Source organism: Paenibacillus algicola, from assembly GCF_005577435.1.
Taxonomy (GTDB): domain Bacteria; phylum Bacillota; class Bacilli; order Paenibacillales; family Paenibacillaceae; genus Paenibacillus_AQ; species Paenibacillus_AQ algicola.
The window spans coordinates 425,858-483,528 of the sequence record NZ_CP040396.1 but is presented as its reverse complement, the minus strand read 5'-3'; the positions used below and the strand labels follow the sequence as shown (position 1 = coordinate 483,528).

The window sequence follows — 57,671 nt, the reverse complement described above, 5'->3', positions numbered from 1 at the left end:
GTTATGGTGCAGGCTTTATCGTCGCCACCGTCTATATCCCGATCTTTATCGCCGGGGTTTATGGAGGCTCTGCGACCGACTCCGGCTTGATGCTGATGCCGATGATGCTGGGCAGTGTAGCCGGAAGTCAGATCGGCGGACTGCTGACGACCAAGACTACCTTCCGCAACATTATGATCCTCTCGGTCATCTGTTTTGTCACCGGCCTCTTTGCATTAAGCACGCTGTCGCCGGACACGCCGCGGGGCTGGCTCACGGTTTATATGATCCTGACAGGCTTCGGTGTGGGCTTCTCCTTCTCCGTGCTCAGTATTGCGTCGATTCACAATTTTGAAGCGCGTCAGCGGGGAGCTGCCACTTCAACCAACTCGTTCCTGCGCTCGCTCGGGATGACGGTCGGCATTACAGTGTTCGGCATTATCCAGCGCAATGCCCTGACGAACCGCCTGGCGGATACCGCTTCCCAAGCCCCGGGCAGCCTGCCGATCGATTCAGAGTTTACACCGAGCACTGAGGCGCTCCAGCAGCTGCCGCCGGAGGCTCGGGAGCTCGTGACTGGTCTGCTGGCCGACTCCATCACCCAGGCCTTTGCCTGGGCGCTGGTTCCCGCAGGACTGGCCGTATTCTTCGTGCTTATGATGGGGAAGGAACGGGTTCAGGTGAACAAGAAGCCGGCCATGTCCGGCTCATAGTAGATGGACACAGGCGCAATGAATACGACAAAAAGAGGCCTTGCGGACTTCCCCGCAAGGCCTCTCTTCTTGCTACACTTCTTCTCTTGCTTAGATCTTGATCAGATCTTGCTTAGAACAGGAATTCGTCCGGGTTCGGACCAAAGCGCTTGTTCTCGTTCAGGCTGTCCAGCTGTGCCAGATCCTCTGCCGACAGCTCGAAATCAAAAATATCTCCGTTCTCCCGAATCCGGTGCTCCTTCACGGATTTGGGAATAACGATAATGCCATGCTGGAGATCCCAGCGCAGAATGATCTGAGCCGGAGTCTTGCTGTATTTTGCAGCCAGCTCGGTAATGACCGGATGATCCAGGTGACCCTGCATCAGCGGGCTCCAGGCTTCCAGCACAATGCCCTGCTCCTGGCAATATTGAAGCAGCTCCTTCTGGCTGTTCAGCGGGTGCAGCTCAACCTGGTTTACGGTCGGTACGACACCGGAATCCTCGATAATATCCCGAAGGTGATGAATCTGGAAATTGCTGACCCCGATCGAACGCACCAATCCCTGCTCCTGCAGATGGATGAGCGCCTTCCAGGTTTCCTTGTACTTATCTTTCCCCGGCCAGTGGATCAGGTACAGGTCTACATAATCCAGCCCCAGCTTCTTCAGACTGGTTTCACAAGCCCGAAGAGTCGCTTCATACCCCTGATCATCATTCCATACCTTGGTGGTAATGAACAGCTCCTCGCGCGGCACGCCGCATTCGCGAATGGCCTGTCCTACCCCTTCTTCATTGCCATAAATGGCCGCAGTATCAATGCTGCGGTAACCGGCCGCAATGGCAGACTTTACCGCGTGGATGACTTCTTCGCCTTCCTTACTCTTGTATACGCCGAGGCCCAGCCACGGCATCTGAACGCCGTCACGCAGCGTAGGCCCTTCATTCAAAACAGGATGCTCCGGATGAGTCATAGTCAATTCCTCCTAAAGGCAAGTTGGATTCGGCAGGCAATTGCCGCCTATACAGTATACTCCTTCCGGCGGAACGTCTCAAATGTACCTCTATGACCCCTCCGCAGCGTTAGCTTCAGTCTCTGACACCTGCATTGCTGCCGCCGCCAGAGCTACGGGCTCAAGGTCACATCGAAGGCAGACCCGGCAGCACCCAGGAATACGATAGAGCCGTTCTCTGGCAGCTTCACCGCCTGGTTACCGGAGATGATGGAATAATACAGACATGCCCCTTGCCCGTCATAAACGGCGAATGCGCTATGAAGCGGAAGAGCCACCTTCATCGCCTTACCGGCCGCCGCAGCCGGAATTGTAAACCAGCGGGCATAGCCGTCATTACCGATCGTCACCTTCGACCGCTTGCCGGCATACAGCCCCTTGATGCTGTCTCCGCTCACGAACAAGGTTCCGGCTGCTTCCAGATATTCTTTGCCTTGCTGCTTGTAGAAGCTGAAATCCATCGTATCCCGGCTGCCCACGCCCGGCACCTCATGCTGACTTCGCGCAGTGTTCGGACCCGTAATCTTCTTGTCGAGCAGATAACCCTTCATGCTGGGGTCCCGCACAATGGCTATGGAAGGCTCCTGCAAAAAGTAAGCCATGGAGCTGTACTTCTCGTTCAGCGGATAATATTTCAATCCTTCCCGCTGCTCCCACGCGGCAGCCGAAGCTTCATCCAGCTTGTGGCTTTGGAGCTTTTCGCCTGAGTATAGTGATGTTGCCATCTGCCCCAGTCCCGGTGCGGATGCATATTCCTGAACCCAGATGTACGTGCGGCCGTTACTTTCCGTTACGAACGTAATCTTCACCGTGCCCTCATCATTCAAAAAGCTGCCATCCTTCGTGTACACATACTCCTGTGCGGGAAGCTCCGGCATAATGGGCATAGTCAGAATCAGACGTCCCTCTTCCTTCACCGTTGCCTGAAGCACCTGATTCGTGGAGACATAGCGGCCGGCAACATCCATAACCTCTTTCGGCATCGGTGCAGCCACCGGCTTGCCGAAGGATTTCTCCGGCTGGATGGCTTGAATCTCCCCCTTCGCTTTCAGCTGCTGGAGCAATAGCTCGCTCGCCATGATCTGGTTCAGCGCGCTGCTGCCGCCAGAGGACAAGACGGCCGCTGCCATATCATGCTCCGGAAGAACGATGAGAGAAGCGTGGTACACAACCGCATCGCCGCCTTTGGCTAATGCCTGAATACCATAATTCTCGAACGGGAACAGCCGTACACTATCCCACCCCAGTCCATAATCGACAGAATTATCGGCATCCTTCGGCCAGATCCCTTTCTTGTACTCCTCCTGTGCCATGATCTTGGCAGAAGAGAAGGACAAGACCGATTCCGCCCCTCCTGTAAACACCTTGGAGAATTTCACCAAATCCTCCGCTGTGGAGTAAATCCCGCCGGTGCCAATCGCATTGACGACTGCATCCGGAAGCTGGACATCAAAGCCGGGGTAAAAGATGCCTGCCCGTGCAGTGTCCTCTAGCTGATCCTGAGGAGTCTTCGTATGCTCCAGCTTCAGGGGCTCCGTAAAATGCTGATGAATAAAGGCCGTAAAGGATTGACCGCTAACGCGTTCAACCAAAAGCTCCGCCAGCGTAAAGCTGTCATTGCTGTAAACCGAATAGGCCCCAGGCTGTGCCTTCAATGTCTGCTTCGAAAGGTTGCTCAACAGGCTGTCATGCGCAGCCGTATCATGATCCTCAAACAAAAAAGCGTTAGCCAGCGTGGACCCCTGCAGGCCGGAGGAATGATTAAGCAGCATACGCGGCGTGATCTGCTTATACCGCTCATCCTTCATCGTGAAATCCGGCATATACTGGATAAGCGGAGTGTCCAGCTGAAGCTTGCCCTGCTCCACCAGCTTCATAACGGACGCGGCGGTAAACATTTTGCTCGTCGAGCCGATCCCGTACATCGTTTGCGGCGTCAACGGAATCTGGCCTTCTGCATCATGGATGCCGCTGACCCCCGATAACACCAGCTCCTCTCCATCCAGGAGTGCATACTGTACACTTGTTACACCGTACTGCTCTGTCAGCAGCGACGCTTTCTGAGATGCCAGAGTCTCCAGCTTCGAGGCGACCTCCGTCTGCGAGACCTGCTTCTGATCTTCAGCCGCCATCGCGCCTGGCGACAGGAGCGGATTGAGTGTGAGTGTAACCGATAATGATAGCAGCCACAGCCATTTCTTCTTCAACCTAACAACCTCCTCAGCAAATTTTTCCTTACTTAGTACGGTTCAGTCATCCAATCGGTTCAAAAAAATAAAAACCGGATTTTCTGCGAATAATAGCAGAAAATCCGGCTCTTCTTGCCGGCACAAGCGTCCCCTTGATTGCCGGTCTTATCTTACGCGCTTAAATATACCTACGGCCAGCAGGATGCAGGCCACGATAAATACATACGGTCCGCTGCCGGCAGCATTCACACTGCTGCCCAGGAAATCTACAGACTTTGAAGAAATATAAATGATGCTGAAAATAACACCTGCAGCTGCAAGTATATACCCCAGCAGCTTGTTCAGGCGCTGCTCGCGGATCACCACGATCAGCGGATACAAAAACAACAGAAAGAAAAACACGGCGCCCTGCCCGAACCCGTTCTGGGAAGCGAACCCGATATCCACCCAGTCAAAAAATAAAGATACAAATGCTGCACAGGCTGCAATAAAGATCAGTTTACCGCCTATATCCCATTTCTGAAAATTCACTACAATAGCCTCCTATGTACGTTCATGTCGTTTAGCCGGGGACTGGCCTTATTTCGACAAATATAGGTCTATTATACCAACATTTTCAGTAATTTGGTAGGCTTTTGGGCAGGGTTATGATCGATTAAGACCCATTAGGAAGGAACGATTAGGACTCCAGACGGCGTGTTGACTGGTCAATAAAGGTCGTCTTGGATGCAGCGCTCTCGCGGCGGCCTTCCTTCGGCGTCATGTCCGGCTCTCCGACGTAAAGGAAGCCGAGCATTTTATCCTGTTCTCCTAAGCCAAAGACTTCATTCACCTGTGGCTTGTAGCAGAAATCACCGGTTCTCCATACCGCGCCAAGACCCAGGCCATGGATTTCGAGCAGCATGTTCTGAATCGCAGCGAACGCAGCCCCGTATTCCTCCAGCTCAATCACTTTAGGATCATCGGCTGGCGCGACAGCAACACCAATCACCAGTGGAGCCCGGTAGGCTCGGCCGATCGCTGCATCACGGGCTGCAGCCAGCTCCTCTTCACTTTTGTCTTGAGCACTGGCTTCGGAAATGTCAGCCATGACATGGCCCAGCAGGTCACGTCCACCGCCGGTCATGACGAAGAACCGCCAAGGCTCTGTATGTCTATGCGTCGGGGCCCAGGTTCCTGCCTCCAGAATCTGCTCGATCTTGTCCTGCGAAATCGGTGTATCCTGCACCTTGCCGATACTGCGGCGAGTTCGGATCGCTTCATGAATATTCATACGTTAGCCTCCTCGAAAATCGTTATACAATTAGCTTCTATTGTATCAAATAAAGAGCGCTCCTCATAGGGGAGCCGGATAAGGACACATACGAAGACAAAAGCTTGTCTGATCAAGATGTTGTCGCCAAAATTTGCAGAAAAGCCCTTGCAATTACCCCGGAACCCTTTATAATAAAGATAAACATACCTGATAATGATTATCATTACCGAGTCAGTGAGCATCAAAAGCCTCCACGCTGACCGGTATGAATTCCAAACATAAAGGAGAACCGGATCCCCTATGAAAGAGCACCCTCGGCGTACGAACCTGCAGGTAGATGATTACCTGGATCTGTTGAATCTAGCCATTCAGCTCGGTGATCTGAAGTGGCAGAAGGAAATTGCACGCAAGATGGAAATGAATCTGAAGCCTGTAACCCCGGCTTAATTGGATATAGATGTGGTAGATCAGAACCGGATGCCTCGCGGCTTGAATGCGCGGCATCCGGTTTTTTTTGCAGGACAATTTAAAGACGGCCTGCACCGCAGGCCGCTCCCTCGTTAACGCGCCTAGTCCTGATTCTGATCCAGATCCGGCTTGTTCACATAGTGGTACATAAAGGCCATAAATACACTGCCGCCAATCAGGTTCCCGAGCGTCACCGGCACCAGATTGTAGACGGCTCCAGAGAGCGAGATGGTGTCCGGATGATCCACGACAAGCGCAATGGCGAAGGTACACATATTTGCGATGCTGTGCTCATAGCCGGAGATGAAGAAGCAGAATACGAACAGCATCATCGCAAACAGCTTGGGCCCGTCAGACTTCATCCCCATCGGGATGAAAAAGGCCAGGCAGACAAGCCAGTTACACAGGATTCCCCGGAAAAAGAGCTCTGTCCACGGCGCATGCATCTTTTTATCGACAACAGACAGCAGAAATCCATTCACCTCAGGAGCATGAAATAATCCTGTGAGATAGATCAGCAGTGCAAATACGGCCGCTCCGACAATATTGCCGAAGTAGCTGGCCACCCACAGCTTGATGGTATCGACCCAGCGGAGCTTTCGCCGCAGCGCACCGTAGGTGTAATAGAATGCATTTCCTGTAAACAGATCCCCTCCCCCGAAGGCGATGAGAATAATAGCGGCCCCAAACGTCAGCGCAGCCATAGGGTACATGGCCGGAGAGTCCACCGCGTAAAAATAACTGCCTGTTCGGAAGGCCACAATGACCCCGAAGCCGATAAACATACTGGCTAACGCCGAGCGCGCCAAATAACGAAGCGGACTTTGCTGAAACAGCCTCATTTTCTTGAGGGCCAGCTTCTCCACTTCATAAAGTGATTGAGTTTCCATGGTGCCACATCCTTTAGCTTCATTCCCATTATCTGATTCTCAACGACTGACTCCTAGTCACAGTATACCTAAATTCTCCCATCTAAACTGTGATATAGTTCACAATTCAGGAAAGATCAGGTTATGCTGCCGTTCCAGGATTGCTGCATCAAAAAAAGGCGCGAACCGCAGACCTCCGTCTCCGGCTCACGCCTTTTATATGAAACAGTCATTACGCACCCGAAGCGGGCCCGCTTTAGCCAAGCCTACTTGTCGTCGTTTTCGTTCTCACTGTTTTCCAGCTTACTCTCATGCTCCATCTGATACTTCTCCCGCATCAGCTTCTGCATGATAAACTTCTCCTGCCCATTCAGGCCTTCCTGGTTGTCCTGCAGAATCATGTTGTCGATGTTGCGTTTCAGCACCTCATTTTGCGTATTCAAAATACGGTTCCTCCTTTGGAATTTATGCGATTTTCCGCATGTTTTTATACATAACCCCTAAAATAGGGGATCATGTAATAACTAACCGCTGCCGTCTATTTTGTAACGGTCTTGCGTTCGTCAGACGATGCGGGAGTCGTACATTTTCGAAAAGATACCGACCGTATCTGCGCCGCTTTCGTGGCCCTAGCCGCTATTTCCGATCAATCAGAATCCCTTTGCCAAGTGATTTTTGCTTCTTATTCGTATTGACGAGTAAGGGCAGCATCCTGCTTTCCTTCTCCATCGGAGACTGGCAGAGCTGACATACCGGCTCTGTTGCAAAAGCAAAGTCATCCCGGATCCATCCCTTGCAATCATCCTTAGTACAGGACCACACCTCGGTCATTTCCTCCGGCACAGCTTCCATCGCATTCTTGCGCGAATACATGAGTACGCCTCCTTGTCCCGTCTTGCGAATATTGGCTTTAATCCTGGTAATACAGCTCACCAGAACCTGAAAACAAAGCTGCCCTTAATGTCACACATTAAGGGCAGGCGTTGTTACATTATTACAGCTTTACCACGTTTTCAGCTTGTGGTCCGCGGTTTCCTTCAACGATGTTGAATTCTACGCGTTGACCTTCGTCCAACGTTTTGAAGCCGTCGCCTTGAATCGCGCTGAAGTGAACGAATACATCGTTACCGCCTTCAACTTCGATAAAGCCGAAGCCTTTCTCTGCATTAAACCATTTAACAGTTCCTGTTTGCATAGTAGTGTACCTCCTTTAAAGATTTACATGACCTTTTTTACTTCGTTAACGAATAAAAAAATTCACATATTGTACAAGGTTATTCATCATATAACAACCCTCTACAATGTGTAATTTCAGGTCGCTCTAGTGATACCTATATTATCACACCTGACGTGTGTTGGCAAGGTGAAGCATAATTTCGTGAGCAATTTATAAACTTATCTTATGCAAATATTGCCTGAAATATAACTTGTTCTTCTAAAAAAAGGCGGCGGACGCCGCCCCTCCCCTCATTGCCTTAGCTCCTCCAGCGTTTCTCTCCAGCGGGCCAGCACCTCCTCCGGCTGCTTAAGCCGGTAGGTTACGCCACATACAATATCGGCGTAAGGAGCCGTGTCCTCCCGGATGGCCTCCATCCTGGCCTCGAAGCGCTCTCGCGGATGCCGGGCGGAAGCCAGCGTCGCCAGATGCACAAGGACGAGGCGGATGTAATAAATTCTTGCCCCGTGAACCAGTACGATCGTCGCTTTACCCGTCCGTATCACATTCCCGGTCGTCATCGTTCCCGGCCAAAGTGCCAGCCGCAGCACGTCCTCCTGCAGGGCGATCATCTCCCCGGCACCGATCATTGCACAATGCGGCCAGCCGTCCTCGCACTGCGTGAGCAGCTGGATGCCTTCGCCCTGTTTCTCCTCCAGGTTCTCTCCATCCAGCAGGCGGCACAGCTGCTCTGGAAGCTTGATTGAATGAGACATGACTCTCTCTCCCCGTGGTATTCATATTCGTTGACGTTATTTTACCAATTCAGATATGTCAATTTCAACAGACCCTGTGACGGGGTAATGACTTAGCAAAATCACATCCTGCGGGAGGTAGCTCTTATGAAAGCAATATGGCGCATTCCGGGCATCGTGCTGATCCTTTTGGTTTTGTCCGGTTGTTCTCTTTTGGAAGATGTAGATCAATCTTTGGATTACAGTGATGAGGCGACCCGGTTCGTGAATGAAACGGTGGCGTTTGCCAACCAGGTTCCACAGCTGGCAGAGGAGGCTGCGAACAACAGTGAGATTTTGCAGCAGCTGAAGGAGCGGCTTGGGGACATGAAGCAGAGCATCTCGGAGTTTAACGGCCTTGAGGCTCCCGCTTTTGCACAGGATTTTCATGACCAGCTCACAAGCTATAACGACACACTTAGCGGCCAAATTGACGAGTACTCCACTCAGCTCGAGAACGGCGTGACGAATTTTGAGAACACCAAAATGGCCGATACCCTGGGGCAGATCGAAGGCGCCTTGAGTGAGCTGGGCAACTTCGGAGAAGGGGAATAGCCTTGGAGTATTAATGGAGCGAAATCAAGAACAAGAGCAGGCTATCGATGCAGATAGCCTGCTCTTGTTCTGCGCGCGAAAAGTCATTTGACAAGTAGTCTCAAATGCGTGGCGAAGCCTCTTGATAAACGACACCACAATTACGCCTCCGAATACATCTCCTGCAAATACGCTACAGAATGCTGGATCAGCTTGATCAGAACAGACTCGTCAATGTCTGCCAGCTTGTTTACATATACACAGGATTTGCCGGTGGTATGCTTGCCGAGCTGCTCCAGCAGCGCCTCTCGTTCCGGGTCACAGGCGGACAGGTACAGACTGATCTTCGCCTTGCGCGGAGAGAAGCCCACCAGGGGCGCATCTCCTTCGTGGCCGGTTGCATACTTGTAATGGTAAGAACCGAAGCCAATGATGCTCGGCCCCCACATGACAGGAGGATACCCGGTTGTCTCCGCAAAAATATCTAACAGCCGGTAGGCATCCTCTTTTTTCTTCGGATGGTCTACAGCCTCTATAAATTCAATAACATTCTCGTCACTGGGGAGGGTCTTTTGCTCGTACATGGGCACGGCTCCTCTCGATTAAAATGGTTCCTTCATTAGATTACCTCTATTTCTAACATGCCGGCTGGGGCGCGTCAACCGGAACGTATTCCCGTGGATGGACAGGCCTATATTTTTGAAGCATTGATAGGTTTTACCCCTCCCGTTCGTATTCTCTAATGTATTATCCTTAAAGGAAGCAGCAACAAGCAGAGGAGGGAAGCACGCGTGGAGATCACGGAAGACAATATCGTGCAGCAGCTTAGGGAACGCAATGAGAACGGCATTGCCTTCATTATTCATCAGTATGGAAGCCTGTTATCCGGCATCATTCGGCGCCATGTCCATTATAACCCACAGGAGCTTGAGGAATGCCTGGACGACGTGCTGCTGGCCATCTGGAATCACATTGATGATTACGACGAAAGCAAGAACACATTTGTTCAGTGGATTGCGGCCATTGCCAAATACCGTGCCATTGACTACCAGCGGCGGATGATCCGCAATGAGCAGCGTTTTGTACAGGGCAAGGGTGAGGATTCGCTCCGAGAGGAAAGGCCGCCCATGACAGGGCCGGGACAAAGAGATGCTGCCGAGGTGCTTGCCCATTTATCGGAGGTCGAGAGGAGCATTTTTGACAAGTACTATTTACAGGGTGTCCCGTCTGCTGAAATCGCGGCGGAGCTGCAGGTCAAGGAATCGTGGATTCATAACAAGCTGTCCCGGGGCCGCAAAAAGCTGCGGCAGATTTTTATTCCAAGTGCAAAGAGGTGCGAGTGATGTCTATTTATAAAGAGCTGAACGACGTTAAGCTGGACGTGTCCTGCTACGAGCAGGAGCCGTTAACGGCCCTGGAGCAGAAGCAATGGGAGCAGCGCGTAAAATCCAAGCTTCGCTCTAGGCGCAAGCGGCTTCCAATCAAGCGTAAGGCCGCAGCATTAACTGCAGCCGCGATGATGATTCTCCTCGCCATGAGCCTCCCGCAGGTCTCGCTGGCCCGAATCCCGGTGGTAGGGGGATTAATTGAGAATTTCAACAGTAATCACAATGCCTTACAAGCAGACTATTCTTCCTACAAAACAGCGGTCGGGGAAACGGCAGAGAACGAATATGGAAAGCTGACTCTGAATGAGGTGCTGGTCGATGCCGACCGGCTGCTGATCAGCTCTACCCTGCAGCCTGCACAAGGTATGCGATTCGACTACAAAACCCATCTTCCCGTGGAAGTAATGATTCATGGAGAACGCCGCCAGCTGTCCGCCATGAGCCAATCGGTTCAAGAAGACGATGGCAGCTATACCGTATACGGAGATGTGTCTTTCTCAGAATTGCCGTTGCCGGAGAATAATCTTCTGGAGCTGCAGATCGCCTACCATACCGTTAACCGCGAAGCGCGAAGCACGACACTGGAGCAGCCTTGGGTATTTGATGTTCAGCTATCTGCCGAGGCCATGAGCCAGGACACGAAAACCGTAGAGATTCATAAAACTCTGGATCTGAACGGGCAAGGAACGGTGACGGTACGTAAAGTCGTGTTTACACCGGTCTCCACGCTGCTCTACTTTGACGCTTCCGAGGAGACACAGTCGGTGAGCTTCAAGCTCACTTCGACCCGCGACGGCAGCGAGATTCCGCTCAGTACGGTCACGCTGACCCATGAACCCGGCACGGCCTCTTATGCCCGCTTCTGGTCAGCCGATGCTCTTCAAGGTCCCTATCAATTGACCCCTGTAGACGGGATGGATCACGAGCTCGAGCTGGGATCGGGATTGATTCTGGAATAGGGCGGGTAGCCGCAGATGAACCGGGATCAAGCCTGTCCGTTAACGCGCGGGACTGCTGCCCCCGCTGCCTGCAGCCGGATGCCGGACTGCTGCAGGGCGCTATGAATCTTCTTCGCAAAAGCGGCGGCATGCTCGCCGTCTCCATGAATACAGACCGTGTCTGCACGGATGGAGACGTCGATGCCCTGCTGTGACAGCACCTTGCCTTCGTCAATCATCCGAATGACCTGAAGCACCGCCTCATCATCGTTAGTAATCAGCGCATCCGGCAGGCGCCGGGACGTAAGCGAGCCGTCTACCTGGTAGGTACGGTCCGAGAATACCTCGCTCGCGGTTCGCAGGCCTGCCCGCTCTCCTGCGGCAATCAGCTCACTGCCGGCCAGACCGAACAGCATGAGGCCGGGATCCACCGCATACACGGCTTCCGCTACCGCCTCCGCGAGCTTCGGCTGGTACGCTGCCATATTGTACAATTCGCCATGCGGCTTCACATGCTGCATGGCTCCGCCTTCAGCGCGGATAAAGCCCCACAGCGCGCCGATCTGGTATACGACCAGATCATAAGCCTCCTGCGGCGTAATATCCATTCGCCGGCGGCCAAAGCCGGCCAAGTCCTGCAGGCCGGGATGCGCTCCCAAGGCGGCTCCTTTGTCCAGCGCCCTCGTCACCGTCCGGCGCATCGTTGCTGCATCCCCTGCATGAAAGCCGCAGGCGATATTGACCGAGGTTACGTACTCCATCAGCTCCTCATCAGAGCCCAGTGTATACGCGCCGAAGCTCTCACCCATGTCACAGTTCAGATCTACTCTCTTCATCATGCCCCTCCTCTACCGCCTGAATTGCAGTACAATGCTCTGTTCTAATTGCCGCAGCCTCAGCTCTGCCTGAAGCAGGAGCTCCTGGGCCTCCTGCAGAGTGACCCGCTGAAACCGTACCCGGCAGCCCGGCTTTCCCTGCGCCAGCAGCGGCAGATCGGCAGTAATCACCTGACCGGCTCTGGGGTAGCCCCCGGTCGTCTGCCGATCAGCCATCAGCACGATGGGATGTCCGTCCGGGGGCAGCTGCACGGTGCCAAACGTGACCGGCACTGATGCCAGCTCCCTGGAAATGCCTAGCCGCAGCGGCTTGCCGGCCAGACGGCAGCCCATCCGGTCCGATTGCGGCTGCAGCGTGAACGTTCCAGAGAACAGCTCACTTTGGCTCTCCTCCTCCAGCCAGTGCAGTTCAGGACCTTCCAGAAGGCGCAGCACGGGATGCTCTTCATACTTCGGCAGCAGCGTCTCCGAGATCCGCCAGCTCACCGTGCCAAACTGCGCCTCCCGGTCCATTCCTTTCAGGATTGCGGTCAGCAGAGGCTCTATCGCTTCGTCCCTTGCCCCGACGGGCAAGACATCTCCGGCCCTAAGCGCTCTGCCCTTCAGGCCGCCGAGGCCGGCGCGGAGATAGGTCGAGCGGCTGTTCATGACGAGCGGCACATCCAGTCCGCCGGATATCGCCAGAACCCCCCGGCAGCCCCGCTTCGGGGCATCCACGGTAAGAGTACTGCCCGCCGGCACATATACCGGCCGCCACAGCGGCAGCGGGGAGCCGTTGATGTGCGCGCGGAAATCGCCGCCGCAAATCGCAATCAGCGCGGCATCCTGAAATTCCAGCACCGGGCCCAGCAGCGTCATCTCCAGCGCCGCGTACCCCGGGGGATTTCCTACCAGCAGGTTACCTGCCCGATGGGCAAAGGTGTCCATCGGGCCGCTGACCACGACGCCATACTGCTGAAAGCCATAACGCCCGCTGTCCTGAATCGTCGTCAGGAGTCCGGGCCTGTGTACATGAATGCTCATGGTGACGTTCCTTCCCATGTCTCATATTCCCGGCGCGTGATCGGGTAGAACCGGAGCATGTCGCCTGCCTTCAGAAGCGCCGGAGGCTGCCGGTCGGGGAGGAACAGCGCTGCCGGCGTCCGGCCAATCAGCTGCCAGCCGCCCGGGGTGCTGATGGGGTACACTCCGGTCTGCTCTCCCGCTATGCCTACAGAGCCCGCAGGGACGAAAAGCCGTGGTGTCGCTTTACGCGGAGCGGCAATCCGCCGATCCATGCCTCCCAGATACGGAAAGCCCGGAGCGAAGCCCAGCATATGCACCTGATACGGCACCCCGTGATGAATGGAGATCACCTCCTCCACGCTCAGTCCACTCAGCGCTGCGACCCCTTCCAGATCAGGACCGAATTCCCCGCCGTAGCATACAGGAATGCAGACCACGCTTTCAGGGGGCACCTGCTGCTCTTGCAGGGTCTGCACGAGAGCGTCAAGTTTCCCCACAACGATCTCATAGGGAAGAAGAGTCCCGCTCCCGAGTGCCTGACCTTCGGCCTCCTTATACACCAACACGGGATCATAGATCACGGTCACGGAGGTGAATGCCGGAATGTATTCCACCATGCCCTTTAAGGGCTGCTCCGCCAAAGCTCGTGCCAGCATGCGTACGCCGGCGCGGACGACGCTGTTGTTCTCCTTCCCGAAGGAAACGACGACCGCATGGTCGCCTTCAGGCTGAATCTGTATTTGCTGCAAGCGCCTGCCTCCTCTCCTGACCCTCCATAGATAGGTACAGCATAGCATAGCAGGGACGGAGACGTCAGCCGCATTAAAGGCTCTTTCAGCAGCAGAAAAAGCCCCGGCTTCCACCCTTCCAGGGAACCGGGACTCCTATACAACACTGCTCAGCAGCTTCAACAATCACCATATTTGAAGACCGTCCCCATCACGGATGACGCCGAACCATAGGCGTGATACGCTTCCTCCGCCGCTTGTACAGGAACGATACGCGAGATGAGCGGCTTTATATCGATCCGCTTCTCGGCGAGAAGACGGATGAACTCCGCCGTATTGCGCCCTTCCGTCCAGCGTACGAAGCCGATGGGGTAATCCTTGTTGTCCAATTCATAGCCAGTGTCATAGCGTCCGGGGCCTCCCGCACGCGAGATGAGCACCTGGGCTTCCTTCCGGAACATCTTGCCCCGGCTGAAATTCATCGTCAGATCACCGACCATGACGACCTTGCCCTTATCCATAATCCAGTCCAGCGAGGCGTTAATCAGCTCTTCGCCGGGACCGCCGGCGCAGAGCAGCACAGCGTCCGCCCCGTGACCACCCGTGAGCGTGTCCACGGCCTTCTCCAGCTCTTCCTGCGTGTCATAAGTATGGAATATGCGTTTCTTGAGGCTGTCTGCCCGCTCCGGATTGAGATCATAGCCAAGCACCTGATAGGCGGCTGCAGAAGATATCTGAGCGATGATTTGGCCCAAGATGCCCAGTCCGACGACGACGACCGATTCGCCGAAGCGCAGATCGGCCGTCCGCAGCGCATGAATGGCAATGGCACCCAGGCCTGCAAAGGCAGCCTCCTCCAAGCTGACCTCATCCGGAACTGGAGCGACCAGATTGGCCGGAACGCAAAGCTCCTCTGCATGACGCACATACGGCGCCCCGTAGCAGGCGACGCGCTGTCCAAGATGAAGACGACGTACCCCTTCTCCGAGCTCTGTCACGATGCCGGCGGCACTATAGCCGATCACGATCTGCTTCTCTGAAGCCCGGCGGATAAAGGTCATCTCCGTTCCCGGACTGATGGCCGAATACACGGTTTGTATCCGTACATGCCCTGCTGGCAGGGTTGGACGCTCAACCTCGGCCAGGCTCACCTTTCCATGCTGTGTAGCAACTGCTTTCATCGTATGGCTCTCCCTTCTCCACCCTGCTCCGCGGCTTTCTTCCGGTACTCGCTGGGAGATACACCGCAATATTTCTTAAACGTGGTTGTGAATGTCGATGAGTTCGTGTACCCCGTCTTCTCGCCGATCTCGGCAATACTGAGGTCAGAGTGCTTGAGATATTCCCTGGCATGAGACAGCCGGACCTTGTTCAGGTATTCCACAAAGTTCACGCCAAAGGTTTTCTTGAAATAGTTGGAAAAATACTTTGAGCTGGTCTCCAGCACCTCCGCCATATGATCCAGGTACAAATTCTCCATATAATGAAGCTCGATATATTGAGAAATAAACGCCGGATCCAGCTTGCTGCGGGAATCCACACTGCGCATCGCGCCGATGCGGCGCAGCCCTTCCTGCAGCGTCTCCCGGACAGACTGGGCATGTTCCGACTCCTGCAGCCGTCTCATCACCTCGGTTTCAAGCCGGAACAGCTCATAGCGGCTCCCCTCCGTGACATCACCCTGCCGGAGCATCACATACATCATGCTCTTGGCCATATGCACCAGCTGATGATGCTGAATATGGCGCTCCGTGTATTCCTCAATGACGTCATCTACGAGCTCCGCGGCCTCATCCTGCTTGCCTGCCAGCAAGCAGTTCGACAGCTTCTCGATCTTGTGGAGCGGAAAATGGATTTCCGCGGCCTGAAAGCTCGCTTCCGCATCAATCAGCGTCTCCCGGCCTCCGGCATCCCGGTACTCAAAGCCCGCCTGGATTTCCTGGTAGGCATCCCGGCAGTTCACAATCTTGGACTCATACACCCGGCTGACACAGCCCTGAAGCCGGAAGCCCTGCAGCTCCTGCCGCTCTGCCTCCTTCAGGACCATCTCCAGAGTGCGCAGCAGCTGCCGCCGCCCTGCCGGCAGCTCTACAGAGAGCAGCAGCAGAAATTTCAGATGGTCCTCATGAAAGACGACAGCCTGCTCCAGCCCCCGCGTCACCGCTTCCCGAAGACGCGCTGTCACCTCTTCCATCGTAAGCTCCGGCGCGCCTCCCGGCGCTGCAGGGGTCAAGTGGACAGAAGCCATCATGAAATACCTGCGCTGAAACCAGTCCGCATAATGATTCTGGAGCTGGATTTCGTACTCCCTGGAGTGGGAGTAGCCCTCCAGCGTCTGCAGAAAGACGCCCCGCTGAATTTCGGCGTCCACCAGCTGCATCTGATTTTTGAGAGATTCGTTCTCCCGCTGGATCTTCACAATGCCGCTCTGGATTTTCACAAAATCATTGCCCTTCAGATTGGAGCTGCCCAGCAGCTGCGCGATATTGCGGACCGGCCGGTACAGATAGATGCTCAGCAGAATTGACAGCAGTCCCGCAAGCACAATAGCTCCGTACATAATGAGCTGGTTCGCACTCGTGACCGAGCCGATATTCTGGAACTGATAGGGGAGCTTGTTAATGTAAATAAAGCCGTTATAGTCCGATTTGTAGAAGTTATACTCGAAATCCTCCCGCTTGAGCGAGCCCTCACTGGATGGATTGAAGTAGACATCGTTCAGGATATCCACCAGATCCAGATTTTTCTCCGTACTCAGAATGAGATTGCGGTCACCATCCATAACGATCAGCGAGGCCCCGGGAATCATTCCCTTGAGGTCGATGCTGTTCAGCAGCCGGTTCACATCAATAAGCACCATAAGCTTCTTGCTGGACATACTCAGCCGGCTGCTGTCTACCGCAACGATCAGCTCTCTCTTCGTGCTGGAGTCAATCTCCTTGTACGTCTCTGCGGGAAAGACCGTGAAATCATGCTCCGAGCGGATAAAGTTCTGCCAGAACACGGAATTGTACTTGAGGTTCGTATACTTCCGGTCGAACAAGGCTTCCATGCTGCTGGTGCCTTTGGGCGTAATGACGAGCTTGTAATCGTACGTAATCATGGCATTTTCCACAAAATCCATCGTCGATACCATCCGCGCCAGGCTGTCCTCCAGCGACAGCACCTTCTCCATATCCGTCTGCCCGCTGCTGTTCGTAATCTGATTGAACGGCAGCGCGTGGATGTTAAACATCAGGTTATTGATCGAGGTGAAGCTGGCGTCAAACGACTGGATAATGTTGCGGATGACCATCCGGTTGTTCTCCGTCACCTTTTCATAGATGCCGGAGATGGAGTTTTTGTAAACCATATAGTTGAAGATAAACATGATGCCGACGACCAGCTGCAGAGCGAAAAAAATCTGTAGCAATCCTCTGTTCGCGATCAATCGATTCAAATGGATCACCTCTCTTGATGCCATTCCTTATTAACACCATGTTATACTCCCGCGGGACTGGCGTCACCCTTTTTCGGAGCCGAGCATGACGCCCTTGGCGAAGTATTTTTGTGCAAAAGGGTAGATCAGCAGCACAGGCACCATCGCCAGCACGATCGTAGCGTTCTTCATCGCCTGCGGCGCCAGGGCCGAAGCATCTACCAGATTGGCGTTCACCCCGCCCTCCGAGAAGATGAGCATATCCCGCAGCACTACCTGCAGCGGATACATATTCGCATCGTTCAAATAAATCAGCGGCAGGAAGAAGCTGTTCCAGTGACCCATAAAATAAAACAGCCCGATCGAGGCCAGCGCCGGCTTGGAGAGCGGAATCATAATCTGGAACAGAATCCGGTACTCCGAGGCTCCGTCCATGACGGCGGCTTCGCGCAGGCCTTCCGACATATTTTCATAGAAGCTCTTCAGGATGATCAGCTCGAACGTCCAGATGGCATTGGGCAGCACGAGCGCCCACACCGTATCAATCATGCCCAGCTCCTGAACGATCAGATAGTTGGGAATAATGCCGGGATTCAGGAACATGGTCAGGATAATGGCCACCATGAAAAACTTTCGGCCGAAAAATCCGGCCCGGGACAGCGGATAGGCCGCGATGGCTGTAAAGAGCAGATTAATCGTCGTCCCCAGCACCGTATAGAAAATAGTGTTCAAGTATGCACGCGGTATCCGGTCATCCTGCAGCACCTGGGCATAGGCATCCAGATTGAAGCCGACCGGGAACAGGGCGACTCTGCCCTGCAGCACGGCCGCTGTGTCACTGAACGACACCGCCGTAATATACAAAATCGGGTAAATCGTAATGATTGCCAGGCAGATCAAGATGATGGCGTTAACGACAGAGAACAATGAGAGGTGTTTGACGCTGAATTTTACCATAGTCCCTTCCCTCCCAGTCTTCGGCTCATGTAGTTGGACGACAGCAGCAGAACCATGGCCACGAGAGCCTCAAACAGACCCACAGCCGCCGCATAGCTGTAGTTCGCCTCCAGCAAGCCCTTCCGGTACACGAAGGTGGAGAAGACATCGGCCACATCGTACGTCATCGGATTGTAGAGCAGGAGCACCTTCTCATAGCCGATCCGCAGCAGCTGGCCGGTCTTCAGGACAAACATGATAATGATGGTTGGCATCAGAGACGGAAGCGTAATGTTAAAAATCATATGCCGCCGCTTGGCACCGTCCACCCTGGCCGCCTCATACAGTGAGGGGCTGATGCCCGCAATGGCCGCCATATATATAATGGCCTCGTAGCCGGTATGGGTCCAGATATCGGATATGATATAAATCGGGCGGAACCAGTTCGGATCAATCAGGAAATACTTGCTCTCGAACCCGAACACCGAAAGAATCTGATTGATGATGCCGTTATTCGGTGACAGGAAATCAATGACCATACTGCTGATAATGACGACCGACAGAAAAGAAGGCATGTAGCTGATCGTCTGAACGGATTTCTTGAACCATTTCACCCGCACCTCGTTCAGCAAAATGGCCAAAATAATCGGAAACGGGAACGAGAACACCATGGAGGTGACGCCGAGAATGAGCGTATTCTTGAACAGCTTCCAGAAATCCTGGCCGCTGAAGAAGTTGATGAAATGCTTGAGGCCCACCCAGGGACTTTCGATAATACCTGTAAATACACTGTAGTCCTTAAATGCAATGAGCAGCCCGTACAGCGGGCCATAACGGAAGATCAGATAGAACAGGAAGCAGGGAATGAACAGAATCAGCAGCTGCCTGTCGCGCTTCATGTGCTGAAAAGCTGTCAGCTTGCGGCGGGGCGCCGATTTTTTAGGTGGTGTGCTTGCTGCTTCCACGCCGGCCTGTGACATGAGGGTTCCTCCTTTAGATCATGAGCAGCATCCGGCAGAGCGGATGCTGCATTGATCTTTTTTTACAGGTTCAGTGGCTTACTGGGAAGCCGAATCCAGACGCTTCTGGGCATTGTTGAACACTTCTGCCAGCTTATCTGCACCCTGAGCGGTAGCCGTCTTCTGCCACTCTTCCCACTGTGCATCACCGTAGCTCTTGTTCAGAATGTACTTGGAGTTAAATTCATTGGAAGCCTTCTGTAGGTTCACCTGAAGCTCGGCAATGCTCGAAACCTCTTCATCGGTAAAATTCAGCACCGGCTCCAGCGGCTCAAAGCTGTTCGCTTCCAGGCGCTTGTCTTGAGCCTCCTGCTCCTTCTCCGTAAAGCTGTAGTAGACGCTGCGCTGATCGGAGTTCACGTACATGCCCTGTACCCACAGGCCATAATTGTCTTCCAGCACCTTAATATCTACGAGCGGCACATCCGTCAGCTCCGGATACACGGCTTTGCCGTCCTTCATCTCGAACGTTTCGCCTTCTACCCCCATCGTTACCAGTGTTGCACCGGACGGGCTTGCGAGGTAATCCAGCAGCTTGAGCGCGGCTTCCTTGTTCTTGCCGTTGCTGACCGCGATGCTGAAGTCCGGCGTGATCTTCGGCAGTGTCGCACCATTGCCTGTCGGACCTACCGGTGTTCCGTATCTCAGGTCATAATTCGGGTTGGTATCTTTGATCTGGTTGTAGAACATATCCAGGCGGCCAATCCAATCCCAGGTCACGAACGCTTTGTTGCTGGTCGTCATCTTGGCCGTCCAGTTGTCGGACGTATCGGTCAGGAATTCCGGATCCATCAGACCCTCGTTATACAGCTTCTTCATGAAATCCAGCATGTCCTTATGCTCTGGTTGAATGGAAGCATATTTCCAGGTCTTGGAATCCTCATCATAGTAGATCGGATAGTTTGGTCCGCCGATGCCCCAGCCATAAGCCCAGTCCCGGAAGATGTATTCCTTCGTCTTGGAAGCATATGGATAGGAATCCGGGTAAGCTTCCTTCAGCTTCTTGAGTGCCTCATAGAACTCTTCAGTATTGCTCCACTCTTCAATCCCCAGCTCGTCAAATACATCCTTCCGGTACAGGAAGCCATGGTTAACATCACGGGCGATGTTCGCGACCGGCCAGGTGTAGATATTGCCCTTCTCATCGCCGTAGGATGGAATCACCCAAGGGTTCTCCTCGACGAACAGACGCTTGAAGTTAGGGAGCATATCGAGATGCTCGTTAATAGCTACGACTGCATTTTGCTGGCCGATTTTTTTCAATTCACTGGATTTCAGGCCGTGGAAAATGTCCGGAAGCTTCCCGGAAGCTACCACCACTCTCAATTTATCGTTATACGTTGCAGGAGAATACGCCTGGAAGTCGATCGTGATGCCTGTACGCTTCTCGATTTCCTTCGCGATCAGAGAGTCATTCAGATCCGTCTTCTCACTCGCTACCATAAAGGTGACCGTGGTCGGTTCATCCACCAGTGGGAGCGCCAGACCGCCAGTATCGCCGTACTGATCCGGATCTGCCGGCTGCTCGGCCTGCTTATCCGGCTCCGCCGGCGTTGGTGCAGGCTCTGCGGCTTCCTTGTCTCCGCCGCAAGCCGCCAGCAGTGTCATCAATAAGGTAAAAACAAGTGCCATACTCAGCCATTTCTTGGACATGTTTATTCCTCCTGTCGTGCTTCATTAGAATAGGTGTTGCTCCTTGCCAAATTGCTTTGCAGAACCCCCGAGCTTTTGTTGTTCATACTCCTTGATGTTTCAACAGCCTCAAAAAACGCCTCCTTTCTGCCGCTTTCCTTTCCTCTTTCGCAAGAGGCAGATCCGGTGTATGCCCGGCAGCCACTGCGGTTGAAAGCGTCGGTTTTTTCTACCCACCCCCATCTTAAAAACGCTTCCACTTATCGTAAAGCGCCGTATTTCATCCAGCTGTCGATCCGGAAGGGCAAACCTGCCAAGTTAACGAAAAACGTTGATATATCAACGTTTTTGGCGTGTAGAAAATGCTAAAGTGGTAGAAATAGAGCAAATACAGATTGTATTTTTGTTCAAATTCCATATTTCACAAGCCGGCTGCAGATCTCCATCCCTGACACCTACCTGTCCTGACCATGAAAGGTCTTGCAGGCAGGGCAGCTATACTGTTACCCTGATTCCTTGCTTCCGGCTGATCTCGGCTGCCTCCAGAAATGCAATCACCTCGATCGAGTGCGAGAAGGGAAGCGGAGACTGCCCGGTCTTGAACAGGTTCATGACCTGCTCCAGCAAATCTGCATAGATTGGCTTGCCCGACGCCTGGGCATCTACATAGGTATGGCTTCCGATGCGGTGAAGAAGCGCGCCAAAGCGATAATTCCCTTTCCGGTTCCCTCGTATCGTTCCGATCCGTCCATCCTGCCATATGCCGGTTAACAGATCATGCTGCGGTGAAGAAGCGGCATACACCTCCCGGCAGCCCGGTCCCATGATGGAAAACAGCATCTCTGCCGCATGAATGCCGTACCAGAAATAATGGGACTGTGTCGGCTCCACCTCCATCGGCCCATGCACCTCAGCGCCGAGTATGGACTCCCGTCCGTCAGCGAGTGCTTGGGCCAGGCTGTCAGCATAACGCAGGGCAGAGGCGCTCATCACTGGCACTCCGTACTGCTGCGCCGCTGCCTGGATCTGTGCGGCGTCCCAAGCGCTCAAGGCGAGCGGCTTGTCAATGAACACGGGCTTGCCGTAAGGGGCCAGCCGGCGAAACAGCTTCGCATGGACCCGCCCGTCCCCTGACAGCAGCATCAGGGCATCACAGGCTTCGGCCGCCTCCTCCGGCGTCTGCGTTATGAAGACACCATAATGATCCCGGAGGGTGGCCGTATAGCCACCGACCCGGGAAATGCTCCGCTCTATATCCGGAGAGCCGCCGGGGTATGCGGCAGTTACCACACCCCCCGGAACATGCCAGGCTCCCTCTTCTTCATGCAGCAGCTTCGTAAAGGCGACGCAATGTGAGGTATCAAGGCCGATCAGGCCAATCTGCATGGCCCTCATTTCCGATCTCCCGGGTCCTCAGAGGTTTCAGAGGAGGTATTGCAGGAATTGCCGGGGGAGGTGCCGTACAGATCCTTTAGAATTTTTTTGCCGGTCGGTGTCTGAGCCAGTCCCCCCTTAGCCGTCTCCCGGTGCTTGGACGGCATTGCTGTGCCCACCTCCAGCATGACCTCCACAACTTCGTCGGAGGGAATGACGCTGCGCACGCCGGCGAGCGCCATATCGGCCGCTGCCAGCGCCGTTACAGCCCCGAATCCGTTGCGGACGATGCAGGGAATTTCGACCAGCCCCCCGACGGGATCACAGATGAGGCCCAGGGAATTTTTGAGCGCCAATCCTACAGCGTGTACCGCCTGCTCCGGGCTTCCGCCCCGCAGCTCCGTCAGCGCTCCGGCCGCCATCCCGATCGCGGACCCCACCTCGGCCTGACAGCCGCCCTCGGCACCGGAGATGAAGGAGTTGTTCGCAATGACATAGCCGATCGCTCCCGCTGCGAACAGCCCCATCACCAGCTGCTCATCCTCCCATCCCAGCCGCTGCTGCGAGCTGACAAACACGCCGGGGATAATGCCGCAGGAGCCAGCCGTCGGCGTCGCTATAATCCGGCCCATGGAGGCGTTCACCTCCGAGACGGAGAGCGCATAAGCAAGAGCCGTACATGCCTCGGCTCCCAGGGAAGGCATGCTGCTTCCCAGGTAGTCCATGACCCGTACGGCATCTCCTCCCGTAAGTCCGCTGCGGGAGGGCACCGGTTCATGAATACCGCGGTGGACGGCCTCCTTCATCACTTCATAATACTCTGCCATCTGTCTGAAGATCTGTTCCACCGGCTGGCCGGTTTCCTTACCCTGCTCCGACAGCATCAGCTGCCCGATCGTGCTGCCTTCCTCGCGACAGCACTCTACCAGCTGCGATAACGTTGCAAATTTCATCCTTCCTGCCTCCTCTGATTGAGATCGGCCAAGATCACGCGGTGGACGTGGTCCAGGCTGCGGATGACAGCCATCAGCTCCGGCGATACCGCCTCGTCGGTCTCCACTACGGTTACGGCCTCGCGGCCGCGCCCCTTACGGTCCACATCCATATAGCCGATGTTGACGCCGGAATGACCGAGGATGGTTGAAATCCGGGCCACCATGCCCGGCGTATCCTGATGAAACACGATTAACACGGGATAATTCATGGTGCATTTCACGTCAAAGCCATTAATACCGAGCAGCTCTACATTGCCTCCGCCGATGGAAGCCCCGAGAATCGTATCCTCCCGTCCGCTTGCCTCCTTCAGCTTCAGCAGCACGGTGTTAGGATGGTAGGCTGCATGGCTGGCGGTCTTGAAGCTCAGCTTCATACCCGCCTCCTCAGCCAGCGTCAGAGAGTGGCGAATCCGGATATCATCGGCCGGGAAGTCCATCAGCCCGCCGACCACGGCCAGATCCGTGCCGTGCCCGCGGTAGGTATCGGCGAAGGAGCCGTAGAATACGATCTCCGCCTCCGCAGGAAATGCGCCGAATATGCGCCGCGCTGTCCTGCCAATCACTACCGCACCCGCGGTGTGAGAGCTGGAGGGCCCCACCATGCTGGGCCCAATAATTGAGAAAACATCTTTAAATCGCACGGCATTCCCTCCTCTTCTGCTGCAGCCAGCCTTCACGGTTGGATGAATGATTCTAAGCTAATCCGCGAGCCATTGTGCCAAATGCTCCCGCACAAATGCATCATCATTCAGATGCGGATAATCCCGGTATACGCGGTCAATCTCCTCCATTTGTCCCGGTGACAGCTGCTCTGCAGGATTCAGGCACCATGTACCCTCCAGCAGGCCTTGACGGCGAAGCACCTCATGAATGCCCGGTATGCAGCCATGGAATTGATTCCCCGGATCGAAAAAGGCAGCGTTACTGTCGGTCACTTCAATGTTGCGGGTCAGCCATTCCGGGGAGATGGGCCCGCCCTGGGCGCGTAATTCCTTGATCTCCTCCAGCAGTTGAACGGCTTGGTGCGTCCATACGGCCCAGTGACCGAGCAGGCCGCCAATGACGGGCTTCTCCACGATCTCTTCCCCTACCTTGAACCGGTATGTCGTCAGCAGGTCATTGATAATGTTGTCATCATTGCCGGTGTACAGGGAAATCTCATCCCGCCGGCTGGAGCCGCATACTGCACGGGCTACGTCGATCGTCTGGTAGCGGTTGAACGGAGCCATTTTGATCGCCACGACATTCGGAATCTCGGCAAATCGCTGCCAGAACGGGAAGCTGAAGCTTCGACCGCCCACTGACGGCTGCAGGTAGAACCCGATGACCGGCATTCGCTGTGCAATATCTTCGGTTCTGGCCAGCAGATCGTCCTCGCCCAGGTCCTGGAGCCCGCCCATCGACAGCAGCGCCGCATCATAGCCGAGCTCTAGCGCGGTTTCTGCTTCTTGTATCGCCTGTTCTGTCGGTCCGCATACCCCGGCTATCATCAGAAAAGGCCGCTCCAGCTCTGCCTTGCGGATCTCCTCTGCAGCCAGGCGCAGCACCGGCTCATAGAGCTCTACGCCCGGGTCACGGATTTCGAACTGGGTTGAATGAACGCCAACAGCGAGGCCGCCGGCACCAGAAGCCGCATAGTAACGGGTCAATGCCCGCTGCCGCTTCTCATCCAGCTTGCGGTCTGCATTCAGCGCGAGCGGATGCGCCGGAATGACCAGGCCCTCAGCCAGCGCCCGCGCTTTGTCGGGAGAGAGTCTGCTTGCGTCCATATCAGAATTTCCCCTTTCTTTCCTGAAAATGTGTCGGCTTGTTCCAGGTATGTCCGCCCGCCTGCACCCATTCCGTCGTCCAGTCGATCAGCTGCAGCAGCGATACACGGGGATAGCCGAACAGCTGATGGGACCGCGATGCATTATTCAGCAGCGCCGTGTCCGATTCGGTACCGGTCAGCAGCGCTTCCTTCCCGAGCCGCTTCGCCAGCTCTCCCGCTGCCCAGCGGATCGACATCGTCTCGGGTCCTGTTACATTCAGAATCGCCGGCGGTGTGCCGCAGTGATTCAGACAGCGCAGTGCCATTTCATTGGCATCCCCCTGCCAGATGACATTCGCGTAGCCCATGGTAACGTCAATCTCCCGTCCCTCCTGAATCGCCTTCGCCAGCTCCAGCAGCACTCCATACCGCATATCAATGGCATAGTTCAGGCGATAAATCGTCATCGGAGTTTGATTCTGATGGGCAAAATATTCAAACACACGCTCTCTGCCCAGACAGGATTGCGCATATTCGCCAATCGGCTCGGGAGCTACGGATTCATTCACCCCGCCGCTGCCGACCGGAGAGAACGGATAGACGTTGCCGGAAGAGAATACAACGATGCGCGAATGCTTGTATTTCTCGGCCACGCGTCCGGGAAGATAGGCATTCATCGCCCATGTGAAATACTCCCGCCCTGTCGTGCCGAATTTATTGCCCGCCATATAGATGACATTTCGAGCGTCGGGGAGACGCTGCAGCTCCTCATCATTCAGCAGATCGCATGCGATCGTCTTCACGCCCGCCGCTTCCAGCTCCTGTCTCGCCTGGGCATTGGAGAAGCGGGACACCCCGATAATTTGCTTGCTGAGCCCTCCCTGCCGCACCGCATTTGCCGCTAACCGCGCCAGGCTGGGTCCCATTTTGCCGCCTACACCCAGGATCAGGATATCGCCTTCCATGGCAGCCAGATCATCTATCAGCGCCTGTGATGGCTCCGCGAGCCGCGCTTCAAGCTCCTCTACCGTCTTCATATTCTTCAGCTCCTTTATGCTTCTTCTCCCCTTCATCATAACGAGCCGTTAAATATAAAGACAAATCTTTTAATCGTCTTTAAATGAAGCTGCTCACGCTTGAATGAGCCTTATTTCTCCCGGTTACAGAAAAGCTTTCTCCAGAAAAACAAACCGAAAAATCTGCCGCGGCCGTCCGCGCGGCACCTTCTCCATACCGGATATTTCAACAAGTCCGTTGTCGATCCACAGCAGGAGCAGCCGGTGTGCGCTACGCACGGTAATGTCCAGCAGATAAGCCAGCTCGTGCACCTTGTACTCGTATTTGCCAAACCGGGCGCGCTGATGCAGCAGCTTGCTGAGATAAGCGCTCGTCATGCCTGCATCCTCTGCCTGCTTGATCAGGGCAGCATCGGTGAAGGACAGCACATCCCGTACAGGGTCGGCCATCTCCAGCGGCCCGATCAGGGTGCCGTTCTCCCGGACGATAAAGCAGGTATTGCCGCCAGCCTCCTTCGCCTTGCGCATTGCTGCGCGGGCGCTCGTGCCTGCCGCGCTGGCCGTACGTCCAAAGCCCATCCCGATGCTCAGGGAAATGCCATGTGTCTTGTTCAGCTCCTTCGCGAGCGGAATGCTCTTGTATCCTCCGCTTTCTCTCTCAAAAATACCGCGGGTCGTAAAGAACAAATACTCATCGCCGCCCATAGGAGTCAAATAGCCGTCAAGCGCCTCCACATAATCGAGCACCATCCGGTGAATGTCCAGCTTCAGCTTCTGCACCTCATGCTCCGTGCTGCGCTTCAGCGCCTCACTGCTGAAGTCATCCACATTGATCATGCCGACCACGATCTGGCTCTCCCGGTTCCGCCGGGAGCTTGTGGACAGCAGGGCCCGCTCCAAAGAGACCACAATGTCCTGACTGGACGGCCGCAGCCATACACTTGGTACGCCGCGGTTCGCAAGCTCCACAGCGGCCGACTCCAGGCCGGTAAAGGCGATGGCGGATGCCCCCGACCGATAATGCGCTTCATGGAAGTCTGCCAGCTGCGCTGGCGCCGCATAAGCCGGACCGTCATAGATCTGGACATCGCTATGCTGCATACCCATCTCCTTCAGACTGCGCCGTACCATGGCTTCGGTCAGGCTGTCTACCGAGAAGCCGCCGGTAAGCCTGCCTGTGCGGAGCGCATAAAAGAGTCCCCGGTACAGCCCAGCTTCCGTCACCGGCACATAGCTGACCGGAATAGGCAGGGTCAACTGCTCCTTCACCTTACGCCGCGACAGCGGATCGGCAAGAAGCAGCACCTCGACATCTGGAGCCAGGTCTGCAGCAAGCGTCACAGCCTCGTCCTCCCCGGTACAGCTTCTTGCGATCGGCGCAAAGGAAGGAAACGATTCCAAAACACGGAGAATCTGCTCCACCACTTGCTTCGGACCTATAATTCCAATTGAAATTTGCGGTTCTGGCCGTTGCTGCTGGTCTGTCATCATATCACTCTCCTCACAGGGCACAGACCCTCCACCTCGCAGTGCCTATACCCGGGTCTTTATGTCCCATCATAAGGCGCCGGGCTGAGTCTGCGCAATGCCCCATACGCTTAGCTGCTCTTCCTGGTGCCTTGTACCGGTCCTTCCCCGGCTGCATTCAGGGGGTCAACAAGCGGGAGCTTTTGTATTAGAATAAGAGATACCTACATTCAAGAAATCACATGAAAGGCGTGTCCCTATGTCCCGATTAATGGTCGATATGTTTCATTCTCCGTCGGATAATCCACTGGATCTCCGTCTGCGTTTTTTTGGCAGAGAGGAATGCCAGCCTGGACACGCCTGGGGGCCCGGTCTGCGGGACTCCTATATCATTCATTTTATTCATAGCGGCCAAGGCCGTTTTCATATTGGAGAGCACAGCTATGATCTGCAGGCAGGCCAGGGATTCATGATTCCGCCCGCCACGCTGGTCCATTATGAGGCAGACCTGGAGGACCCATGGATCTACTCCTGGTACGGCTTCTCCGGCGTTCAGGCGAAGCCGCTGATGCAGCAGGCCGGGATGACGGTGACTCAGCCGATCTTCGATACCCGCGGCGGCGAGCCTTCGGAAGACGGAGGATTTCACACCTTTCACCAGGAGCTTGTCGCGGCCCGCGACAAGCGCAGCCGGGATGTACTCAGCCTCAGCATTTTGTACCGCCTGATGGCTGAGCTGATTCAGTGCTCCCCGGAGCAGGCTCCCTCCTCTGCCGCGCAGCCGTCCTCTCCGAAGGAGGCCTACATCCGCCAGGCTGTCGCCTACATCGAGAATCATTACAGCCAGCGGGTGACCGTCCAGGACATCGCCGATGAGGTGGGCCTCGACCGCACCTACCTGTCCGGTCTGTTCAAGACCAGGTACGGTCTTCCGCTGCAGGCCTTTTTACTGGAGTACCGAATGAGCCGGGCCGCCGAGCTCCTGCGGAATCACGCCCTGTCTGTCAGCGACGTCTCCCGCTCGGTCGGCTACACCGACCCGTTTCTGTTCTCCAAAATGTTTAAAAAAGCAACCGGCCTCTCCCCCACCTCCATGCGCGATAAGCAGTAACAGGGGGCTGGGGGCAGGTGGATACGAAAGCGAGGAATTATCATGAAACGAGGGTCAGCTCATTTCCGGAATCTGCCCTTACAGCTTCAATAGCCATTGATTCTGTTAATGAAGACCAAGTATTTCGGGCAGAGCAGCAAACCGGTCAGGGAACACTTTTCATGATTTCAAAGGGCCGGGAAGAACGAGGACATCTGCTTGTATCGAGCACATTAGGACAAGAAGGAGATCAAACTTTTCAGAGCGATTATGCCGTAGTCTATAGGCAAGATAATCATGACAAGGTGTTTAGAGCTGCCTGCCTTTCTATTTATTCAGACCACTGATGAAAAGCTCCCCTTTCAGCATGTGAGCTTTACAAATGCCGATGTTTACATCCTTACTCCTCAACACAAGACGGGATATGGTGTAGAAGGATACGTATTTGCCGTGAATAAGCATCATGGCGATGCATTTCCATTAGAAATGCATCGCCATGGCAAAACTGATCAATCTCTTCTCTACTCCCTTTTTGTTCGCTTGGCAGCGCAACCGACTTAGGAGTGAAAGTCTCCAGCACACCGTGAGGTGGCGAAAGTGCAGAGCTGACAGTGCGCAGTTCGTGAGGATGCTTACGGAGGGTCTAAGGGCAAATCCCGGGGCGTAGGATTTTATATTTTACTCATATGTTTATATTTTCCTCTCGACCGTTAGCGGCTCCATCAATGAACTTTACAGAAGAAAGTCTGGTGATGTAATATTATTCCATGACAAATTGTAATATGAGGTCCGACACCTAGAAAAACAAAAGGCCCACGCTGGTTTCGTGTACAATGGAAGTCACCACAACATCCCATTTAGACACAGGAGAAACCAAACATGAGCTACTCTCATCTTAGCATAATTGAACGAGGACAACTACAAACATTACAGCTTGGTTGATCCACAGGAAAGATAGCCCGCCAACCAGGCCGTCATCACGCTACAATTGCGAGAGAGATCCGTCGTGGCTGTACCCCAAACGGCTATGAAGCCGAGCCGGTTCAGCACGCTTACCACGAGCGTAGAGTCTCGAGTACGCCTGTAGGTAAGTTCACCAACCGAAACGCTTGCTGAAGAGTTGAATCTCAAACTGCAGGAGACCTGGTCGCCTGAGCAGATCGTAGCGAAACGTCGAATCGAAGGCAAGACGTTCGTTTCTTTTAAGACGATCTATCGATGGCTATACCAGGGCCGTTTGGCAGTTGGAGAAATTAAAGTGCTGAGACATAAGGGCAAACGTCGGAAGCCTCTTGAAAAGCGCGGCCGTTTTCTCATCGGTACTCCCATTAGCAAAAGGCCGAGAAAGGTTCGTAAGGGGTCGACATTTGGCCATTGGGAACTCGATACCGTCGTCACCAGCCGTGGCAAAAGCAAGGCATGCGCCGCCACGTTTGTCGAACGAAAAACGCGTTTGTATGTCGCCTTATACTTACCCGATCGAACCGTTCACTCTATGGAAGTTGTTTTCGGAGTCGTAGCAAGCCAATATCCGCAAGGCACGATGAAGACGGCCACAACCGATCAAGGGAAGGAATTTGCTTGCTATGCGAACCTGGAAGCTGTTTATGGAGTCAAGGTTTATTTTGCAAATCCTTACTCTTCCTGGCAGCGAGGCTCAAACGCTAACGGCCTCCTCCGTGAGTGGGTTCTTCCCGAAAAGGCACAATTTCTCTTTGGTTTCCGACGAAGAATTGGCTAGCGCCGTCCGATTGATTAACAACCGGCCTCGCAAATGCCTAGGATGGCGCTCAGCTCACGAAGCTTTCATGGAAGAAGTGTCGCACTTAGCTTGACAATCTGCCCTATAAAAAAACAACTGAACTTAATAATCAAGGGGGGGAATACAATCATTATATACAAGCTTTCATTGCCACACACCGACTTATTGATTGATGTAGCAGAGGAGACAGAGGATGAACCTCATGAGCATTCAGATAAATATCAATTGCTCATCCCTTTAAGCGGCAAAGTAGATTCACACTTTTCTGCTCATTGCTACTCATTAAAGAATGGAACTGCTTCCATTAAGAATCCCTCTGTAATCCATTGGCATACGATTAAGGAAAAAGCTAAATCTGTCATTATCTCTTGGAATCGCGAAGAGTTTCACAATTGGTGTATTTGCTCAGGGTACATGGATGAAATTGAATTCTACGAGATCCAGTCAATCAATACCACTGAGTTTATGAAGTATATCAACAAGTGGACGGTTAATTACCTTAATGACAACAATAATGCTGAACCAGAGACTATTCAATCTGAGGTTTTTGAAGTCCTCAGCAAACTCACAACTGGCAGCCATGAACACAAGAACTGCTCGCTCTTCTCCCATGTGGTGTTGGATCAATATATTAAACAGTCCGTGGAGTATATCCACGAACATTATACAGATAACATTTCACTTGAGATGCTTATGGCTGTTTCGAAACAGAGTAAGTACCACTTTATACGCTCCTTCAAAAAACATACTGGCTATTCACCATATAATTATTTGCTGCAAGTTCGAATCCGTAAAGCTCAAGAGCTGTTAAAACAGAAAAAATTAAGTATCCAGGAGATTAGCGAACAACTTAGCTTCTCAAGCCAAAGCCATTTCCATCGGTCATTCGTAAACATTATTGGTATAACCCCTAGTGAATACCGCAAAAACTATGGTCCCTGATGCCACAGCTACACGAATGAAAGGCCTGGCTGAAATGAATTCAGCCAGGCTTTATTAAGCTGGTCTGTATACCGCCAACTTATGCTCAATCTCCTGCATAATAGCATATTCCTGCCGATGAATATGCTGCAAAGCGACTACAATCCGGTCAATGACTTTGTTATCCTTGACTCTCTTGTATTTTAGTAAGTAGTTCCGCAATAAGACTGTTTGCTCAACAAGCGGTCCATACTTCTCTAGTACGGAAGCGTCTAGCACTTTTTTATGTACCAGCCGGTTAAGCCTCTTCAGCATGACATGCTTATGCTCCCACATCAGATGGGAGGGCCGGATATCAAAGGTCGTATCTCCTTTTTGCAAAGCGTGCAAATATTGGATGATATACATATACGTCTCAAGACCAAAGCAATCCGTTTTTTTCCATTCCTCCTTGTATAAGTTTCGTTGAGTTGAATACGTGTAGTCGTGGATCAGCTGGCTGATACGAGTTAGATCCAACCCATAGCGTGCTTCTTTATAGTGTCCCAGGTGTAGATGGGATTGCCAGTCCTGCTCATTCTTATTCGCATAAAATGCTTGCTCAACTAAGGCATACGGAATCTCCGACGGCAAATACTGACCGTCACGATAGCCGAGCAAGTTGAAGGTTTGTTTACGGTCATCGTAACCGTAGATTTGTTTGCCGGCAATATAGTGCGTAACACCATAATCGCTCGAATCAGGTAAATAATAAACATCAAGAAACGGCCGAACATAGTACTGGTCCTGCAGGGCGCGCTTAAAAAATTGGACGACGTCCCCTTCGCTTCCAACGTATTGATTTGGAATAGCGTAGGTCCACATGAATGGGCAAGAGTTATAGTTGCTGTGATAATCATCGCCGTTATCGCAATAATTAATAGAAACGTTTCGATTTGTTTCAAAGTCACGACTGCACCAAATTTGAATATAATTGCTGTACAACCAATCCAAATAATCATCTTTAAACGAAATACCAGCAAATACTGTTGCATGATGCTCATAGGTCGAAATCATCGGTTTCAAGTTAACCGGCAGCACGATTTGATCTATTATTTTCAAATGACTAACCCCTTATCGAACAGCTTGTAATTTGACATGCAGGCTCTAATTGTATAAAAACCTCCTGCGGGCAGCGAAAGCTCCTTCCTCTGATTTCAGGAAGCGCTAAGCCTTGCCTCGGTGCTATGACATAGCGCTTGAAAAACTCCTTGAATATCAGTTCAAGTTCTTTCTGGGCAAGCAGTGTTCCAATGCAATGGTGACTGCCGGCTCCAAACGCCATCGTATGCTTTTCCCTGCGGTAAATATCCCAGCGATCGGCATGATCGTAGATCTCCTCATCCCGATTTGCACTTGCTAGCAGAAGCTGAACCGCCGACCCCTTTGGGATAGTAACATCTTGGATGACCACCTTCTCCTTCGCTATTCTTAACGTAGAGTGAAGCGGCGGCTCCAATCTTAGCGTCTCCTTAATTACGCGCGGCAGAAGCTCAGTATCTTGCTGCAACTCCTTCAACGTCTCAGGGTTGCGGAGCAGACAGGTAATTACGTTGGCGATCGTACCCATCGTCGTGTCTGTCCCTGCTGAAAGTAGGAGCATGACATGACGTACTAGCTCAGCCTCCGTCAGCAGCTCGCTCCCCGGATTGGGCAGAAGCTCGGCAAGCAGTGAACCAGGCTCGAAGGAAGGCGTAAGACGAATAGTTTCCAGAATATACGCCTGAAGTTGATCCGCGGAAGTTAACGCTTGTGTCATACTTTCCTTAGAGTTATCCAGGTAGCGCATGATGGGACGCATCACAGTGAATACCCAATCCGAATGCTCGACAGGAAGGCCTAATATCCGCATAATGACACCGATTGGGATCGCTGCAGCAAAGCCGCTGATTACTTCTAATTCCGTACAGGCGCCTAATCTGTCGAAACGCTTCTGCACGACTTCGTTAATGATTCCCTCCAGCACGGTGTTAACTTCGCCTGATTTGAACTTCTTTCCCAGTGCAGCGCGAATCCGCTGATGATGCTCGCCCTCCATATCGATAATGGTAGGGCCGAACAGATGTCTGGTAGTTCGAAAGACATGTTCCGCCGTAAAGTGATCCCGATCCATCAGTATATCGCGAATTAAAGAAGCCTTTGATATATAAAAGCTGCGGTTAGCCTCCGACCAAAAAACCGGCTTGTTATTCCGTAAATAGGCATAAACATCCCAAGGGTTCCGCTGATATTCGTGACTTTCCAGCTCGATGTCGATCACTCTCATTGTCCTGACACCTTCCTTCAATTTGTTTAAGCTTCAAATTTCAGCTCCGCTTTACCTGCAACAAAGTCATGAAGTCCGCACAAATCCGAAAGCCTTTCCCCGCCTGCTATCCGCTGCCGCAAATCTTCTTCCCGGTTCCGGAGCATCATGGCTGCTTTGTAGACCGTCTTCATATACTTCTTCTTTATGAGAAGAACGCCGTCGCTGTCAGCGAAAATCCAGTCCATTGGCTCGAGCTCTATTCCATCCAGTACAACAGTTGCGGGTATGGCAGCGGATGCCGCTTTTGCTGTTTTCGCCGATACGAAAGTTACGCTGTTTGAAAACACCGGGAAGCCCATATTCTCAATCACATCGATATCTCTGACTGCACCGTTAACAATCAGCCCTTCGAGCCCTTGCTGCTTGGCAGCTGTTACAAAGATATCACCCGCCAATGCTTCCGATTTACCGCTTTGGTTTTGCACGAACAAAACCGAACCGGTCGGAGCCGCGTCAAGCGCTTGCAAGCAAGGAAGCATGTCGTTGTCGGTTATGACCGGAAATACGGGACCTGCCAGCTTCTTTATTGATGTACGGGTAGTTAGGGAAATCTTTAAGTAAGTACTATACTGCATAGCTGCATCATGCAACTGCGCACACCCCAAGAGCTGAAAACTCTGCTTCATCTCGGTCTCAAAATCTTTCATCGTGATAGCCATCGCTTATGCCCCCAACCGTTACTTTATTCGCAATAAAGATATGATAAATGCCCTCAATCGTATAGAAATTGCGAAGTTGATAGTTTTCAATAGCAATCTCTTCTCCCGTCATTTCTTCCAAGTAAATGATCATCTCGACCATATTGAGGGAATCGATATATCCGGCCTCCAGCAGGTTAGTGGTATCGTCAATCTCCCTTACCTCCTGATCCAAATTGATCGATTGGAGAAATGTTAGAAATTGTTGTTTGAACTCTTCTTTTTGCATTGTTTTAGCCATCCTTTCCCAAATGAAATATTGAATAGCGTTACGAAGTTGCTTGTCGACTGTATGCCAAGAGCGCTTTTGTGTCGATCTTTCCGTTAATGGTTACCGGCATTACATCGATAAAGAAAAATCGGGATGGCAGCATGTAAGCAGGCAGAGCCAGCGCACAATACTTTCGCAGTTCCTCCTTGACCGGAGTTGTCCTCGGAGCAGGCACAAGGAACGCCCAGATCGCCGCTCCTGCCTCCGTACTCTGCAGAATGATCTCCGCCTCATGAACATCTGGGTGAGCCAGCAGACGGTTCTGGATCTCCCCGAGTTCCACCCTGTTGCCTTGTACTTTGACCTGATGGTCCTTGCGTCCCTTGTAGAAAAAGTGTCCGTTCGTCCCCATGTAAGCTAGGTCCCCCGTCCTGAAGACCTTTTCTTTGCCTTCTGGCCGGAGAGGATGCGGCACAAGCGCCCTTTGTGTAAGCTCCTCATCCTTCCAATAGCCCGAGAATAGGATCGGTCCTCCAAGATATAGCTCGCCAATCACTCCTACCTCCTTAATAGGCCGCCCCTCTTCATCGATTAAGAGCATTTCGGCTCCCGGTATGCCTCGCCCTATGCTGAGGCAGGATGGTTTCGACTCCAGCTCCGGCTTAACATCGTGAAAAGTGCAGGCTACTGATTCCGATTGGCCAAAGCAGTTAATAATACGGCTCAATCCTGGTAGGATGGATTTAAGCTTAACAAGCTCTATTACCGGAAAGCTTTCACCGGCGAACAGGACTGCTTCTAGGCTCAGCAGGTCGTAGATGGGCTCGCTTACCTTCTGTAGCAAATGGCGCCAAATCGAGGGCACACCGTTCATTTGGGTAACCTGATGGTCGCATAAATACCGAACCATGCGCTTAGGCTGGTGCACGAGAATATTGGGAACCTGGACCAGTGCAGCACCGCTTCCAAGTGCTAAACCCAAATCTAACAGGGATAAATCAAACTGCAGGGGTGAGATCGTGCCGATACGAGCATGAGCTGAAACACCACATGTCTCTATCATTCCTTTGTAAAAGGCTACCACCGCCTGATGGCTCATCATAATCCCTTTCGGAAGTCCCGTCGTACCCGAAGTAAAGATCATGTAGCATAAATCTACCTCGCTGCTTACTCTTGTTACTTGCGTCTCATTTGGCTGAAGCCGCAGTGAAGTTCGATGGATGAGCCACTCCGCCTCTACATGAATCTGACAGATCCCTTGCGTTTCAAGCACCCTTTCGCCCTGTTTATCCTGAATGTGAAGTACCGCACCGGTTAATAGAGCGATATCTTCCAACCGAGCTTGGGGAGAATCAGGACTCACCGGGACAAAGACAGCCCCCAGTTTTGAAATTGCAATCAGCAGCGCCACTGCGGTCGGAGTAGGATGCATCTCGATTAGTATACGCTCCCCAGCTTTTATTCCTATTTTTTTCAACTGAACTGCAAATTGCAGAACTCGTTCATTCAGCTCCCGATAGGTCCATGGTTTGCCCCGATGGATAATTGCTTCTACTTCCGAACGGGTTTGCACATGCTGTAATAGGAACTCATGAAATAGAACAGGCCTTTCGTTCGTCAATTAACTTCACTCCTTAACAAATTCCAGCACGTCAACCTGTGATTTGTGCATGGATTCATACTCATAGAGAGAAAAGTAATGCCCCTTACTGCTCATTAACTCCGCATGAGTGCCGGACTCTACGATCTCTCCGTCCTTAAGAACGAGGATCGTGTCTGCGTTCAAGATGGTTGACAAGCGGTGTGCGATAATTAAGGTGGCAAAGCTCTCCTTACGCTTATAGATGGCGCTCATGAGCTGCTTTTCGGATAAGTAATCCAGTGCAGAAGTTGGCTCATCCAGAATTAATAGCTGGGGGCCAGACTTAAGCAGAGTCCTCATTAGTGACATTTTCTGCTTTTGGCCTCCAGAGAATCCAGAAAGGTCGTTGGAAACAGGGGTGTCATACCCTTTTTCCCGCTGTTCAATAAAACGGTGAATGCCAAGCTGCTTTGCCAGCTCGACCACCTGTTGAAACGGAGCCTGAGAACTTCCATAGGTCAGGTTATAACGCAGCGTTTCTGTAAAAAGAAACATCTGCTGCTCAGCGTAGGCAACTTTTTGTCTCCAGGACGTCCCCTCCATGTCAGCCAGCTTATGATTTGCGTTTACAGTGATGCTTCCGCTATTAGGAGCATGGAGCTTCAGCAATAACTCGCAGATTGTTGACTTCCCTCCACCACTCAGCCCGACTATGGCGATCACCTTGCCACGCTCCAACGTGAAGCTGACATTCTTTAATATGGGCTCTCTGCCCGGGTAACTGAATGCCACCTGGTTAAAGTCGATGCGCTCAATTTTCTCTGGCGGTACAGCTCCCTGCTGGTAAGTATCCGGGGAGAGCTCCAGTACTTCCGCAATACGGAACGAAGAAATTCGATACTTTTTGTACCGATGAACCCACTGAGACGCAACCCCGAAGGTTTGAATAAGCGGAAAATATAATGAGATCGCAGTCACCAAATAACCGATTGTAATCTGCTGCTTTAGGAGCAGATAAGCCGCTGAGCCATAGATCAAACCCGTAATGATCGCCTCAATGGTTTTGAGAACAGCTTCATTCATCCACGATAGCCTTGAAGTATGCTCTTCAACTGCCCTTGACTGCTGGACGACTTGCGATAGTTTCCTTCGCTCCCACTCGGTTTTACCCGAGATGATGGTCAGAGGAAGAATCTGAATGCCTTCCCGGACATATTCGTTATACAGGTCCCGAGTCCCCATGTTCCTTGCATAGACCTGTGACAGCCTAGGGGCTATAAACTTTGTCTGAAGCATATACAAAAGTCCTCCGAGCAGGACAATCACCATCAGGACCGGATTCAACCGCCAAAGCACTACAGAAATCAAAAGGAATACAGCACAGTGTTCCACCATTTCAAGCTTCATCTTTTCATGATCAGTCGCCTGTTGAACGTCATCTGTGCTTCTCGTTACCACTTCGCCTGTTTTGGAGGTTGAAAAAAACTGAATAGGTACCTGGAGTGCTCGTGACAGCAAACGGCTTCGTAGTCTGGCCGCCCGATGCTCGCTCCAGTTCGTTAAACTAAAGGCTCTTCCCCACTCCAATAAGCCTTGGGCGATCGGTATCACGCAAATTCCGATCAATAGGACGACATACCCTTCCCAATTACTTGCTGTTAGCAAATCAATAAGCTGCCCTGTAATGACAGGGAAAGAAAGTATCGTGAGTTGAAGTAGCAGCGAGAACAGAATGGTGAAGACAGCATATTTTCTTTTCACGCAGACCCCTCCACACTTTCTTCCAGATTAAATCGATACTGTTCACGATAAAGCTGGAAATACAGCCCTTTTTCCTGGAGCAGTTCCATGTGTGAGCCCGATTCGGCAATTCGCCCATCCTCTATGACAATGATCTGATCCGTGTGGTGAAGAGTAGCAAGGCGGTGAGCTATGATTAAGGTTGTCTTATTCTTGCACAGAGGCTCCAATGCAAGCTGAACCAAATGCTCGGATTCAAGATCCAGCGATGCCGTGGCTTCATCAAGCACGATAATTTCTGGATTCTGCAAGAAAGCTCTTGCAATTGAAAGTCGCTGCTTCTGCCCCCCAGACAACTGGATTCCTCTTTCCCCGATTAATGTATCTAATCCGTTCTCAAGGCTCTCGACGAACTCCTTTAAATAGGCAGAATCAAGCGCCTGATAAATTTCCGTATCGCTTTTGCCATCCAGGCCGTAAGTGGTATTGGCTCTTATGGTGCCATTAAGCAGATACGGCTGCTGGGTAATGAAGCAGATACGGCTTCGCACATGGCTTATGCTCCAATCCGCAAGTGGCCTTCCGTCCAGTCTTATCACCCCCTCCGAGGGAGCCTCAAGTCCGATAAAGAGATTGGCAAGTGTCGTTTTTCCCACCCCAGAAATACCAACTATCCCAATAGATACACCTGGATTAATGTCAAAATTAAATCGGTCCAACACCTTCATCTGGTCGTATTGGAAAGTGACATTTTCAAACGAGATACCTCCACGAATTGAATCGACATGAGTCCATTCACTCCCTTTTCCGTACGGCTCATCGGGCAGTTGCTCAATTTCATATAAACGCTGCACATGGACCTTGAACTCCTGCATCATCATGCCATAGCGAGATACCTGCCAGACAAAGGCGCGAATTTGTCCCAATAGCCCTGCAGCAACCAGAATATTTCCAATTGTGGTCTGTCCCGTATACACCTTATAGCCTAGGTAACCGTAGACGATGATTTCCGGTAGCAGAATCATCAATATGTTCAGGAGAAGTAAAGAGCTGAAAACGTGAATATGGTGAAGCTGAATCCCGATATGCTTTTTCTGGACTAGTTCAAACCGCTCTTTCTCCTGCAATTCCGTTCCGTTCAGCTTAATGCTTCTGATCCCCTGGATTAGCTCCCGAACAGTACGAATGATTTGGCCGTTAGATTCCGCCTGCTCGTTAAACGTGTACCCTTTCTTTCTAAATATTAAGACTCGAAAGTAGATATAGGGTATGAAAACAAGCGCAAACAGCAGCGGAATCATAGGATCAATATTGGCAATCACCACGAAGCTGATAACGGCTGATAAGGTTACGGCACAAACATCCCGCATAATGAGCAAAATCTTTTCCTGAATTACCTGGACGGTATTGGTCGCTCGCTGATATAAGGAATCTGTCCCTATCGCCATAAGGTCGCGTAGACGTTTTTGGTGGAATAGTGTAAAGAGTCTGACTTTGATTGAACTGATGACTTGATGAATCATCATGTCGAGTAAATATTTGGACGTCGATTGCAACAACGAGCTTAATACGAAAGAACCAGCGATTAAAACCGCGTATAAAGCGACCAGCTTGACTTCCATGGAAGGTATGGCGACATCAACCATTCTTCCCACCATTACATGCGGTACAACGATAAAAGCGCTCGATACCGCCATGACCACAAACCAGGTCCAAAGCCGTTTTTGCGTGCCGGCAAATAAACGCCATGTATACCGGAGAAGCTCCATATGAACCCTTCTTTCAGACCAAAGAATGCCCAGTCTTTAATACAAGTGATTGAATGCTATCAAGGATTTCGCTGAGGGAATGTTCCAACATTTCCAGAGTTATTGTGACTGGCGGAGCAATTCTCACCCGCTCACCTTTTGCCCCACCGGTAAAAATAAGAATCCCCTTCTCCATACAGGCCTGCACCAGTTGTTTTCCTCGAATGCCTTCCATCTCAAAGGATAAAGTAGGACCTGTTACGTACAGCTTCTTTACCTGCTCAAATCTGGACACTTGTCGACCGAAGTTCAATAGAAATTCCTCTACGATGCGGCATCGTTCCTCGATATTGTTCGCATCGATAAATCGAGCCACTGACATTGAAGCGTAGCATCCAAGCGCCGAGGTCTGGAATGTATGCGCCAGAAACAAATCCTCTTGAATCTGCTCCGCATAGGCCTTCGGATACACCACTGCCGAGAATGGATACAGCCCATTGGTCATTGATTTGCTAAATAAGTGTATATCCGGTTGGAGTTCGAGCTGCTGTGCCATGCTCAGGCTACCATGCCGATAATACCCGCATTGAATTTCGTCTGCTATAACAACAACACCATGTTCTTGAGCTGCATCGATCAGCCGGTTCAGCCACTGCCGGTCAAGCGGAATATAACCGTTAGCTCCCTGAATGGGTTCAAAAACAAAGCAGGAAATGTCCGACCAATTAATATAAACCTCATGCCCGAATGGAATTTCTACACCGTACGGAGCCAATGCGTTAAGCAGACCGGTATATTGCAGGGCATGCGTTTTATGCGTGTTGGTAATGCTCAATGCGTCCAATCCCAGTCCATGGAAGGAGCCGCTCAGGTATGCCACCTTTCCCTGTTTTATTCGCTGCGCAATCGAAATTGCTGCAGATACAGCTGCACTGCCTCCCACCTGGTAGAGCACCTCATGCTCAGGCAACTTTAATTTGCCAGTCAACCACTCGCTGAAGTCCTTTGCTTCCTCCGGATAGAAGCAAGCCGCAATATCTGCGGGATAGGCTTCAAACGGAACAATTTGGCTGTTGCAATGACCAAAGTTGCAAGAGCCATAAGCGCTCATCATATCCACGTAAGTCCTCAAATCCCCATGCTCATCGCGAAGCACTAGCGTTTCGTTATGAGCCGTAACCAGCGTCAGGTTTTTACCATATATCGACTTCTCGTCAAAATTACTTAGTGACACGTTCATCATTCCTCTTAATATCGATTTTGAATAAGCTGGTTCAGTACCTTTAAATCCTCGCTAGACGAATGTTCTCTCGTCGGCTTGGTCAGCTTCCACTGCTGATAGCGAATCAGCTGCCTGGCTTTAGCCACTGGAACCGCATCGTTTATTCTTACATCCAGTAGTAAAGGACGTTCATGGTGCCGAAAAAATTCACATGCCTCTTCCAGGGCCTCGGGACTTTCAATTAGCATAGCTTCTACACCTAGGGATTCACCGAACTTGACAAAATCTATGGGAGCATAGGTTGTTCCGACAATGTTTCCATCGTAATAAGATTTCTGAGCAGCATAAATCGATCCATACTTCTCATTGTTTAAATTCACCCATAGAACCGGAATGTTGTAGCTGACTGCCGTGGCCAGTTCCATTGCAGTTTGCCTGAATCCTCCGTCTCCGAAGACAGCGACCACATAGCGGTCGGGCAATCCTACCTTCACACCGATTGCGGCAGCTGGTGTATATCCAATCGAGGCTTGGTTCACCGCTTCAATATGACGGTTGGCACCGGAAAGCTTCAGATGGGTTTCCGTCCATGTCACTGAGTCCGAGACCCAAACCGTTTGCTCAGCCGGTATAGCTTTTTGGATCAGCTCAACTACTTCCACAGGGTGAAGCTTCCCTTCTTCTTCCGAATGGACGACTCTCTGTGCTCTGGCAGCATCAAACTTTGATTTGGTTGCTCGCACCGCCTCCTCCGCAGACTTCAGGCCCTTTTTATGCTCACCGGCCGCCTGAAGCAGAACCGTCAGAAACGCCTGCGCATCCGCATGGACAGCCAGATCCGGTTCATAATTCTTACCGATTTGCGTCTGATCAATATCGACGTGAACAAGCCGCGGCTTGGAGAATGACGGGTCCCAACACTGCGTAGTAAATTCGCTCATCGAAACCCCTACCGCTATCAGCAGATCTGCATGGCGATCCAAATAATAGTTCGCGCTTGAATCGCCGTACATCCCCACACAGCCTAAAGCTAAGGGATGCGCCTCGTCCACGATCCCCTTTCCCCGGAGAGTTGTTGCAACTGGTATGCCTTTATCAGCTAGACGCTTGGCTATTGAGGCCACTTCGTCCGTTTGGCAGCCCGCTCCAAGCAGCAAGAGAGGCTTCTCTGATCCCTCTGTTAATCTATGAATTTCCCTTATAGTGTTTTCAGGCATAACCGGCAATGAACGGGTGAGTGACGGCTTGAGCCCGAAGAATGGTATACGTGTTTGTAGCACATCGATAGGTATGCAAAGATGAACCGGCCCCTTTCTCCCTTCCAGTAGGGCATGCTCAGCAACTTGTAGCGAATCCAGCACCTCTTCTGCGCTAGTCACCATTTTGGAAAGCTTCGTCACTTTGGCGAAAAACTCTTCCATATGAATCGAACGTCCGATTCCAGCCGATTCCTGCAGAGCTCCTTTCCCAAATTGGCTGGTCGGAACCTGCCCTGTTATGAAAAGCACGGGCTGGGAGTCCGAATAGGAATTGTATATTCCGCTTAATGCATTCGTTGCCCCTATACCTGTTGTTGTAATGACACACCCCACTTTCCCCGTAGCTTTGGCATAACCGTCCGCCATTAGCGCCGCACCATATTCATGCTGGGACAAAATAAACGGGATCTCATGGCGAGCTGCCGAGTCAATAAGGGGCAGCACATAGCTTCCAGGAATTCCAAATAAGCGGTCTACCTTCAACTTTTTCAACCAAATCGATATAATATCTTTTACGAATTCGTTATCCATTACAGCCCCCTAAAAAGTCATCCAGATGAGCGGCACAACACATAATCATTTCGTCTGGCTTAGACAGGGTCAGCCTGCACCATCTGCCGGTTTCCTCCCCAAACTCACTGCCCGGTACGAGCAGAACACCTGTTCGTTCGAAAAGATCAGAGCAAAAGCTGTGATCATCCTTAAAAAGCGACGGAATCTCAAACCAGACAAAGAAGGTGCCCGTTCCCTGAAAGTACTTGATACGATGCGTGTCGAGAATCTCACTTATAATTCTGAACCTGCGCGAATAGCAACTGTTGTTCGCTTCGAAGTACGATTCCAGCTCGCCATTCCGATCTGCTTGAAGCAGGCGCGCTCCAGCATACTGAACAGGCTTGAAGACGGAAATATCAGTAAGCGTCTTCACCTGCTTCAGCTTTTGAATAAGATGCGAATTGCCTGCAGCAAAGCCGAGCCGTATCCCAGGAAGATTATAGTCCTTGGAGAACGAATGCATTTCTATACAGCAGTCCATTGCCCCCGGAACGCTAAGGATAGAGTAATCCTCGAATATCTCGCTTTTTGAAATCCTCCCGTAAACGCGGTCTAGGCATAAATATATGTTATGGCTACGTACCCATTGAACAAGCTGCTCTGCCGACTCCTTTGTCAGGACCGTTCCAGTAGGATTATTCGGGTAATTCATATACAATAGCCGAACGGGTCGAGAGCCAATCTTCTTTAAATCAGGAAAATAATTTTCATCGAACATCGTATGCAATGCAATTGGGATTCCTCCAGCCATACGGATCGCTTGCTTGTAAATAGGATAACCGGGCGTTACGTATGCGCCGTACTCTCCTTTTTCTAGTATACCGAGAGCTAGGTGAGCAATCCCCTCTTTCACCCCCAGAAGAGGCAGTACATGCTCATGGCGATCTAAGGTTGTGCTATATTTAACTCGATACCAGTCTTGAATACTGTTCAGTAAATAATCCTCACCATAGAGTGCAGGATAAGCACAAGCTCCATCTTGATTCAATCCATGAGCAAGTTCTTCCCAGAATTGAGACGGAGGAGGGAGATCTGGCTCGCCGATACTCAAATCAAAAACAGCCTTGCCTGCGCGTTTGGCCGCTTTGATCTGCTCATCAATTTTGTCGAAATAGTTTTTCTCCGATTCGGATCGTGTGACTTGGTCAAACACTGCGCTCATATAACTCTAACCCCTTCAACAGCGAGTAAATACATTTCATGCTCCATCGCCAGCTCGCGAACCCATTCCCGATAATCTTGCTCCGCTGCCGAACGGTCTGCCTCTGTTAAATATTGATCCTCTACTAGCTGATGCCCCCGGCTCGCAGCGACTTCTGCCCAAATTCCTGCAGAAGTCTCAAAACCTTCCAATTCTCTAACGCTTATTTCCGATTGATTCGTTACGCTCACCTGAGTTAATGCATTTTGCTTAAAATAAACTTCCAGCTTATCTGCAATTGCGTTATCCATTCCGACATCGCTCCGCCAATCTAAAAACCTGCGATAGAAATGGGCCATGGATGCAGGAAGCTCCGGTTCTGTGCGGAGCTTTTCATGATTATAGTCAAGCACCAACACCTTTCCTCCTAGCTGTACTGCCTGAATCATCCGCTGTAGAGCAAACTCAGGCTGATTCAGCCATTGAAGCACCCGGGATGCATTGACAATATCGAAGGCTGCCTCATAACCCATCTGATAAATATCCATCACTTCAAACGACAGCTGCGGAATATGCCGGTACCGTTCCTTTGCTTCTATAATTAATGCTTCGCTGCTGTCTATACCAACGACTTTGCCGCCAGGGCCAACCAGCTCTGCAATGCCGTAGGTAATCGCCCCGCTTCCGCAACCAACGTCCAGTATGTGCATGCCTGGCTTGACTAATTCGCTCAAACGTTTGTTTGAGTGGTGAATGGACCTGCTGTTCAAGATCCGGTTAGTACTTTGCGGCATCTTTGCTCTGTTTAATGCTTGTTGGCTCATCATTAGCCGCCTCCTTTTATCCTCCCTTGGTTAATTTCATATTATTGAAATGGTGACTTGTATACTATTGTTAAAGTTGCTGAAGCTGGGAGCAACTTTTAACAATTTAGCAAAAGGGAATATATTCTTGTCCCTCTACATGTACCGTTAAAGAACAAGAACTGTACCCATTGCTGAGACTTGCACCCTTTCACCTTGCTGCAATAAAATAAAACCCCGTTAGTTTTAAATCTTCAACGGAGAAATGTTAAAATTGTCCTGCATTAGGCTGTTTATCGAGGTTTTAAATTCACCGACTATTATTTAATAACTGCACTTGCCAATAACAACTTCAATAATTTGTAAGTTTAAAAATCCGACAGGATCCCTGTGCAGCTCTGAGCTCCGTTTTAATTTGAGCTAAGGTAGCCCCGGCTTGAGTTTGGTAGTAAATATACTCTATTATGCTCTGCCTTTTTTGTGAGCGATAGCGTTGTATGCCATGGATTAAACTCGTCTGCCCAGCATAGATGCAGCACATCGAAGCGAACATGAGTAACGTCAGATAACGATCCATCGCTTCGGTGGAACGAACTTGGTAGCGATCCATCGACAGTTGAACTTTGCGGTTCGGAAATAGGTTTCAATGGTCCAGCGCTTGCTGTAATAGCCTAGAATTTCTTCGTTTGTCAGTGCGACATCCGTGCTTAAAATGCCTTCATTCGTTTAGGATCCAGTTCGTCACTTTCTTCCCAACACAGTAGCAGCACAGAATTCTCTATCCAATTTAACTTCCTTTCATAGCGATACACCTGATAAGCGGAGGAGCCGATGGTCACTAGATCAGTATCCGATTTCGAGCTTATAGGAAGCAAAATTTTTGAGCGACTGCCGAATACCTTGAGGATAGAAGATGCGATTGGTTTTTAAACCACTAATGACATGAAAGCCCTGTTTTACGCTGCATTGAAGCACCGTAGACGACGGATACCAAGAATCCATCAGCACGTAGGTCGGCTGATTCGACGTCGGAACAGATTGGATGATGTCGCAGGCCAGATCAATTTTGCTCTTTCCTTCAGGATCGTAACGTTCCAAAGCAAATGGATATACCTTATCGCCTGTACGAAGTAGCGCTTGAACCACCGTATGGCCATAAACATTTCCGCCTTTAAGATGAGAATACTGGAACGAAGCTCCTTGTATGGTGTCCACAGCCTGTGACGAAGGCTTCGTTTTTCACACAAGGTATCGTCCAGGATGACAAAAATGGGACTCTGGTCTTGCCTAGCAGTCTTGTTGATTTCTTGAAAAGCAACACGTTGAGTAATACACTGGATAAAAGACAAGACCTGTTCCAGTTGCCGTGAGACAAAAAATGGCTCAACGTTCTGCGGTCTCGTTCGTGTAAACATTCCCGATGAATGTCGGTCAAGGTTCCAGTGAACCCCGCTGAAAGCATGCCATCCACAAAATGATGGATGTGACGAAGCGCTGGTTTAGTGAAATAAAGGGGGAGCTTCCACTGCTTAAAATAGTTGTTCCAATGGCCATGCTGTGATAACGTATTCGTATGAGACATATCTTTTCTCTCCTGCGTAGGTAGTTGGTGGTACTTCTATTTTACGCTTGAGAGTTAAGTATGTCTCTATTTACATTTCGTGGAATTGATTTTGAGCAAGTACAGTACTTAAGAATCATGATAATATTGCAGAGTTTATAAGAACTTCTGATGCTCATCAATATAGGGAAAGTCTATTAATTCGTCAGGAAAGCAAGCTGCTATTAGCAATATTAAATCGGGTTACCTGGAAGTTGCTGCAAGTCAGGAATAAAAAGTAGAAAGGAGGCTACTAGGTTGGAGAATGAGATACGACAAGATGTAAATGAAGCGAAAGACAGTAAACGTGGAGCAAAATGGCTCTTTGGAGAAATATTTATCATTTCGATAGTTCTAGGCATATATTATTCCTCATGGTGGATATTTGGAGGAACAATTTCAGATTCTTTAATTGCATTAACTCAACTTTCGCAGCTTAAATTTGCGATTCCAGAAGTTCCTTATAAATGCTGTTTCCGCCCATGGAGATCAGAAGTTGCATCACCGTTTCAGAGGGCAATTTCTTCTTGCGAGTAAAATCGGTTTCAGGTTTTTGACATAAGGTGCAGGCGTGGCTGACATGCTTCGAATGATGGATGTCAGCGTTTGTTCTAGCGAATTCGCGTACTCATTCATTGAAAAAACCTCCTCGTTTTTCAAGGGGCTTCGCCGCACACTTCCAACTGCTTATCAAGTTTTTTTGTTTTTCGCACGAAAAAGAGCGGGCTATCTTTCGATAACCTGCTCTTTTTCGTGATATTGGTCCAAGACCTTAACTAAATGTCATTGTCCCTCCGGATGCCCTTCCTTCTCATCGCGCTTGCGGCGCTTCTTACTTATGATTGTTCAGAAAGCTGACGACCTCAGCCGGGTTCAGGCGCTCGGTGTAGTTGGCGTTGGAGCTGGCCAGCACGACTTTGCGGTCGGTGTTGATGACGAAGGTGCCCGGTACCGGCAGGCTCCATGGCTCGTCAGTGCCGTTGTACTCGGACAGCTGGATGTTGAACTTGTCAGAGTACGTGCGGATCAGCTGATCCGGCAGGGTAAAGTACAGGTTGTACGCCTTGATTACCTCATAGGTATCATCACTGAGCACTTCAAAGGACAGCTCGTTCTTCTCCTTTGTGGAGAGAGACGCGTCCGGCTTCTGCGGGCTGATCGCCATCAGGGACGCTCCGGCCGCTTGAAGCTCAGGCAGCACGTTCTGGTATGCTTTCAGCTCCAGATTGCAATACGGGCACCAGCCGCCGCGGTAAAACGTCAGTACGACAGGGCCTTTCTCCAGCTGTTTATATAAAGAAACCTGGTTTCCGGCTGCGTTCGGCAGCACAAAATCCGGGGCCTCCTCGCCGACTTGAAGACCGGTGGCCACGCCAGATTCAATTAACTCCTTCGTTGCCGCCTCTACGCTGTCTAGCACCTCCTGCGGTGCGTTAGCCATAAAGCCTTCTCTTGCCTTGGTCAATTCTGCTGTTAAATCCATGAATGTGGGGCCTCCTTTAAGGTTTTATAATTCGATAACTATCGAACATAGATACCATAGCATGTTTTACTCCAGGATTCAAATTCGGCAACAGTCTGCCGCCGATAGGTTGCCCCAACACCCATTTAAATATCTTCGTCTTTAACCGAGACCAGCGATTCCAGCAGCCCAGGGAACTTTTCGTTCATTTCCTCCTTGCGAAGAGAATAAATATGCTCCTTCCCCTCAATTCGGCCTTGAATAAGGCCGGCCTCGCGAAGAATCTTGATATGGTGGGACACGGTAGATTTGTTCAGCATAAGAGAGTTGGAATACGCCGTGCAGTTGTTCTCTCCACTGTGGTATAGGCAGCGCACCATTCGTATGCGGTTGGGCTCACTTAGCGCCTGAAGCACCTTGGAATAGGGGATGGTCTCCAGCGGCGGGTGATATAAATTTTTCATAAATGGCATTGCACCTCCAATCTAAAGCAGAGCTTTCTGTCGCCACATGCCGCAGATCAGCCTGGATCCTTGGCCAAGCGTTGAAACAGCACCTCGTAGTATTCTGGCGTCTGAGGAGTGATGTCCGCGGCGCTTACTCTGCGGCTGACAGAGCGCAGCTCCCCGGTAGTCTCATCGTAGAGAACGCCCTTCATCACCACACTGTCGCGGCGACCGGAGATGAGCTCCATGAATTCCTGAATCGTGGGGCGGAACAGCCCGGAAATTTCGCTTTTTTGAAAATCATACTCCTCCAGCCGCCGGCCGCATTCGTAGATATAAATATGTGTCATTTCCCGGTCCTTCAGCTTCCCGTCAACGTAATCCTGCCGTACCTGACCGCAGTATTCGAGATCCTGTACTTCCGCAGTCACGCCCAGCTCCTCCGCCAGCTCTCTCACGCCATCCTCGATCTTCTCTCCGGCGAGCAAATGTCCGGCGCAGGAAATGTCCAGATACCCCGGAAAGGTATCCTTATCCTGATGGCGCAGCTGCAGAAGCAGACCGTCTTCCTCATCACCGGACGAACCGTAAACCCAGCAGTGAAAGGTCTGATGCCAGTACCCTTCCCGGTGTACCTTCTCCCGTGTCTCGGTGCCCAGCCAGTTCATGCTGCGATCGTAGATATCCAGCAGCTCATGCTCCGACATCGTCTGCTGCACCGCCTTTCTGTCCGCCAAGTCCCAGCTTCAGCACCAGCGGCTTGATGGATAAGCCCTGCACGAGCAGCGAGAAAAGCACAACACTGAACGTCAGGACGAGCACATCCTCCCGGCCCTCAAAGCTTGAGGGAAGGCTCAATGCGAGCGCAATAGACAGACTGCCCTTCAGGCCGCCCCAGTTGAGGATAATTTTCCATGCGCCGGAGAAATCCTTTAGCCAGGAGAGGCTTACATAAAGCGCAAAGGTACGGGCAGCCACCACGGTAACCACAGCAGCTGCGATGAGGCCCCATTTGTCGGTGAAATCAATGTTTTTGATCTCCAGGCCGACCATGAGAAAAATCAGCGAGTTCGCCACCAGTGTCACCACATCCCAAAACGAGTTAATATTCGTCTCCGTCGTCTGCGACATTCCGATGCGAGAGCCGTAGCTGCCAAAGATCAGACCGCCCACGACCACGGCAATGACGCCGGATACATGAAAATGCTCCGCAATAAAGTAGCTGCCGAAGAACAGCAGCATGGAAAATGCAATCTCGAGCGGGTAGTCATCATACAGACGGATTAGCTGCGAGAAGAGGAAGCCCAGCACCGCACCTACCGCAATCCCGCCCAGACTGAACTTCAGGAACAGCAGCAGGCCGCTGCCAAGCCCGGCCCATCCCATCTCCAGATAGGTCAGAAGATACACGGACGAGATCTGAAACAGCACGACGGCAATGCCGTCATTAAACAGCGACTCGCCTTCGATGATGGTGACGATCTTTTTGGGAACACCCAGTGATTTAAAAATAGAGATGACACTGATCGGGTCGGTAGCGCTCATGAGCGCCCCGAAGGTAAACGCGACCGCGAGCGGAAGGCCCAGCATATAGTGACCGGTCAGTGCCACGATCAGGAAGGATAACAGCGTCCCGCAAAGCGCGAGTGCCAGGACCGGCTTGCTCTGCTCGCGCAAATGCGAGAAGGGCAGCTTCAGCGTAGCATCTCCGAGCAATATCGGCAGAAACAAGGAAATGACAATGGCCTGAAACACGTCCGATTGGGTAATAAACGCCTCCGCTTCCTCCAGGAAAGGAACATTCGTGACGCCCAGCAGCAAGCCGACGATGACGAGAGCGATAGAGTAGGTCAAGTTGATTTTTTTGGCAATCGCAATGACTCCGACCGAGACCGCCAGCAGCACGAGCAGCTGGATAAAAATATCATGAAACATGCCGTGACCTCCTGTTGCTTGATATGTATATATAAACATTGTACCACCTTCTTGCAGCCCCTGTTGAGGAAACCGGTGCAGAGTTTATACATGAAAACGGTGAACACCCAGAACGGGTATTTGCACAACTCGCGAAGGCCAACGTATTCTCTAAATTACTCACTGCTCCTTCTCATGGCCCGATCTGGGCTGGCGTTAATATCGCGAAGGTAGATGGGTTTTAATTTACTATATTGTCGAAAAAAAGCTTAACCTCCTCGATATCATGGGTTGTTAACTTAATGTCTTTGTTATTAGTAACTAAAATAGTTGGAAAATTGTCAATATCTAGTGATTTTATTTTTGACTGATTATCCTTCCTGTCTACATCGTATACTTGGATACCATTAATGATTTTAAGTAATTCATCACTAGAATTCATATAACTGAGTAACTCTTCATCTAATTGAGTTTTATACTCATAGAATAAGTGGATCATATAAGTATCATCTGACTTAGAATAAAGGGATTCAATCTTTTCATCTTTACTCGAGCCCGTGCACCCTGCCGTTAACAAAAAAAACAAAAGAATGAGCAGGAATTTAGTTTTTTTCATATTTGCACCTCGCTTTTTTATGATGTACACAACATTATCATATGCAAAAAAACCAGTAAATGTAAAATTCTGGTGACTTACTCAAAAGATGTTTTCCTCCATGGTGGACCTCACCACCAAATTATTGCCCATGCCAGGCGCACATAAAAGATCCAGGCCCCCGGCTAGCGCCGAAAAGCCTGGATCTTTCGCTGTCTATTGGTTCAGCAAAAATTGCTCACCTGCAATGCCTGGAGAGGTCATATGATACGGATCCAGAATGACGGCAATCTGCTCCTCGGTAAGCAGCCCCTTCTCCAGAATGATTTCCTCCACGCTCTGCCCGGTCTGCTGTGCCTCCTTCACGAGCCGGGATGCCACATCGTACCCCAGATGCGGATTCAACGCCGTAATAATACCGTAGCTCGTATCGACATAATGGCGGCAGCGCTCGATATTAGCTTCCAGCTCCTGGATCAGGTTCTGATGGAAGACCTCCATGCCGTTCTTCATTATTTTGATGGAATGCATCAGATTGTTTGCCGCCACCGGCACCATCACGTTCAGCTCGAACTGTCCCGCCTCGCAGGCCAGACAGATGGTGTGGTCATTGCCCATAACCTGGAACGCAATCTGGTTCATAACCTCCGCCATGACCGGGTTCACCTTGCCCGGCATGATTGACGACCCCGGCTGGCGGGCGGGCAGAAGCAGCTCGTTGAAGCCGGCTTTCGGACCGGAGGCCATCATCCGGATGTCATTGCACATTTTGGAGATATTTACGGCGCACACCTTCAAGGCTGCGGAAAGCTCCAGATAGGCATCCGTATTCTGCGTCGCATCTACCAGGTCATCCGCCAGCGCCAGCGGAATTCCGGTCTGCTCCTGCAGCCGGGAAACGACGCTGTCCATATACTCTACCGGTGCATTCAGCCCGGTACCGACCGCCGTTGCGCCCATATTAATCTTCAGCAGCCCCTCTGTGGCCCGCTCGATCCGCACAATGTCACGGTTCAGCACTCTAGCATAGGCACCGAATTCCTGTCCCAGGCGAATCGGAACCGCGTCCTGCAGATGGGTGCGCCCCATCTTGATCACATGATCGAACTGCTTTGCCTTCTCCTCAATGCCCTCCACCAGGCTGCGGAATGACGCCAGCAGCTCATGCGCCAGCCGGTAAGCCGCAATCCGGATGGCCGTCGGGATCGCATCATTGGTGGATTGGGACATATTGACATGGTTGTTCGGACTGCAGTGAAAATAATCTCCTTTGCTCTTGCCCAGATGCTCCAGCGCCCGATTCGCCAGAACCTCATTCATATTCATATTTATGGAGGTGCCTGCACCCCCCTGTATAGAATCGACGATAAATTCCGAACGGTATTGACCGGCCATGATCTCGTCAGCAGCCGTGATGACCGCTTCTCCGATCTTCTTCGGCAGCAGCCCCAGCTGCATATTTGAAAGTGCTGCAGCCTTCTTCACTTCTGCCAGAGCGGAGATCAGCTCCGCATGGACGGGCACCCCGCTAATCGGGAAATTCTCTACCGCGCGAACGGTATTGATCCCGTAGTACGCCTCGGACGGAAGCTTCTTCTCCCCCAGAAAATCCTTCTCTAACCGGTAATTTACGTCTGTCATTGACATCACCATAACCTTTTTTATTTCATTTCCGGACCAAAAGCTGACACGGCCGGTTACATATACATTCGATCCCTACAGACAGATTCCTTTATTGCTCCCGCCGCAATTTCAAGTCCAGCTATTACTGTTCTTCTATACTATGCGCAAGAGATCCATCTTGCCGGTCTGCAACCTCAGCCAGCACGCCAAAATGATCCGACACCACCGTTCCCCGCTCCCCGTTCATCACCACGTAATGGCTCTTTACCTCTACCGGCAGATGGGAAATGATGTAGTCGATGCGGAGTGGAGACTTGTTGTTCTCCCAGCCGGCAATGCTCTTGAGCACGGTAAATCCCTCGTCCCGCTCCCTGGCCAAGGTGTACAGGTCATGCCAGCCATGCTGCAAAATATAGTCATAGCCTTCTTGACGTATCTGCGCGACATTATTGAAGTCCCCCATCACATACAGCGGTCCATCCCGGTACGGCTTTAATCGCTCTTCTGTCTGATCCCATTGTCCGCGAAACGGCTCCTCATCCTCCCACCAGCCATAGTGTCCGTTCACGAACCAGGTGTCCTCCCCTTGTGGACAGGTTCTTACGCCAAGGATTTTGCGGGTACGGTAGCTCTCGTAATCACGGAGCTGAGATACATGATGAGACCAGGCTTCCTTAATGGGACTCCTGGACAGTACGGCCAATCCCTCATCATATACAGCAAAGCCGACGTGCACCGGCACCCAGGTCCAGTAATAAGAGAGGCCCAGACCCTGCAGCTCCTGCTGCAGCACATAGGCATAATTATCCTCCGTGATCGGTACCCCTTCTTCGACTGGAGCATAAAGCTCCAGCTCGCAAGTCTCTACCAAAGGCGCGTTCATACCCTGGTTGACCTCCTGCAGCGCCACAAGCTCTACCGACTGCTCCTTGATAAAATGGGCCAGCTGCCTGATCTTGTCCCGCTGTGCCTCCTCCTGCCATGCATGAGTATTCAGTGTCATTAGCTTCAAAATATCACCTGCTGTCGTTTAGATTGAAATGTTTTATTTATGCCCTTACGAGACAGAGTTCAGACTATAGAAGGATCTGCTGTCCCTCCTGAAGGCTTCCCTGCACAGGCCGCCCTTTCCTGCTGAAACAGGATCGTTTACACTTTGGATACGAGAGCATGACCCGTTAAGAATCCGAAGCCGCCTGCGCCCAGGCGAGTGATCCCTAAAGGAGAGGTTCGCCCGTGACAAGCCCCCCCATTGCCCTCATTCAAGGGTTCAAAAAAGCAAACGCCCTGCTGAACGTGACCCTGCAGCAGATCATCCATCCCGAAGCTGCGCTTCATGTGCATTACTGGGGATTTATGCCGCAGCATTTCGATAATACGGAGCATAAGCACTCCTTCTTCGAAGCGTGCTATGTGCTGGACGGCACCGGCTCCTATATTGAAGGAGATACCGAGCATCCGCTGGAGGCCGGAGCCCTGTTTCTCTCCCGCCCCGGCATCCCGCACCAGATCCGCAGCCGGGACGGTCTTGCCTTGTGCTATGTCGCCTTCGAGCTGCTCTCTCCCCCGAGAGAGCGTTCTGGAGCGACAGCTGTGAAGGGCCCGGCAGACGTCGCCTCAGGGTCCGGCGGCTCAGACGCCTTTCGCGGTGCCCTCAGCAGGCTCGCAGCGGAAGGCATCTGCGTGCTTCCCGGCGGAAGCCTGGCCGCCCAGCCGGCGGTCATGCTATGGCATTCCTTGCTGTCCTGGTTTCAGCCGGGACGTTCCGAGGCGGGGGTGCCGCCCCTGCTGCTGAAGAGCACGGCTCTCTCGCTCCTCCTCGCCCTGATTCAGGGGCATAGTCCGCCCAAGCCGCAGCAGGCTTCACCACCCGGCCCCGCCGAGGAAGGCGGAATGCTGATGCGCCAAGCCGAGCTGTTCATTAAGGATAATCTGGGCGAGGCGCTGTCTCTGGAACGGGTCGCCGGCTATTTACATATTACCCCGCGGCATTTGACCCGCAGCTTCCGGAAATTCAGGCAGCAATCCTTCGTCCATTATGTACAGGAGCAGCGGGTACAACGAGCCAAGCAGCTTCTCCTCCACACCGAGCTTCAGATCAAGGAGATTTCTGCGCTGTGCGGGTTTGAGTCTGTACATTATTTTACCCGGATCTTTACGATTAAGCTCGGTGTCAGCCCCGCCCGCTTTCGGCGCTCCCAATTCACGGAAGGGCGCTTCGATTCCCGGGACCGGGCGAGCGCGCCCTTCTCTCCTAAGGCGGAGGACAGTAATCTCCCTTCTTCCGGCAACGACAGTCCGTAGCCTCTCTCCCCTTCTCCAGAGAAAGGCTGCGGATTCCGACTCTGCACTCTCCATGTCCTGATATTACAAAAACAGATCCTCTTTTTGCAAAGACGCTCTGCTGCTCTCCTTCTACAATGAACCTATACGCGATTGTTGCAGAAGGAGGGAGTTATTGTGGAGCAGCATTCCCACACATCATTTAACCGTTACCCCATTAACCGGCTAAAATCAACGGAGTTCGTTAATGAGCTGCAAAGCGGCATCGACGCTTTCACAGCGCATATTCTAACGGGCGCGGATCATCCGGAGCCTGCCGGCCCTCTTCGGGTCTGCCTCGACGGAACCCATGGCGCCCATTTCAAGAGCCTGACCTCTGCGCTGGAGCAGGTCTGTATAGAGCAAAAAAAATCACTGCACATCCTTCACACCGCTGCCTATCTCAAGCCGGAGGCTCAGCTACGGGAGGAGATGGCCCGTTATCTGACAGATAACCGGGCTTTCGGCTATACCGCGCAGGAGGTGCGGCCGATGAATTATTTTCGGGAAGACGCCTTGGCTCAGGTCCAGCAGGATTTGAACGCCCCCGGCATTGACATTTGTGTGCTGGCAGGGCCTGGTGCCGCTCTGCTGACCCCGGGTTGGCCGCAGCTGTCTTACTATATTGACCTTTCCCGGGAAAACCAGCAGCTGCTGCATGCACAGGGTATGGGCAGCTTCGGCCTGGGGAATACCGCAGACAAGGTTGAAACCTATAAGGACTGTTATTTCCTGCAATGGCCGGTCTGGGAGCCGTACCGCCGGGACTGGCTGCATCATTTCGGGCAGCTCTCTGCAGCAGGCCATCAAGCCTGCTATATGGATCTGAACCGGGATGAGCAGCCGGTATTTCTGCCGGTTACTGCTCTGCATCGTATGCTTGATCAGCTGGCGGGCCAGCCGTTCCGGGTAAAGCCGTTTTTTGCACCGGGCATTTGGGGCGGGCAGTATCTGAAGGAGCTGTGTGACCTGCCCAAAGAGTGGGACAACTGCGCCTGGGGCTTTGAGCCGATTGCGCCGGAGAACACGCTGCTGATCGGGGTGGAGGAACAGGTTCTGGAGCTTCCCTTCCCTCTCCTGATGGAAGCCGCGCCGAGCTCCATTATGGGAACGCGGAATGCGGAGCTGTTCGGGGAGTATTTTCCAATTCGGTTCGACTTTCTGGATACGATGGACGGCGGGCGCTTGAGCGTGCAGGTGCATCCGCAGCAGGAGTATATTGAACAGGTTTTTAATGAGCATATGACACAGCAGGAATCCTATTACGTGATGGAGCACAAGCCCGGCTCGACGGTGTATCTGGGATTGACCACGGGAACGACCAAGGACATTCTGCTGGACGCCGTGGAGGAAGCTCATGCCACCAGCGTTCCGCTCGATGTTCCCCGATATGTAAATGAATATACAGCGGAAAAAGGGGCGCTCTACCTTATTCCGCCCGGCACCGTGCACTGCTCCGGACAGAACAATCTCGTGCTTGAGATCTCCTCGACCCCGTGGTGGTTTACGTTCAAAATTTACGATTATTTGCGCCGGGATGCCGATGGCAAGCCGCGCCCGATGAATCCGGGGCATGCCCGCCAGAACATCAAGGACGACATGGACACCCAAGCCGCCGAGAATGGCCTGATCCCAAAGCCTGTCGCCGTTCGGCGCCAGGGCGACAATCTGGAGGAGCTGCTGGGCCAGCGGGAGGATCTGCTGTTTCAGGTGAAACGGCTGAAGCTGACAGATGTCTGGACCGATGACACCAAGGGTGAGTTTGTCATGTTTAATCTGGTGGAGGGCCAGCGGGTCCGCCTGATCCCGTTAGACAATACATCCGCGGCGGTGGAGTGGGGCTATGCCGAGGCGTACATTGTTCCCGCAAGTCTCGGGCCTTATCGGCTGGAGAATGCATCAGAGGGCCCTTGCACGCTGATTGCCGCCCGGGTCAGCCCGGAGTGGAATCACCCCCTGCTGCCATTCACCCGCGCGCTGAGCGGAGCGCAGTTCCAGTGACGTCTGTCGTGACGGGAACAAGTGTCAAGGACGCGGCGGTGCGGCCCAAGCTTACACTAGTCCTGGATGCCGGAGGCACCATGCTCAAGGGCGCCGTGCTGCGTAATGGCAAGCGGGTGCCCGGCATTCAATTGAAGCAGCCTTCCCGCGCCCAGGACGATGCAGCACACATCGTCGCCGGATTCGCCCATGCCTGTATAGACCTGCTGGAGCAGTACCTCTCTCAGGAGCAAGGGCTGGAGGGAAGGCTGAATGCAGGGCGACTGGAGGGGCTGCAGAACGAACGGCTGAAGGTGGCCCATCCGATAGGGATCGGCTTTGCTTTTCCGGGACCTTTTGATTACAAGGAGGGCATTGCCCTTCTGCAGGGGGTCGGCAAATACGATGCCTTGTATGGTCAGTCCGTTCGCAGCCTGCTGAAGCAGCAGCTTCTCTCGCTGAAAACAGCTTTTCCGGCGCCGGCCTTGAACGCGCTGGCTGAGGCTGACATCCGTTTCGGCAATGATGCGCTTATGTTCGGGGCAGGGGCAGCCCTGCGGTACCCTTGTGAGCGGCTCATCTGCCTGACGCTCGGGACCGGACTCGGCTCCGCGTTTATCGACCGGGGCCGCGTCGTCGCCGGCGTTCAGGGAGTGCCTGCGAGCGGAATGCTGTATGCACAGACCTTTGAGGGAGCGCCCGTGGACGACCAGTTCGGGCGGCGCGGCCTGCTGCAGTTAGCCGCCTCTCAAGGCTTGCTGCAGCCTGATATGGATGTAGCGGAGCTGGCGGCGGCAGCGGCGGCAGGTGATGAGCCTTGCCTGGCGCTGTTTCACTCCTACGGCGAACGGCTCGGAAGCATGCTGCTGCCTTATGTGATGGATTTCCGTCCAGACCGAATTCTCCTGGGCGGACAGATCTCCAACAGCTGGGAACTGTGGAGAGCTGCTCTGCAGCGCATCCTTGCGCCCAGCGGCGTCAGCCTGGTTCAGCTGCCGGATACGATGTCCTGTGTGTACCAGGGCATCCATCGGCTTTTTGAAGAAGATGAGCAGGATTGAAAACCACTTTACAGCCAAGCCCGAAGCGGCTGGTGATCCGAGCCGAGCCGAATTTATTTGAAACTGGAGGTCATTTTACGATGAGCGCTATTCCGAAAAACAATCATAAGCCTTCCCGTCCCTGGACAATCTACGCCAT

56 protein-coding genes and 1 pseudogene (2 of these 57 running past the window's edge) are annotated in these 57,671 nt (G+C 52.1%); 14 read left to right on the top strand and 43 right to left on the bottom strand.

Annotated features, from left to right (window positions below; genetic code table 11):
- On the top strand, positions 1 to 692 hold the 3' end of the coding sequence (locus E6C60_RS02190) for an MDR family MFS transporter (RefSeq protein ID WP_138224262.1). Its footprint begins 817 nt before the window's first position; only the last 692 of its 1,509 coding nucleotides appear in the window; its start codon lies off the left edge, out of view; the stop codon is at positions 690 to 692.
- 112 nt (positions 693 to 804) lie between these two features.
- On the opposite strand, the gene E6C60_RS02185 is transcribed toward E6C60_RS02190, so the two are convergent.
- From E6C60_RS02185 to E6C60_RS02170, 4 genes are all read right to left on the bottom strand, one after another.
- Positions 805 to 1,644: an aldo/keto reductase gene (locus tag E6C60_RS02185; RefSeq protein ID WP_138224261.1), complete on the bottom strand. Its 840-nt coding sequence runs from the start codon at positions 1,642 to 1,644 to the stop codon at positions 805 to 807.
- Between the two features lie 152 nt (positions 1,645 to 1,796).
- On the bottom strand, positions 1,797 to 3,890 hold the full coding sequence (locus E6C60_RS02180) for a serine hydrolase domain-containing protein (RefSeq protein WP_138224260.1): 2,094 nt from the start codon (positions 3,888 to 3,890) through the stop codon (positions 1,797 to 1,799).
- A 147-nt stretch (positions 3,891 to 4,037) separates the two neighbouring features.
- Complete coding sequence (locus tag E6C60_RS02175) at positions 4,038 to 4,403, bottom strand: hypothetical protein (RefSeq protein WP_233281104.1); 366 nt, start codon at positions 4,401 to 4,403, stop codon at positions 4,038 to 4,040.
- A 148-nt stretch (positions 4,404 to 4,551) separates the two neighbouring features.
- Complete coding sequence (locus E6C60_RS02170; RefSeq protein ID WP_138224258.1) at positions 4,552 to 5,145, bottom strand: nitroreductase family protein; 594 nt, start codon at positions 5,143 to 5,145, stop codon at positions 4,552 to 4,554.
- A gap of 282 nt (positions 5,146 to 5,427) precedes the next feature.
- Between E6C60_RS02170 and E6C60_RS20780 the strand changes: the two genes are divergently transcribed.
- Positions 5,428 to 5,574, top strand: coding sequence for a hypothetical protein (locus E6C60_RS20780; RefSeq protein ID WP_175415152.1), 147 nt, complete (start codon positions 5,428 to 5,430; stop codon positions 5,572 to 5,574).
- Positions 5,575 to 5,696: 122 nt separating this feature from the next.
- On the opposite strand, the gene E6C60_RS02165 is transcribed toward E6C60_RS20780, so the two are convergent.
- From E6C60_RS02165 to E6C60_RS02150, 5 genes are all read right to left on the bottom strand, one after another.
- Positions 5,697 to 6,485, bottom strand: coding sequence for a formate/nitrite transporter family protein (locus tag E6C60_RS02165; RefSeq protein WP_138224257.1), 789 nt, complete (start codon positions 6,483 to 6,485; stop codon positions 5,697 to 5,699).
- A 245-nt stretch (positions 6,486 to 6,730) separates the two neighbouring features.
- Positions 6,731 to 6,907 carry a hypothetical protein gene (locus E6C60_RS20775; RefSeq protein ID WP_175415151.1) on the bottom strand — a complete coding sequence of 59 codons (177 nt, stop codon included), beginning with the start codon at positions 6,905 to 6,907 and terminating at the stop codon, positions 6,731 to 6,733.
- Between the two features lie 193 nt (positions 6,908 to 7,100).
- Positions 7,101 to 7,337, bottom strand: coding sequence for a cold-shock protein (locus E6C60_RS02160; RefSeq protein WP_138224256.1), 237 nt, complete (start codon positions 7,335 to 7,337; stop codon positions 7,101 to 7,103).
- Between the two features lie 121 nt (positions 7,338 to 7,458).
- The gene (cspD, locus tag E6C60_RS02155) at positions 7,459 to 7,659 is read right to left on the bottom strand and encodes a cold-shock protein CspD (RefSeq protein ID WP_006207896.1); all 201 of its coding nucleotides are present in this window, start codon (positions 7,657 to 7,659) and stop codon (positions 7,459 to 7,461) included.
- 272 nt (positions 7,660 to 7,931) lie between these two features.
- Positions 7,932 to 8,396: a pyridoxamine 5'-phosphate oxidase family protein gene (locus E6C60_RS02150; protein WP_138224255.1), complete on the bottom strand. Its 465-nt coding sequence runs from the start codon at positions 8,394 to 8,396 to the stop codon at positions 7,932 to 7,934.
- A gap of 126 nt (positions 8,397 to 8,522) precedes the next feature.
- Between E6C60_RS02150 and E6C60_RS02145 the strand changes: the two genes are divergently transcribed.
- Positions 8,523 to 8,969: a DUF6376 family protein gene (locus E6C60_RS02145; protein ID WP_138224254.1), complete on the top strand. Its 447-nt coding sequence runs from the start codon at positions 8,523 to 8,525 to the stop codon at positions 8,967 to 8,969.
- 140 nt (positions 8,970 to 9,109) lie between these two features.
- On the opposite strand, the gene E6C60_RS02140 is transcribed toward E6C60_RS02145, so the two are convergent.
- A complete protein-coding gene (locus E6C60_RS02140; protein ID WP_138224253.1) occupies positions 9,110 to 9,532 on the bottom strand; it encodes a DUF1801 domain-containing protein in 423 nt (140 codons plus the stop codon).
- 207 nt (positions 9,533 to 9,739) lie between these two features.
- Between E6C60_RS02140 and E6C60_RS02135 the strand changes: the two genes are divergently transcribed.
- Complete coding sequence (locus E6C60_RS02135; RefSeq protein ID WP_138224252.1) at positions 9,740 to 10,291, top strand: sigma-70 family RNA polymerase sigma factor; 552 nt, start codon at positions 9,740 to 9,742, stop codon at positions 10,289 to 10,291.
- Positions 10,291 to 11,295 (top strand): DUF4179 domain-containing protein, encoded by a 1,005-nt coding sequence (locus E6C60_RS02130; RefSeq protein ID WP_138224251.1) that lies wholly within the window; start codon positions 10,291 to 10,293, stop codon positions 11,293 to 11,295. The genes E6C60_RS02135 and E6C60_RS02130 overlap by 1 nt, the downstream gene beginning before the upstream one ends.
- A gap of 26 nt (positions 11,296 to 11,321) precedes the next feature.
- Here E6C60_RS02130 and E6C60_RS02125 read toward each other — a convergent pair whose 3' ends face one another.
- From E6C60_RS02125 to E6C60_RS02060, 14 genes are all read right to left on the bottom strand, one after another.
- Positions 11,322 to 12,110, bottom strand: coding sequence for a LamB/YcsF family protein (locus E6C60_RS02125; RefSeq protein WP_138227579.1), 789 nt, complete (start codon positions 12,108 to 12,110; stop codon positions 11,322 to 11,324).
- Positions 12,111 to 12,122: 12 nt separating this feature from the next.
- Complete coding sequence (locus tag E6C60_RS02120) at positions 12,123 to 13,133, bottom strand: 5-oxoprolinase subunit C family protein (protein ID WP_138224250.1); 1,011 nt, start codon at positions 13,131 to 13,133, stop codon at positions 12,123 to 12,125.
- Complete coding sequence (gene pxpB / locus E6C60_RS02115; RefSeq protein WP_325053174.1) at positions 13,130 to 13,864, bottom strand: 5-oxoprolinase subunit PxpB; 735 nt, start codon at positions 13,862 to 13,864, stop codon at positions 13,130 to 13,132. The genes E6C60_RS02120 and pxpB overlap by 4 nt, the downstream gene beginning before the upstream one ends.
- 158 nt (positions 13,865 to 14,022) lie before the next feature.
- Positions 14,023 to 15,024 (bottom strand): zinc-dependent alcohol dehydrogenase, encoded by a 1,002-nt coding sequence (locus E6C60_RS02110; protein ID WP_138224249.1) that lies wholly within the window; start codon positions 15,022 to 15,024, stop codon positions 14,023 to 14,025.
- Complete coding sequence (locus E6C60_RS02105; protein ID WP_138224248.1) at positions 15,021 to 17,282, bottom strand: helix-turn-helix domain-containing protein; 2,262 nt, start codon at positions 17,280 to 17,282, stop codon at positions 15,021 to 15,023. Before E6C60_RS02105 ends, E6C60_RS02110 begins: the two co-directional genes overlap by 4 nt.
- Positions 17,283 to 17,345: 63 nt before the next feature.
- Positions 17,346 to 18,218, bottom strand: a complete 873-nt coding sequence (locus E6C60_RS02100) for a carbohydrate ABC transporter permease (RefSeq protein ID WP_138224247.1) — start codon at positions 18,216 to 18,218, stop codon at positions 17,346 to 17,348.
- Positions 18,212 to 19,177 (bottom strand): ABC transporter permease, encoded by a 966-nt coding sequence (locus tag E6C60_RS02095; RefSeq protein ID WP_138224246.1) that lies wholly within the window; start codon positions 19,175 to 19,177, stop codon positions 18,212 to 18,214. The genes E6C60_RS02100 and E6C60_RS02095 overlap by 7 nt, the downstream gene beginning before the upstream one ends.
- Positions 19,178 to 19,255: 78 nt before the next feature.
- Positions 19,256 to 20,869, bottom strand: a complete 1,614-nt coding sequence (locus E6C60_RS02090; protein WP_138224245.1) for an extracellular solute-binding protein — start codon at positions 20,867 to 20,869, stop codon at positions 19,256 to 19,258.
- 474 nt (positions 20,870 to 21,343) lie between these two features.
- Positions 21,344 to 22,243, bottom strand: a complete 900-nt coding sequence (locus tag E6C60_RS02085) for a Gfo/Idh/MocA family oxidoreductase (protein ID WP_138224244.1) — start codon at positions 22,241 to 22,243, stop codon at positions 21,344 to 21,346.
- Positions 22,240 to 23,175 (bottom strand): L-serine ammonia-lyase, iron-sulfur-dependent, subunit alpha, encoded by a 936-nt coding sequence (sdaAA, locus tag E6C60_RS02080; RefSeq protein WP_138224243.1) that lies wholly within the window; start codon positions 23,173 to 23,175, stop codon positions 22,240 to 22,242. The genes E6C60_RS02085 and sdaAA overlap by 4 nt, the downstream gene beginning before the upstream one ends.
- A complete protein-coding gene (sdaAB, locus tag E6C60_RS02075) occupies positions 23,172 to 23,858 on the bottom strand; it encodes an L-serine ammonia-lyase, iron-sulfur-dependent subunit beta (RefSeq protein ID WP_138224242.1) in 687 nt (228 codons plus the stop codon). Before sdaAB ends, sdaAA begins: the two co-directional genes overlap by 4 nt.
- A gap of 57 nt (positions 23,859 to 23,915) precedes the next feature.
- A complete protein-coding gene (locus tag E6C60_RS02070) occupies positions 23,916 to 24,986 on the bottom strand; it encodes a dihydrodipicolinate synthase family protein (RefSeq protein WP_138224241.1) in 1,071 nt (356 codons plus the stop codon).
- Position 24,987: 1 nt separating this feature from the next.
- Entirely contained in the window at positions 24,988 to 26,004 is a 1,017-nt protein-coding gene (locus E6C60_RS02065; RefSeq protein ID WP_138224240.1) for an NAD-dependent epimerase/dehydratase family protein, read from the bottom strand.
- A gap of 123 nt (positions 26,005 to 26,127) precedes the next feature.
- Positions 26,128 to 27,471: a hypothetical protein gene (locus tag E6C60_RS02060; RefSeq protein ID WP_138227577.1), complete on the bottom strand. Its 1,344-nt coding sequence runs from the start codon at positions 27,469 to 27,471 to the stop codon at positions 26,128 to 26,130.
- 238 nt (positions 27,472 to 27,709) lie between these two features.
- On the opposite strand from E6C60_RS02060, the gene E6C60_RS02055 reads away from it, so the two are divergent.
- The 4 genes and pseudogenes from E6C60_RS02055 (at position 27,710) to E6C60_RS02040 (ending at position 31,244) form a co-directional block, all read left to right on the top strand.
- Positions 27,710 to 28,561 carry an AraC family transcriptional regulator gene (locus E6C60_RS02055; RefSeq protein WP_138224239.1) on the top strand — a complete coding sequence of 284 codons (852 nt, stop codon included), beginning with the start codon at positions 27,710 to 27,712 and terminating at the stop codon, positions 28,559 to 28,561.
- Between the two features lie 17 nt (positions 28,562 to 28,578).
- Complete coding sequence (locus E6C60_RS02050) at positions 28,579 to 28,887, top strand: hypothetical protein (RefSeq protein WP_138224238.1); 309 nt, start codon at positions 28,579 to 28,581, stop codon at positions 28,885 to 28,887.
- Between the two features lie 532 nt (positions 28,888 to 29,419).
- Positions 29,420 to 30,375: pseudogene (locus tag E6C60_RS02045) on the top strand (IS30 family transposase).
- Between the two features lie 74 nt (positions 30,376 to 30,449).
- A complete protein-coding gene (locus tag E6C60_RS02040) occupies positions 30,450 to 31,244 on the top strand; it encodes a helix-turn-helix domain-containing protein (protein WP_217496369.1) in 795 nt (264 codons plus the stop codon).
- 54 nt (positions 31,245 to 31,298) lie between these two features.
- On the opposite strand, the gene E6C60_RS02035 is transcribed toward E6C60_RS02040, so the two are convergent.
- The 12 genes from E6C60_RS02035 to E6C60_RS01980 all read right to left on the bottom strand — a co-directional run bounded on the left by E6C60_RS02035 (position 31,299) and on the right by E6C60_RS01980 (position 45,744).
- Positions 31,299 to 32,324: a hypothetical protein gene (locus E6C60_RS02035; RefSeq protein ID WP_138224236.1), complete on the bottom strand. Its 1,026-nt coding sequence runs from the start codon at positions 32,322 to 32,324 to the stop codon at positions 31,299 to 31,301.
- Between the two features lie 4 nt (positions 32,325 to 32,328).
- On the bottom strand, positions 32,329 to 33,528 hold the full coding sequence (locus tag E6C60_RS02030; protein ID WP_138224235.1) for a cytochrome P450: 1,200 nt from the start codon (positions 33,526 to 33,528) through the stop codon (positions 32,329 to 32,331).
- A 26-nt stretch (positions 33,529 to 33,554) separates the two neighbouring features.
- Positions 33,555 to 34,229: an RraA family protein gene (locus tag E6C60_RS02025; protein WP_138224234.1), complete on the bottom strand. Its 675-nt coding sequence runs from the start codon at positions 34,227 to 34,229 to the stop codon at positions 33,555 to 33,557.
- Positions 34,204 to 34,509: an acyl carrier protein gene (locus E6C60_RS02020; RefSeq protein WP_138224233.1), complete on the bottom strand. Its 306-nt coding sequence runs from the start codon at positions 34,507 to 34,509 to the stop codon at positions 34,204 to 34,206. Before E6C60_RS02020 ends, E6C60_RS02025 begins: the two co-directional genes overlap by 26 nt.
- Before the next feature lie 28 nt (positions 34,510 to 34,537).
- Positions 34,538 to 36,100 carry an amino acid adenylation domain-containing protein gene (locus E6C60_RS02015; RefSeq protein ID WP_138224232.1) on the bottom strand — a complete coding sequence of 521 codons (1,563 nt, stop codon included), beginning with the start codon at positions 36,098 to 36,100 and terminating at the stop codon, positions 34,538 to 34,540.
- Positions 36,101 to 36,106: 6 nt separating this feature from the next.
- Positions 36,107 to 37,822, bottom strand: a complete 1,716-nt coding sequence (locus tag E6C60_RS02010; RefSeq protein WP_138224231.1) for an ABC transporter ATP-binding protein — start codon at positions 37,820 to 37,822, stop codon at positions 36,107 to 36,109.
- Positions 37,819 to 39,570: an ABC transporter ATP-binding protein gene (locus E6C60_RS02005; protein ID WP_138224230.1), complete on the bottom strand. Its 1,752-nt coding sequence runs from the start codon at positions 39,568 to 39,570 to the stop codon at positions 37,819 to 37,821. Before E6C60_RS02005 ends, E6C60_RS02010 begins: the two co-directional genes overlap by 4 nt.
- Before the next feature lie 13 nt (positions 39,571 to 39,583).
- Complete coding sequence (locus E6C60_RS02000) at positions 39,584 to 40,792, bottom strand: aminotransferase class III-fold pyridoxal phosphate-dependent enzyme (protein WP_233281103.1); 1,209 nt, start codon at positions 40,790 to 40,792, stop codon at positions 39,584 to 39,586.
- A gap of 5 nt (positions 40,793 to 40,797) precedes the next feature.
- Positions 40,798 to 42,561, bottom strand: a complete 1,764-nt coding sequence (locus E6C60_RS01995; protein ID WP_138224229.1) for a thiamine pyrophosphate-binding protein — start codon at positions 42,559 to 42,561, stop codon at positions 40,798 to 40,800.
- Positions 42,554 to 43,747 carry a pyridoxal phosphate-dependent aminotransferase gene (locus E6C60_RS01990; RefSeq protein WP_138224228.1) on the bottom strand — a complete coding sequence of 398 codons (1,194 nt, stop codon included), beginning with the start codon at positions 43,745 to 43,747 and terminating at the stop codon, positions 42,554 to 42,556. Before E6C60_RS01990 ends, E6C60_RS01995 begins: the two co-directional genes overlap by 8 nt.
- On the bottom strand, positions 43,744 to 44,553 hold the full coding sequence (locus tag E6C60_RS01985; RefSeq protein ID WP_138224227.1) for a class I SAM-dependent methyltransferase: 810 nt from the start codon (positions 44,551 to 44,553) through the stop codon (positions 43,744 to 43,746). Before E6C60_RS01985 ends, E6C60_RS01990 begins: the two co-directional genes overlap by 4 nt.
- 819 nt (positions 44,554 to 45,372) lie before the next feature.
- The gene (locus tag E6C60_RS01980; RefSeq protein WP_138224226.1) at positions 45,373 to 45,744 is read right to left on the bottom strand and encodes a transposase; all 372 of its coding nucleotides are present in this window, start codon (positions 45,742 to 45,744) and stop codon (positions 45,373 to 45,375) included.
- A 643-nt stretch (positions 45,745 to 46,387) separates the two neighbouring features.
- Between E6C60_RS01980 and E6C60_RS01975 the strand changes: the two genes are divergently transcribed.
- Positions 46,388 to 46,666, top strand: coding sequence for a hypothetical protein (locus tag E6C60_RS01975; RefSeq protein ID WP_138224225.1), 279 nt, complete (start codon positions 46,388 to 46,390; stop codon positions 46,664 to 46,666).
- Between the two features lie 295 nt (positions 46,667 to 46,961).
- Here E6C60_RS01975 and E6C60_RS01970 read toward each other — a convergent pair whose 3' ends face one another.
- The 7 genes from E6C60_RS01970 to E6C60_RS01940 all read right to left on the bottom strand — a co-directional run bounded on the left by E6C60_RS01970 (position 46,962) and on the right by E6C60_RS01940 (position 53,172).
- Complete coding sequence (locus E6C60_RS01970; RefSeq protein ID WP_138224223.1) at positions 46,962 to 47,612, bottom strand: peroxiredoxin-like family protein; 651 nt, start codon at positions 47,610 to 47,612, stop codon at positions 46,962 to 46,964.
- Between the two features lie 125 nt (positions 47,613 to 47,737).
- A complete protein-coding gene (locus tag E6C60_RS01965; RefSeq protein WP_138224221.1) occupies positions 47,738 to 48,055 on the bottom strand; it encodes an ArsR/SmtB family transcription factor in 318 nt (105 codons plus the stop codon).
- A 56-nt stretch (positions 48,056 to 48,111) separates the two neighbouring features.
- Positions 48,112 to 48,774: an NUDIX hydrolase gene (locus E6C60_RS01960; RefSeq protein ID WP_138224220.1), complete on the bottom strand. Its 663-nt coding sequence runs from the start codon at positions 48,772 to 48,774 to the stop codon at positions 48,112 to 48,114.
- Complete coding sequence (locus E6C60_RS01955; RefSeq protein ID WP_138224219.1) at positions 48,731 to 49,972, bottom strand: cation:proton antiporter; 1,242 nt, start codon at positions 49,970 to 49,972, stop codon at positions 48,731 to 48,733. Before E6C60_RS01955 ends, E6C60_RS01960 begins: the two co-directional genes overlap by 44 nt.
- Before the next feature lie 220 nt (positions 49,973 to 50,192).
- On the bottom strand, positions 50,193 to 50,567 hold the full coding sequence (locus tag E6C60_RS01950; RefSeq protein WP_138224218.1) for a hypothetical protein: 375 nt from the start codon (positions 50,565 to 50,567) through the stop codon (positions 50,193 to 50,195).
- 195 nt (positions 50,568 to 50,762) lie between these two features.
- Entirely contained in the window at positions 50,763 to 52,187 is a 1,425-nt protein-coding gene (locus E6C60_RS01945) for an aspartate ammonia-lyase (RefSeq protein ID WP_233281102.1), read from the bottom strand.
- A gap of 124 nt (positions 52,188 to 52,311) precedes the next feature.
- Complete coding sequence (locus E6C60_RS01940) at positions 52,312 to 53,172, bottom strand: endonuclease/exonuclease/phosphatase family protein (protein WP_325053173.1); 861 nt, start codon at positions 53,170 to 53,172, stop codon at positions 52,312 to 52,314.
- A 233-nt stretch (positions 53,173 to 53,405) separates the two neighbouring features.
- On the opposite strand from E6C60_RS01940, the gene E6C60_RS01935 reads away from it, so the two are divergent.
- From E6C60_RS01935 to E6C60_RS01920, 4 genes are all read left to right on the top strand, one after another.
- Entirely contained in the window at positions 53,406 to 54,473 is a 1,068-nt protein-coding gene (locus E6C60_RS01935) for an AraC family transcriptional regulator (RefSeq protein WP_233281101.1), read from the top strand.
- Positions 54,474 to 54,629: 156 nt separating this feature from the next.
- The gene (locus E6C60_RS01930; RefSeq protein WP_138224215.1) at positions 54,630 to 56,492 is read left to right on the top strand and encodes a class I mannose-6-phosphate isomerase; all 1,863 of its coding nucleotides are present in this window, start codon (positions 54,630 to 54,632) and stop codon (positions 56,490 to 56,492) included.
- The gene (locus tag E6C60_RS01925; RefSeq protein ID WP_233281100.1) at positions 56,489 to 57,532 is read left to right on the top strand and encodes an ROK family protein; all 1,044 of its coding nucleotides are present in this window, start codon (positions 56,489 to 56,491) and stop codon (positions 57,530 to 57,532) included. The genes E6C60_RS01930 and E6C60_RS01925 overlap by 4 nt, the downstream gene beginning before the upstream one ends.
- A protein-coding gene (locus E6C60_RS01920; RefSeq protein ID WP_233281099.1) for a glycoside hydrolase family 38 N-terminal domain-containing protein crosses the window boundary here: on the top strand, positions 57,529 to 57,671 show its 5' portion. The gene runs 2,428 nt beyond the window's last position; only the first 143 of its 2,571 coding nucleotides appear in the window; its start codon is at positions 57,529 to 57,531; the stop codon falls past the right edge of the window. Before E6C60_RS01925 ends, E6C60_RS01920 begins: the two co-directional genes overlap by 4 nt.

Coding starts and splice junctions, on each gene's coding strand:
- E6C60_RS02030 (WP_138224235.1), bottom strand. CDS start 33,528: ATGAGAGTGATCGACATCGAGCTGGAAAGTCACGAATATCAGCGGAAC.
- E6C60_RS02085 (WP_138224244.1), bottom strand. CDS start 22,243: ATGAGGGCCATGCAGATTGGCCTGATCGGCCTTGATACCTCACATTGC.
- E6C60_RS02160 (WP_138224256.1), bottom strand. CDS start 7,337: ATGTATTCGCGCAAGAATGCGATGGAAGCTGTGCCGGAGGAAATGACC.
- E6C60_RS02065 (WP_138224240.1), bottom strand. CDS start 26,004: ATGAAGACGGTAGAGGAGCTTGAAGCGCGGCTCGCGGAGCCATCACAG.
- E6C60_RS02150 (WP_138224255.1), bottom strand. CDS start 8,396: ATGTCTCATTCAATCAAGCTTCCAGAGCAGCTGTGCCGCCTGCTGGAT.
- E6C60_RS01990 (WP_138224228.1), bottom strand. CDS start 43,747: ATGAGCGCAGTGTTTGACCAAGTCACACGATCCGAATCGGAGAAAAAC.
- E6C60_RS20780 (WP_175415152.1), top strand. CDS start 5,428: ATGAAAGAGCACCCTCGGCGTACGAACCTGCAGGTAGATGATTACCTG.
- E6C60_RS02145 (WP_138224254.1), top strand. CDS start 8,523: ATGAAAGCAATATGGCGCATTCCGGGCATCGTGCTGATCCTTTTGGTT.
- E6C60_RS01965 (WP_138224221.1), bottom strand. CDS start 48,055: ATGAAAAATTTATATCACCCGCCGCTGGAGACCATCCCCTATTCCAAG.
- E6C60_RS01985 (WP_138224227.1), bottom strand. CDS start 44,553: ATGATGAGCCAACAAGCATTAAACAGAGCAAAGATGCCGCAAAGTACT.
- E6C60_RS01995 (WP_138224229.1), bottom strand. CDS start 42,561: ATGGATAACGAATTCGTAAAAGATATTATATCGATTTGGTTGAAAAAG.
- E6C60_RS01945 (WP_233281102.1), bottom strand. CDS start 52,187: ATGACAGACGTAAATTACCGGTTAGAGAAGGATTTTCTGGGGGAGAAG.
- E6C60_RS02055 (WP_138224239.1), top strand. CDS start 27,710: ATGTCCCGATTAATGGTCGATATGTTTCATTCTCCGTCGGATAATCCA.
- E6C60_RS02020 (WP_138224233.1), bottom strand. CDS start 34,509: ATGGCTAAAACAATGCAAAAAGAAGAGTTCAAACAACAATTTCTAACA.
- E6C60_RS02130 (WP_138224251.1), top strand. CDS start 10,291: ATGTCTATTTATAAAGAGCTGAACGACGTTAAGCTGGACGTGTCCTGC.
- E6C60_RS01970 (WP_138224223.1), bottom strand. CDS start 47,612: ATGGATTTAACAGCAGAATTGACCAAGGCAAGAGAAGGCTTTATGGCT.
- E6C60_RS02025 (WP_138224234.1), bottom strand. CDS start 34,229: ATGGCTATCACGATGAAAGATTTTGAGACCGAGATGAAGCAGAGTTTT.
- E6C60_RS01940 (WP_325053173.1), bottom strand. CDS start 53,172: ATGACACTGAATACTCATGCATGGCAGGAGGAGGCACAGCGGGACAAG.
- E6C60_RS02125 (WP_138227579.1), bottom strand. CDS start 12,110: ATGAAGAGAGTAGATCTGAACTGTGACATGGGTGAGAGCTTCGGCGCG.
- E6C60_RS02090 (WP_138224245.1), bottom strand. CDS start 20,869: ATGTCCAAGAAATGGCTGAGTATGGCACTTGTTTTTACCTTATTGATG.
- E6C60_RS02070 (WP_138224241.1), bottom strand. CDS start 24,986: ATGGACGCAAGCAGACTCTCTCCCGACAAAGCGCGGGCGCTGGCTGAG.
- E6C60_RS02140 (WP_138224253.1), bottom strand. CDS start 9,532: ATGTACGAGCAAAAGACCCTCCCCAGTGACGAGAATGTTATTGAATTT.
- cspD (WP_006207896.1), bottom strand. CDS start 7,659: ATGCAAACAGGAACTGTTAAATGGTTTAATGCAGAGAAAGGCTTCGGC.
- E6C60_RS01950 (WP_138224218.1), bottom strand. CDS start 50,567: ATGAAAAAAACTAAATTCCTGCTCATTCTTTTGTTTTTTTTGTTAACG.
- E6C60_RS02110 (WP_138224249.1), bottom strand. CDS start 15,024: ATGAAAGCAGTTGCTACACAGCATGGAAAGGTGAGCCTGGCCGAGGTT.
- E6C60_RS02185 (WP_138224261.1), bottom strand. CDS start 1,644: ATGACTCATCCGGAGCATCCTGTTTTGAATGAAGGGCCTACGCTGCGT.
- E6C60_RS01955 (WP_138224219.1), bottom strand. CDS start 49,972: ATGTTTCATGATATTTTTATCCAGCTGCTCGTGCTGCTGGCGGTCTCG.
- E6C60_RS02120 (WP_138224250.1), bottom strand. CDS start 13,133: ATGAGCATTCATGTACACAGGCCCGGACTCCTGACGACGATTCAGGAC.
- E6C60_RS02095 (WP_138224246.1), bottom strand. CDS start 19,177: ATGTCACAGGCCGGCGTGGAAGCAGCAAGCACACCACCTAAAAAATCG.
- E6C60_RS02165 (WP_138224257.1), bottom strand. CDS start 6,485: ATGGAAACTCAATCACTTTATGAAGTGGAGAAGCTGGCCCTCAAGAAA.
- E6C60_RS02100 (WP_138224247.1), bottom strand. CDS start 18,218: ATGGTAAAATTCAGCGTCAAACACCTCTCATTGTTCTCTGTCGTTAAC.
- sdaAA (WP_138224243.1), bottom strand. CDS start 23,175: ATGAAATTTGCAACGTTATCGCAGCTGGTAGAGTGCTGTCGCGAGGAA.
- E6C60_RS02005 (WP_138224230.1), bottom strand. CDS start 39,570: ATGGAGCTTCTCCGGTATACATGGCGTTTATTTGCCGGCACGCAAAAA.
- E6C60_RS02170 (WP_138224258.1), bottom strand. CDS start 5,145: ATGAATATTCATGAAGCGATCCGAACTCGCCGCAGTATCGGCAAGGTG.
- E6C60_RS02000 (WP_233281103.1), bottom strand. CDS start 40,792: ATGATGAACGTGTCACTAAGTAATTTTGACGAGAAGTCGATATATGGT.
- E6C60_RS02060 (WP_138227577.1), bottom strand. CDS start 27,471: ATGACAGACCAGCAGCAACGGCCAGAACCGCAAATTTCAATTGGAATT.